Here is a 56,333-nt window from a genome sequence, read left to right on the forward strand (position 1 = left end):
GTCATTATTCGCCTGCGACCAGTCTGACCAACCGCCCAAGCCTGTCACTGCGCCACCGGCCGCCAGCCAACCCAGCCCAGTAGAAAGTCCGCCTGCGCCAGAACTGCCAGCCACTAAGCCGACTGCTCCTGCGATTCCTGAGCAGCCTAAGGTCGAGGTTAAAGAGCAAGCGACTAAAGCCGAAGAACCGCCGCCCCCGCATCCGGCACCGGCCACGGCCGAGCAAGCCCGCCCGCTAAGCTCGGCGGCGGTTGAGCTGAAACATGAAAGCAAGCCGCTGACCATTACCCTGCCGGCTAAAGAGGTACGGGCCAAGGTGAAGAGCCCAGCCAAGCTTGACCTGAGCCTAAAGCCGAATGTGTTTGATCCGCTGCAGCCGGTGGAGAAAGACGAGAGTGACCATGACGGCCTGCTGCCTCCCATGTTTGGCGAGAAGGCGGCGCAGGAGAGTCCGTTTCAGATCAACGGCAAACTGATCACCAATGATCAGCAGCGCGGCGATTACTGGGATTCAGTGGAAGGCGCACAGCTTAATTTTGAGTTTAAGCAGTAGCCTTTGGCGGTTTACCCAAGCTATAAAAAAACCGGCCACGGGGGCCGGTTTTTTTATAGCTTGGGCTTAGATCAGCTCAGCCCAGAGGTCGTACTCGTCGGCATCGACGATGCGCACGCGGACTTTATCGCCGGGCTTAACGGCCGTGCTTTCGATAAACACGCTGCCGTCGATTTCCGGGGCGTCGGCGTAGCAGCGGGCCACGGCGCCTTGGTCGTCGACTTCATCGATCAGCACGTCCATTTCTTTGCCGACTTTCAGTTGCAGGCGCGCGGTGCTGATGGCTTGCTGGTGTGCCATAAAGCGATCCCAGCGGTCTTGTTTGACCTCGTCCGGTACGGCGTTGTCCAGCAGGTTGGCCGGCGCACCTTCCACAGGCGAATACTGGAAGCAGCCGACGCGGTCGAGCTGTGCTTCGGTCAGCCAATCCAGTAGGTACTGGAAGTCTTCTTCGGTTTCGCCGGGGAAGCCGACGATAAAGGTCGAGCGGATGGTCAGCTCCGGGCAGATCTCGCGCCAGGCCTTGATGCGGGCCAGGGTTTTGTCTTCGAAGGCCGGGCGTTTCATGGCCTTGAGCACTTTCGGGCTGGCGTGCTGGAAGGGGATATCCAGGTAGGGCAGGATCTTGCCGGCGGCCATCAGCGGGATCAGCTCATCGACGTGCGGGTATGGGTAGACGTAGTGCAGGCGTACCCACACGCCCATGCTCGACAGCGCTTGGCACAGCTCGGTCATGCGGGTTTTCACCGGCTGGCCGTTCCAGAAGTCGGTTTTGTACTTCATGTCGACGCCATAGGCGCTGGTGTCTTGGGAGATCACCAGCAGCTCTTTGACGCCGGCTTTGACCAGACGCTCGGCTTCGCTGAGCACTTCACCCACCGGGCGGCTGACCAGCTTGCCGCGCATGGAGGGGATGATGCAGAAGCTGCAACTGTGGTTACAGCCTTCGGAAATCTTCAGGTACGCATAGTGACGTGGGGTCAGCTTGACGCCTTGCGGCGGTACCAGGTCGATCAGTGGATTGTGCTCGGTGCTGGGCGGCACCACTTCGTGCACGGCATTGAGCACTTGCTCGTACTGCTGCGGGCCGGTAACGGACAGCACGCTGGGATGCACATCGCGAATCGCGCCTTCTTCCACGCCCATGCAGCCGGTGACGATGACCTTGCCGTTTTCGGCAATGGCTTCACCGATCACTTCCAGCGACTCGGCTTTGGCGCTGTCAATAAAGCCGCAGGTGTTGACCACCACCACGTCAGCGTCTTGGTAGGTCGGCACCACTTCGTAGCCTTCCATACGCAACTGGGTGAGGATGCGCTCGGAGTCGACAAGGGCTTTGGGGCAGCCGAGTGAAACGAATCCGACTTTAGGCGTGGCGGGGGTGGGCATGGATGAACCTCAGGCGTGTACGGATGGATGCTGGACGCTTTAGCGCCTCTGATCAAAAAGTGCGCAATTCTAGCGGTGACGCTCAGACTTGACCAGCTCTGCGCGTCACCTATTGCATCACACCGGCCTGGGTTTAAGAGGATTTGCCCGGCAGCATGCGGGTCAGGGTGTCATCACGCAGGATATGGTGATGGATCACCGCCGCCACGGCGTGCAGGCCAATCAGCCAGTAACCGGTTACACCCGCCAGCTCATGCCACTGTTTAAGGGTGCCAGCCAATTCAGCGTTTTCGCCAATCAGTGCCGGCACTTGCAGGCCAAAGAACGGGATTGGCTTCCCGGCCGCGCTGAGAGTCAGCCAGCCTACCAGCGGCAAGCCAATCATCAGGGCATACAGCGCCAGGTGCATAAGCTTGGCCGGAATCGCCTGCCAGACGGGCAGGGCGGGGGTGATCGGCGGCGTTGGGCTCAGGGTACGAGCCAGCAAGCGCAGCCAGACCAAGGCAAACACGGCCAGGCCCAGCATAAAGTGCCATTGCTTGAGCAGCTCGCGCAGGTCGCTGCCTTTGGGGTAGTTGACCCTGAGTTCAATACAGGCATATACCGCGGCGATAAGCAGCAGCATTAGCCAATGCAGGGCGATGGATAAACGGTTGTAACGGGGCGTGAGTTGGCTCATCAGGGTTCCTTATATTCCCGCACTTTTTGGCAGGATTGGTACAAGACTAACCCTTTGTATAAGCAAAGAACCTACCCAGATCAATTTAACGGCTTGGCTTGCTGGCGTTTTTCGATAGCTTTCAGAAGTTTCTCGGCCAAGGCGGGGTAGTTTTCATCGTAATGATGGCCGCCAGGCAGTTGCAGCATCTCGCCCACGGCTGAGCTTTGCGTGCAGCCACTGCTGTCGGCTTCTTCGCTGCCGTACACGCACAGCACTTTTTCGGCGGGCAGCTTGGCCAGTTCTGGGCCGGTGGCGGCTTCCTGACCGGCCTGGCCGAGCCAGCCCTCTACCTCGATCTGGAAGCTGCCGCTACGGCCCAGGGCTAGCAGCAAAATGGCGTCGACCTGCTGTTGATCAGCGCTGGGCAGCTGGTTATAGATCGCCGGCAGGGCATCGGCGCCAAAGGAGAAGCCAGCCAGCACAAAGCGCTTGGCTTGCCACTCGGTGCGGTATTCCTGCATCAGGTTGCTTAAATCGCTGGCTGCTTGGGCCGGGCTCTTGTGTTGCCAGAAGTAGCGCAGGGCGTCGATGCCGACTACCGGATAGCCGCGCTGGGCCATTTGTTCGGCGACGTCGCGATCCAGATCGCGCCAGCCGCCATCGCCGGAGTAGAACAGGGTGACCGTATCGGCGCTCTCTTGCTGGGTCACTTCCACCACTGGGATAGGTGCGGCGGCGCCACTTAAGGCTTGCTCGATGCCTTGCTTGAGCAGTTCGCTGAGGGTGCTGTCGTAGTCGCTGATGCTGGTTTGCGCGTTCATTTGCTCGCGGGCGAAGCGTGCGCTGTCATCATCGGGGTTGTCGTTCCAGGCGATGTTCCATTTGCCGTGTTCGGCTTTCTCCGGCAAGGGTTGAGCACAATCCGCTTGTTTGAGGCTAAAGCCAATCGACAGGGCCTGGGCGTTGTCGCTGCTTTGCCCGGCCAGCCAGCGCCAGGCAAACGCGGCGCCAGGGCCGATGCCGGCCACAAGGGTCGGCTCGCCGAGTCGGGCAATGGCCGCTTGGCTGCGTGCTTGCAGGGCACTGCAGCTATCGGGCAGGCTGATTTGCACGATGCGTGCGCCGCTGTTTTCGGCCAGCTCCAGCAGGTCGTCGTCGCTTAATAATTGTTCGCTGGGGTTGACCAGTAGCACTCGCGCCGTGGCCGCGCCTAAGGCATTGGCTTGGGTCAGGCTGCTGCCATCGGCCAAGGTCTTGTGCACCACCCGGGCGGGGTTGGCTGGGCGATTCCACAGCAGCACGGCCACGCCTAATAAGATCAGGGCTACTACGAGCAATACTCTGCGCCAATACCGTTTAAGCATGTTGCCTCAGCGTTTAACCAGGCCGCTGTAACCGCCGGCGATCAATGCCGCAGTGTCAGCTAAGGCCACTAATGGATCAAGGCCGGCGGGCACGGCCATATAGCGTGGCTCCCAGTCCGGCATAAATTTATCTTTAAAACGACGTAGACCTTGGAAGTTGTAAAACTGCTCCCCACGTTGATACAGCAGTGAGCCCAAGCGCTGGGTGAAAGGCGCGCCACGGCGCAGTTGCAGACCGGCCAAGGGCACCATGCCGAGGCTGAAGCGCTCATGGCCGCTGTCTTTAAAGTGCAGCAGCAGGTTGAGCATCAGAAATTCCATGGTCAGCTTCGGTGCATCCGGGTGGACGCGCATCAGGTCGAGGCTGGCCAGTTCCTTGCTGGAGGTCTCCAGCAGGTTGGCGAAGGCCACCGGCGCGCCGTTGAAGTTGATCACGGCGATGCGAAAGTGCTGCAGGTACTTGGTGTCAAAGCGGCCGAGGGAGAAGCCTTTCTCACGCACGTTTTTACCCAGCATCCAGGCGCTGGAAATGGCCTCCAGGGCATCTAATGGGGCCTGGCCAGCTGGGTAAATATGCAGCTGCAAGCCATCACGCTGGCCACGGCTGAGGGTGTAGCGCAGATCCTTCATGGCCTTGCTCTTTTGCTCAAGGTCAAAGCTGAGCAGGTTGACCCGCGCCTCTTCACCGAGCTTGAGCGCCGTGAGGCCGATGTCCATGTAATAGGGCAGGTTCTCGGCACGCACCTGATAAAACACCGGGCGCGCATGCTGCAAATCGCAAAGGTCGCGGAATTGCCAGATCAGCTCGGCACGGCATTGGGGCGGGCCGATGGGGTCGAACAAGGCGATCAGGCTGCGGCCATGGCGGGCAAACATCAAAAAGCCATCGCCGGCAGGGTTAAACAACAAGGCCTTATCGCTGGTCAGCACCAAGCCGCCATCGGGTTGGTTGGAGGCTTTGACGATGTCGCGCGCTTGCTCCAGCTGCTCCTCGGTGACCGTTTCAATCACCATGGGGCTTGGTCGCAGCAGCCAGAGCAGCGCAATCAGGCTCAGTAGCACGCCACTGGCTAAGGCGGCGCGCAGGGTGCGTGGCGCGTCGGCGTCTACCGCAAATTGCCACAGCAGCTCATGGCTGTAGGGCACGTCTTGGTAAGCGAAGAACATAAGCCACAACGAGGCGGCCAATGCCCCGGCGCTGGCGACTAAGTTACTTAAGGACAAGGGGGTGGCGAGCAAGCGGCTCGGCCGATAAAACGCGTGGCGAAACAGCAGCAGCAAGCCGGCCGTAAGCAGCAGTAAGCTGGCTTCTTCCCAGTCGAAGCCCTTGAGGATCGACAGGCCGGCGCCGCCAATCAGCAGGCAGATGGTCAGCATCCAGGCGGCGGATAAGCGCCGGTGCAGGCCGTGGGCGAGCAGCAGGCACAGCACACCGACCAGACTGGCGGCCAAGTGCGAGGCATCGATCAGGCGATGGGGCACTAGGAAGCTTAAGTACTCCAGGCGGGTATCCGAGGCGGGTGTGGCGCCGGAGAACAGCAGCACCACCCCGGAGAGAAACACCATGGTGGCGAGAATCGGCGCCGCCAGGCCAGAGGTAAACCGCACGGCCTGGCGGCCGGCGGGCAGCCAGCGCCCGGCCTCGTTGGCCAGCAGCAGGATACAAGCCAGGAGCAAGGGCAGGCCGATGTAGATCAGGCGATACAGCAGCAGTGCCGCGGCCAGGGGCGCAGCCCCCAGCTGATTGGCAAAGGCCGCCAGCAGCACGGCTTCAAACACCCCGACGCCGCCGGGAATATGGCTGAGTACGCCCGCGGCCAAGGCTAACAGGTAAACCAGAATGAAGGCCGTGAATGGCGGCGCCTCAGGCAGCAGCAGATACAGCACCGCCGCCGCAGCGCTGACATCGAGCAGGGTAATCAGCAGTTGCAAGGCGCTCAGGCGTAACCCTGGCAGGCGCACGCGGCGCTTGCCTAAGCGGATCAATACACTGCCTAGAGTCTGGGTTTGCAGGTCGCGACGTTTAGCCAAAAGCACCAAGATTGCCGCGCTGGCGAGTAACACGGCGCTGGCGCTGAGCAGTACCAGGTTGGCAGATAAGTGCAGGGCTTGTGCGGCAGCGCTGGGGTTAAGCAGGGCGGCCAGGGCGGCCAGCGGAGGCAGTGCGCAACCTAGCGCCAGGCTGGCAAATAAAGTGATGCGGGCAATATCGGCGTTACTGACTTTCTCTCTGCTATATAGGCGATAGCGCACCGAGCCGCCGGTGAACAAGGCAAAGCCAATTGCGTTGCCAATGGCCGAGGCGCAGAAGTTGGCCATGGCCATGCCGCGCAGTGAGGGGCGCACCCCGGTGTAGCGGCACGCCGACCATTCGTAGCCCAGCAGGGCAATAAAGCTCAGTGCGGTCGCGCCGACACCGGCCAGCAAACGCCAGTCGGGGATCTCATGCAGCGCGCTGCGTAGGCTGTCCGGATCGAGTTCGCGGAGCAAATGCCAGCAGGCAAATAAGCCCAGGGCAAACAGCAGAGCGGTAATTAACAGGCTTAGGGGTTGGCGGTAAGCGCTTAGGCGCAGTAACCAGCGGGCTGGTTTGGACGCTTCGGTTGCCGAGGGGGAATCGACGGGGAGGGGGTTGCTGTGCATCAAGCACCTCATGCTGAGTTGGCCACAGCATGTGGGGGCTCTGATGATCTTCCAAGTACCGGTCCGAGAAAGGCGACTAACGGTAGGCTGCTAGCGGTAAGGGCGCAGTGGATGAAATCGCGGCCATAAAAAAAGCCACTCAGTAGAGTGGCTTTTGATATTTGGTTGCGGGAGCCGGATTTGAACCGACGACCTTCGGGTTATGAGCCCGACGAGCTACCAGACTGCTCCATCCCGCGCCGGCCATTTTATACAGATACGCTCTGCTGTCAATCGATTTCTGGTTTTTAATCAATAACTTAAATAATTAATTCGACCAAACAAAAAAGGCCACTCGATTGAGTGGCCTTTTTTGAGTATCTGGTTGCGGGAGCCGGATTTGAACCGACGACCTTCGGGTTATGAGCCCGACGAGCTACCAGACTGCTCCATCCCGCGCCGGCCATTCTATATAGATCCGCCTAGCTGTCAAGATTTTTTAAGTAAATCATTGGTTTAGTGGCGCAGGCTGGGCGCTGTAAAGGGTTTAGGAAGCATTTTGCTGCTGGGTCTTAAGTGTTTTTCACTATCTTTTCACGGGCAATCCACTATGTTGGCACCAGTAAACAGGAGAAATCACGGATGAAGACCCTTATGTTGCTGTGCGGACCCTGCCAGTTAGCAGGGGTGTTCTAGTGTCACGGCGAAGCTAGCTCACGTTGTCTGCTTAGCGCTTAGCCGGTGCAAGCACTGCTCTGCTTATCTCTGGCAGGGTGAGGCACTAAAGGCGGCGGTGTGCAGTCTGTTAGAAGCTGAATTCGTTCATTCGAACCTCAACCCACTTTGAAGTCCTCTATGCCTCACACTAGTCGTTTGGATTCTGCACCACCCCAGCGCGCTGCGGCGCCCTCGGTTAAATCTCACCTAGCCTTTGTCGCGCTCAGTAGCGTTTTAATGATGCTGCTGTTAAGTCTGCTGCGTCTGGCGTTGCTGCTCTATAACCGCGAGATGATCCTCGACACGCCCTTAAGCGTGATCCTTGAGGGCTTCTTTAATGGTCTGCGCTTCGATTTACGCCTAATAGCTTATGTCAGTGCACCTTTATTACTGTGCCTGTTAAGTGTCAGGGCCATGGCTGCGCGCGGATTGATGCGCCTGTGGCTGGTGTTCGCTTCTTGCGTGATGATCCTGCTGGGCTGTATGGAGCTGGACTTCTACCGAGAGTTTCACCAACGCTTAAACGGTCTGGTGTTCCAGTACGTTAAAGAAGATCCCAAAACCGTGCTGAGCATGATCTGGTACGGTTTCCCGGTGGTGCGTTATCTGCTTGCTTGGCTGGCCGGTACGGCATTGCTGTATTGGCTGTTCCTGCGTATTGATCGCCTGACCTGGCGGCCGCGCGCGAGCTCGTCGGCCGCGGTAGCGGTGAAAAACACGGCAGGTTTGCCGGTGCGTATGGTCGTGTTGCTGTGCTGCGTGGTGATAACGACTTTGGCCATCCGTGGCACTTTACGTCAGGGGCCGCCCATGCGTTGGGGGGATGCATACACCACCAACTCACTGTTTATTAACCAGTTGGGCGTCAATGGCACTCTGTCGCTGATTGAGGCGGCACGCAACCAGATGGGCGAAGACCGCGACAATATCTGGAAGAGCACCCTGCCTGCCGATCAAGCTCAGCAGCTTGTGCGTGACATGCTATTGACCCCGCAGGACACCTTGGTTGACGCTGACCAAGCGCCAGTGCGCCGCGACACCCTGCCAGATGCCGACAAAACCTTGCCGGCAGTGCGCAATGTGGTGGTCATTCTGATGGAAAGCTTCGCTGGTCACTCGGTGGGCATCATGGGTGGCAAGAGCGAGATCACCCCGTACTTTGATCAGTTGGCCCAAGAAGGTTTGCTGTTTAAGCGCTTCTTCTCCAATGGCACCCACACCCACCAGGGTATGTTTGCCACCATGGCGTGTTTCCCCAACATGCCAGGTTTTGAGTACCTGATGCAGACCCCGGAAGGGGCACACAAGCTCTCTGGCTTGCCGGCCGTGCTTAAGCCGCGCAATTTCGATGATGTCTACGTGTATAACGGCGACTTCGCCTGGGACAACCAGTCGGGCTTTTTCGGCAACCAAGGTATGACCACCTTTATTGGTCGTAATGACTTTGTCGATCCGGTGTTCTCTGACCCAACCTGGGGTGTCTCGGACCAGGACATGTTTGACCGCGCTTTGCAGGAGCTCAAACAGCGCGATGGCAAGAAGCCGTTCTATGCCTTGCTGCAAACCCTGTCGAACCACACGCCATATGCCCTGCCGACGCCATTGCCGGTTGCAGCAGTGACCGATCGCGGTAGCTTGAACGAGCACTTAACCGCGATGCGCTACGCCGATTGGGCGCTGGGCCAGTTCTTTGCCAAGGCTAAGCAAGAGCCTTACTTCAAAGACACGTTGTTTGTGGTGGTGGGTGATCACGGCTTTGGTAATGAGCAGCAGATCACCGATATGGACTTGGGGCGCTTTAACGTGCCGCTGCTGCTGATTGCCCCGGGCATTCAGGATAAGTTCGGCGCCGACAGCCAGGTGGTCGGTACCCAAGTGGATATCGTGCCAACCATCATGGGCCGCTTGGGCGGTGAGTACCGGCAGCAGTGCTGGGGCCGTGATTTGCTGAACTTGGCGGAGGGCGATCAAGGCTTCGGCATCATCAAGCCATCGGGCAGTGATCAAACCGTTGCTCTGATTCATGGCGGCGAGTTGATCGTGCAGCCTAAGGACATGCCGGCCAAGGCCTGGGGCTATCAGTTGGGCAGCGATCCGAAAGGCTGGCCGCTGGAGTTCAATGAAGCAGGCCAGCAGTTCAAGCTGAAGCTGGATGCTTACATCCAGACCGCGACGCAAAGCCTGATCAATAACACCGCCGGCACCCATCCGGTGGAGTGATCGCAAGGCACTGGCCAGCCTTCGGGTTGGCCAGTGCCGGCTAAGGTCTTGGGGTAGGGCGCAGGCTAGATAAAAACTGCGCCCATAAAAAAAGCCACTCTATTGAGTGGCTTTTGATATTTGGTTGCGGGAGCCGGATTTGAACCGACGACCTTCGGGTTATGAGCCCGACGAGCTACCAGACTGCTCCATCCCGCGCCGGCCATTCTATACAGATAGCTCTTCGTGTCAACTTAAATTTACCCATAATTCTTTTTTATTCAGAAGCTTAGCGCTATACCTTGGGCCTTTAAGGGTACTTTTGGCGTAGCCGCTAAGGCTGTGGATGCGCTAGAGTCGCGCTGCCTCGCCAGCGGCGGGGCCTTCTTCCGCTCAGGATTCAGTTGATTGTCATGCTCATGTTCCCGTCGCCTTATGTCGCTCCGTCTGCTGCAGCTTTCTGGCACAGTGCTGTGGCCAGCGGCCTGCTTGCTTAGGAGCAGCGGCGATGAACATGCGCAAAATTATTCATGTTGACTGCGACTGCTTTTACGCTGCCCTGGAGATGCGTGATGACCCGAGCCTCGCCAGCAAACCGCTGGCGGTCGGTGGTTCGGCTGAGCGCCGCGGGGTGATTGCCACCTGTAACTACGAGGCGCGGGCCTATGGCGTGCGTTCGGCGATGGCTTCGGCGCAGGCGCTGAAGTTGTGCCCGGACTTGGTCATCGTCAAACCACGGATGGATGTGTACAAGGCGGTGTCGCAGGAAATCCACGGCATTTTTCGTGATTACACCGAGTTGATCGAGCCGCTATCGCTGGATGAAGCCTACTTGGATGTCAGCGCCAGTACGCACTTTGCCGGCAGCGCCACGCGCATCGCGCAGGAGATTCGTCGGCGCGTCTCACAGCAGTTGCATATCACCGTGTCCGCCGGGGTGGCGCCGAATAAGTTTCTGGCCAAGATCGCCAGTGACTGGAAGAAGCCCGACGGTTTATTTGTGATTACCCCGGCGCAGGTGGCTGACTTTGTCGCTGAACTGCCCGTGAGCAAATTGCATGGGGTGGGTAAGGTCACCGCGCAGCGACTTGCACGGCATGGCATTCGCACCTGTGGCGATCTCCGCCAATGGCAGAAGCTGGCCTTGGTCAAAGAATTCGGCAGTTTCGGCGAGCGCTTGTGGGGCTTGGCCCAGGGCATTGATGAGCGGCCGGTGCAAAACGATAGCCGGCGGCAGTCCGTGAGCGTGGAGAACACCTTCGAGCAAGATTTACCGGACTTGCCCAGTTGCCTCGCGCAACTGCCTGGATTACTGGAGGAGCTGACGCGGCGTTTGGCGCGGCTAGATCCGAGCTACCGGGCCGGCAAGCCGTTTGTGAAGGTCAAGTTCCATGACTTTACCCAGACCACCTTGGAGCAGCACGGCGCGGGCCGTGATCTGGACAGTTACCAGCGGTTGCTCAGCGCGGCGTATGCCCGTGGCAACAAAGCGGTGCGTTTGCTCGGCGTAGGGGTGCGCTTGCATGACTTGCGTGGCCAGCATGAACAGCTGGAGCTGTTTAGCCACTAAACCTGGCGCTAAACCGAGACGAAAAAAAACGAAGCGCTGAGGCTTCGTTTTTTCTGCAGCAAGCGTTGCTTAGTGCGAGCGCGGCACGGCTTTAAGCAACTCATCCGGGGGCATTTCGCAGGCGATTTTACGTCCCAGCAAGGCTTCGATGGCGGGCAGGGCGTAAGCGTCGTCTTCACCGGCAAAGCTGATCGAGGTGCCGTTGGTGCCAGCGCGGCCGGTACGGCCAATACGGTGCACGTAGTCGTCTGGGGTTTCGGGCAGAGTGAAGTTGATCACGTGGCTGATGCCGTCGACGTGGATACCCCGACCGGCTACGTCAGTGGCCACGAGTACGCGAATCTTGCCTTCGCGGAAGCCTTCCAACACTTTGATCCGTTTGTGCTGCGGCACGTCGCCGGACATCTGCGCGGCGCTGACGCCGTCGCGGGTCAGGCGTTCTTCGATACGCCGCACTTCGTCTTTGCGGTTGGCGAAGACCATCACCCGCGTCCAGTCGTTCTGGGTGATCAGGTTATACAGCAGCTTGTATTTGTCGCTGCCGGCCACGGCGTAGACGTGCTGTTCAACGGTGTCGCTGGCCACGCTTTCCGGTTCGATTTCGACGATGGCCGGGTCCGTGGTCCACTGCTTGGCCAGGTTCATCACGTCTTCGGTGAAGGTGGCGGAGAACAGCAGCGTCTGCCGCTCGCCCTTCATCGGGGTCTGGCGGATGATCTGGCGCACTTGCGGGATAAAGCCCATGTCGAGCATGCGGTCGGCTTCGTCCAGCACCATCACTTCGACCATGTCCAGGTGCACTTCGCCGCGCTGGTTAAAGTCGAGCAGGCGCCCTGGGGTGGCCACCAGAATGTCGCAGTAGCGCGATTCCAATTGCTTGAGCTGTTTATCGAAGTCCATGCCGCCGACAAAGCTCATTACGTTGAGGTCGCTGTACTTGGTCAGCGCCGCAGCGTCTTTAGCGATCTGCACCACCAGCTCACGGGTGGGGGCGATGATCAGCGCGCGCGGTTCGCCCATATAGCGCTCTTTCGGCGGTGGCGTTTGCTGCAGCTGAGTGATGATCGAAATCAGGAACGCGGCGGTTTTACCGGTGCCGGTTTGCGCCCGGCCAATGGCATCGCGGCCACTTAAGGTAAAGCCCAGCACCTGCGCCTGGATCGGCGTGCAGTAAGGGAAACCGAGGTCATGAATGGCATGCATCAGCTCCGCTGAGAGCTTGAAGTCATGGAAACGGGTCTTGCCTTCGGCAGGCTCCACCACGAAGTCGGCCAACTGCCAGTTATCGACTGGTTTGGCAGGGCGTTCGCGGCGCGCTTTGACCGGCTTGTCCTGAGCGGGCGCAGACTTGGCCACGCTGTCAGTGGCGCGGGCTTTGCTGTGCTGCACAGGTTTTGCCACTGGGGTTGCGGACTGCGGCTTGGCCGCTGGCGTCACGGGCGCTGGAGTTGCAGAGGCGGTGGGCTGGTGGCCCTCGGCTTTACCGAAGATTTTCTTAAGTGCTTTGAGCACGGCCATCTCATCAATTGGTTAAGGAATGAACGGTCGCCAGTGTAATGCAAGAAGCCGGTGTGGCGAAGAGCCCGACCGGTTTGCCTTGTCTGGCGGCGCAGCTGAGGCCTGCAAGAGGCCTGAATGGCGCTCACCATAACAGGCCCACAGCGACTTTAGTTGTTCACGCATGCTTAGCAGCGTGGAATTAGTCGCAAAAGTAAAGATAGGTCGCACCTGCACAGCCTTGAGCCTCACCTCGATAAGACTCAAGGCCAGCGCTTAACTTGGCTGATGCAGGGTAATGGCCACGGCAAAGCCGCTTAAGCGGGCCGTGATGCTTTGCGCCAGTTGCGCATCGTGACGGCTTAAGTGGATGTGGGCGACCTGGCCGCGACGGCTGTCGGCAAGCACTTCGACCCGCGCTGCCGGGTCCAGAGCGCTGACCAGCTCTTGGTAAACCCGGCGAATCGCCTCAAAGCGCAGCTCAGGTTTAAACGTCTTGCCCACGGCAGTCACTGGGATGCTGTCGATGATCCAGGCGTTTTTCGGGATCGCGGCGCGTTCCGGGATATGCGCGGCGGCGTGCTCCAGCAGTTCCTGCTCACTGGCCTTGGCACCTGGCTTGAGCTGGATATACACCACGGGCAGCTCGCCGGCTTTCTCATCGGGTTTGCCCACCGCTGCGGCCAGGGCCACAGCGGGATGCTTGTGCAGGGCTTCTTCGATCATCTGCGGATCGATGTTGTGGCCGCCACGGATGATCAGATCCTTACTGCGCCCGGTCAGCCATACATAACCGTCGGCATCGACCCGGGCCAGGTCGCCGGTGTTGAACCAGTCGCCATCGACCCAGATGCCGGCGTTCTTGCTGGCCGGCAAGTAGCCTTTAAACACGCTAGGACCACGGATGCACAGGTTGCCGATTTCATTGGGCGCCGCGTTGCGCACAAACTGGCCCTGTTCATCCAGCAATTTGATTTCAACCTGGCAATAAGGCATCGGCAGGCCGATGGAGCCGGGCCGGCGTTCCCCGGCAGGAGGGTTGGCGCAGGTGCCGCAGGTGCCTTCGGTCAGGCCGTAGCCTTCAATGAGGGTCAGGCCGGTTTTGCTTTCAAACTGGCGGATCAGCTCCACCGGCATCGGCGCCGCGCCGCACAGGGCATAGCGTAACGAGCTTAAGTCGTGGCCAGCGCTGGGCACTTGCAGCAGGCCGGCATAAATAGTCGGCACGCCGCTAAAGAAACTGACTTTATGCCGCTCGATGATTTTCCAGAAATTAGTGATCAGTGCAGGCGTGCGGTAGCCCTGCGCAGTGGCGACGAGCACCTCGGCGCCGCCATAGAAGGCCGTGAGACCGGTGACCACCACGCCATTGACGTGAAACAGTGGCAGGCCGCACAGCGCCACATCGCCGGGGCCGAAGTTGGTCACCAGGTTCATGCTGTAGGCCATGGCCACTTCGTTGCCGTGGCTGTGTGGCGCCAGTTTCGGCGTGCCGGTAGTGCCGCCGGTATGGAAGTAACTGGCGATCTCATCGGCAGCAATGACCCGGCCGCTTTGCAGGTGATCGCTGGGGTACTGGGCGATTAACTGATCGAAGTCCAGCACGCCTTCAGGTAACGGGCCGCGCTGCGCTTTGACGGCGCTGCGCATCGGTTCAGGCAGCAAGTTGGCGATGTCGACGCAGATAATGGTTTTAAGCGCGGGCAACTGGCCGCGCAGCTGTGCCACCTTGGCCCACAGATCGGTGCCGGGGAAGGGCGCTAGGGTTACGAGAATTTCGGTGTCAGCCGCGTGGATCAGCTCGGCAATATGCGCAGGTTCCAGCAGCGGGTTAATCGCGTTGACAATGCCCGCCGCTTCGCCGCCCCAGATGGTGAAGTGGGTTTGTGGCAGGTTCGGCAGTAAGAACGATACCGCCTTGCCCGGACGTAATCCCAAGTCATGCAAAGCATTGGCCGTCTGGGTGACTTTCGCCAGCAGTTCTGTGTAGGAGAGCCGGTATACCGGTTCTCCCTCGCTTGCTTGCAGGATGAATGACAGGGCCGGGGACTCGGGGTACAGCGCAGCGCTACGTTGGATCAGGGCATAGGTACTGGCCGGCAGTTGCCGGGCGGCCAATGGGGTTTGCTCGATCTGGCGAATATCGCGCAGCGATTTGATCGCCGGAGTGCTAGGCATGGGCATTCATCCTGAAAATTATGGGTTAAGGCGTTGCTCCAACCACTGGGCGATGTCGGCGAGTTCTTCATTGACCACTTCGTGGCTCATTGGATAGTCGCGCCATTGCACCGGCACCCCGGCGGCTAACAGATAGTCATGGGCCGCGCGCCCCATGGCTGGCAATACCACATCGTCGAATGTGCCATGCAAACATAGTACGGGCAGTTGTCTTTTTGTATCTGCCAATTGCACTTCATCACTAAAGGTCGGGGCGTAGGTGGACAACGCCATCACTCCGCCTAAGGCGAATTGCCAGCGCAGGAAGGCGGTGTGCAGCACTACGGCGCCGCCTTGGGAGAAGCCGGCGAGGATAATTCGCGCGGGGTTGATGCCGCTGTCACGCTGCTGCTCAAGCAAGTCGATGACTTGTTGCGCCGAGGCGTCTAGTTGCTGGCGATTGATCGCCCGCGCTGGGCTCATGGCGAGGATGTCGTACCAGCTGGGCATGGCGTAACCGCCGTTGATGGTTACGGCTTGGGTCGGTGCTTGCGGCAGGATGAAGCGGGTGCTGTGCAGACGCTTTTGCAGCAACTGGGCGACGGGTAAAAAGTCGTAGCAGTCGGCGCCCAGGCCGTGCAGCCAAATCACACAGGCATCGGCGGTGACGCTGGGTTCAACAATCAGGGGGGCAGTCATGATGGCTCCGCAGTGGTGCAAAGGCGCGCTTAAGGCGCGCGAAAATGAATCCAGGGCCGCCGAGGAGCGGCCATTAAGGGGTGTGCAATTGGTCAGTTTTATCGGACAAAAGTCCAGATTGTGACCTGATCTGCTGACTGGTATGGGCTTTGCAGTAATGTCCAGATCACTGATGCAGTGGTGTTTGCCAGTCCTTCTCAATACTGCGCAAAAGCCTTTCAGCTGATGCTGCTTTTACCAACGTTTAAACAGGTTCGCTACAGGCTGCCGGCTGGCAGCAACTGTTCTGTGACTCGTCTCAAGCCCTCTAAAACTGGGCGCTACAGGTTGATGGCTGGGCCTTGGAGGGCCGACTAGACTCAAACCTTAGCTGTTGGCGCTGTGCTGCAATCCCCACAAGGGTAAAGCGCCGGCCGCGAGACTCCAAACACAACAAAAGCAACTGGAGGTTTTAATGAAAATGGTGAAATCCACATTGGCCATTCTGACGACTGCAGCAGCACTCAGTGTCAGCGGATTTGCCCAAGCTGGGGCAACCTTGGATGCGATTCAGAAAAAGGGCTTTGTACAGTGCGGGATCAGCGACGGTCTGCCGGGTTTTTCCTACGCAGATAAAGAAGGTAAGTATCTGGGCTTGGATGTGGATGTGTGCCGCGCTGTAGCCGCTGCGGTGTTTGGCGATGCGACTAAGGTTAAGTACAGCCCGCTGACCGCCAAAGAGCGCTTCACTGCGCTGCAGTCCGGGGAAATCGACATTCTGTCGCGTAACACCACCTGGACCAGCTCCCGCGATGCCGGTCTGGGCCTGAGCTTCACTGGCGTGACTTACTACGACGGGCAAGGCTTTCTGGTGAATAAAAAGCTCGGCGTCAGCAGTGCCAAAGAGCTGGATGGCGCCACGGTGTGCATCCAGGCCGGCACCACCACCGAACTCAATCTCTCCGACTACTTCCGCGCCAATGGCCTGAAGTACACCCCCATCACCTACGACACCAGCGATGAAAGCGCCAAATCAGTGGAAGCCGGACGTTGCGATGTGCTGACCTCGGACCAATCGCAGCTCTATGCCCAGCGCATCAAGCTGGCGGACCCGGATTCCTATGTGGTGCTGCCGGAAGTGATCTCCAAGGAGCCTCTGGGCCCGGTGGTCCGCCAAGGCGATGAGGAGTGGTTCGACGTGGTGCGCTGGTCGCTGTTCGCCATGCTTAACGCCGAAGAGTTGGGCGTGACTTCGGCCAACGTGCTGGAGCAAGCCAAGTCCACCAAAAACCCTGACGTAGCCCGTTTGCTCGGCTTAGAAGGTGAGTTTGGCAAGGATCTGAAGCTGCCTAAAGACTGGGCCGTGCAGATCATCAAGCAAGTGGGTAACTACTCGGAAAGCTTCGAGCGCAACGTCGGCGCTGGTAGCGAGTTGAAGATCGAGCGTGGCCTCAATGCCCTGTGGAACAAAGGTGGCCTGCAGTACGCACCGCCGGTGCGCTAAACCAGCCGTCGCTGGCTGGGCATAAGCACCAGCCAGCGTTGTTCTGACTCCCTAGCGCCACGGCTGGCTGATGCAGAGTGGCGTTTGCCGAGGGCCGTTATGCCAAGTTCTGCCAAGATTGCTCCAGCGCGGGCAAGGTTTTGGGCCGACCCACAAGTGCGCGCCTGGCTGTTTCAACTGCTGGCAGTGCTGGCGGTGGTCGCCTTGGGCTGGTTTCTGTTCGATAACACCCAAACTAATTTAGCCAAACGCGGGATCACCTCGGGCTTTGCCTTCTTAAATAACAGCGCCGGTTTTGGCATTGCCCAGCACCTGATTGATTACCAAGAGAGCAACAGCTACGGCCGGGTGTTCTTCGTCGGGTTACTCAACACCTTGCTGGTGTCGCTGATTGGCATCGTGTTGGCCACCGCGCTCGGCTTTGCCATCGGCGTGGCGCGCCTGTCGCCGAACTGGCTGCTGAATAAACTGGCCAGCGTCTATATCGAAATCTTCCGCAATATCCCGCCGCTGTTGCAGATCTTCTTTTGGTACTTCGCCGTGATGCTGGCGCTGCCGGGGCCGCGGCAAAGTCTGCAACTGAGCGAAGGGCTGTTTCTCAATAACCGTGGTCTCTACCTGCCGGCACTCAGTGCTGACGGCGGCTGGGCTGCGGGCCTCGGGGCTTTGTTGCTGGCACTGATCGGCGCGGTACTGCTTAGACGGTGGGCGCGCGCGCGCTTTGAGGCCAGCGGTAAAACCTTCCCGCTGTGGCCTTGCGTGGTGGCGTTAGTGCTGGGCTTGCCGGCGCTGGCCAGCGTGATCTTCGGCGCGCCGTTGAGTGTGAGCGTGCCGCAGTTGACCGGGTTTAATTTTCGCGGCGGCTGGGTGCTGATTCCGGAGCTCTTGGCCTTGCTGCTGGCGCTGAGTATCTACACCGCCGCGTTTATCGCCGAGATCGTCCGTTCCGGGATCAAGTCGGTCAACCACGGACAAACCGAGGCGGCCCGTTCGTTGGGTTTGGCTGCGGGCAAAACCCTGAGCCTGGTGATCATCCCCCAGGCGCTGCGGGTAATCATTCCGCCCCTGACCAGCCAGTACCTGAACCTGGTGAAGAACTCCTCGCTGGCGGCCGGTATCGGCTACCCCGATATGGTCTCGCTGTTTGCCGGCACGGTGCTCAATCAAACCGGCCAAGCCATCGAGGTGATCGCCATCACCATGAGCGTGTACCTGGCCATCAGTATCAGTATTTCCATGCTGATGAACGCCTATAACAAGCGCATTGCGCTGATCGAGCGTTAGCCATGCAGACCTACACATTCAAACCCGATATGCCGCCGCCACGCACCAGCGTAGGCACGCTGGCCTGGTTGCGCAGTAACCTGTTTAGCGGCTGGATGAATACGCTGCTGACCTGTTTGGCCGTCTACCTGTTGTGGCTGACCCTGCCACCGTTACTGCAGTGGGCCTTTATCGACGCCGACTGGCAGGGCACGAGCCGCGCCGATTGCACCAGTGGCGGCGCATGCTGGGTGTTTGTGCAGCAGCGCATCGGCCAGTTTATGTATGGTTTTTACCCCACTGAGCTGCGCTGGCGGGTGGATTTAACCCTGTGGCTGGCGGTGCTCGCCGTGGCGCCGCTGTTTGTCCCGCGGATGCCGCACAAGGTGCGCTATGCCTTGGCTTTGCTGGTGGCTTATCCATGTTTGGCTTACTGGCTGCTGCACGGTGGTTTTGGCGGTTTGACTGGGGTGCCGACCAGCCAGTGGGGCGGCCTTATGCTGACCTTGGTGATCGCCGCGGTGGGCATTGCTGGCGCCTTGCCCTTGGGCATTTTGCTGGCCCTGGGAAGACGTTCGCAGATGCCGGCGATACGGGTTATCTGCGTGACCTTTATCGAGTTCTGGCGCGGTGTGCCGCTGATTACCGTGCTGTTTATGTCCTCGGTGATGTTGCCGCTGTTCCTGCCCGAAGGCCTGAGCTTCGACAAATTGGTGCGCGCGCTGATTGGTGTGATTTTGTTCCAGAGCGCCTATATCGCCGAAGTGGTGCGTGGCGGCTTGCAGGCCATCCCCAAGGGCCAGTACGAGGCGGCTGCGGCCATGGGCCTGGGCTACTGGCGAATGATGGGCCTGGTGATTTTGCCGCAGGCGCTCAAGCTGGTGATCCCGGGCATCGTTAACACCTTTATTGCGCTGTTTAAGGACACCAGCCTGGTGATCATCATCGGTCTGTTCGACCTGCTCAACAGCATTAAACAAGCGTCTACCGATCCGGCTTGGCTGGGCATGGCCACTGAAGGCTATGTGTTTGCTGCGCTGATTTTCTGGCTGTTTTGCTTTGCCATGTCGCGCTACTCGCAGCACCTGGAGCGCAAGTTGGACACCGGCCATAAGCGTTAGGAGTAAACAATGAACCAACCCAACCCGAATACTGACGCGGCGCCGATCATTGAATTGCAAGGCGTGAATAAATGGTACGGCCAGTTCCATGTACTCAAGGACATCAACCTGAAGGTCAAGCCAGGTGAGCGTATTGTCCTGTGCGGCCCCTCAGGCTCGGGCAAGTCCACCACTATTCGCTGTATTAATCGCCTAGAAGAACATCAGCAAGGGCGCATCGTGGTCGATGGCACGGAGCTGACCAACGACCTAAAACATATTGAGGCGATTCGCAGTGAAGTGGGGATGGTCTTTCAGCACTTCAATTTGTTCCCGCATTTAACGGTATTGCAGAACTGCACCTTGGCGCCGATGTGGGTGCGCAAGATGCCTAAGCGCCAAGCCGAAGAAGTGGCCATGCACTACTTAGAGCGGGTGCGTATCCCAGAGCAGGCCAATAAGTTTCCCGGACAATTATCCGGTGGACAACAACAGCGGGTAGCCATTGCCCGCGCTTTGTGTATGAAGCCCAAGATAATGTTGTTCGATGAGCCAACTTCTGCACTTGATCCAGAAATGGTCAAAGAAGTACTGGATACCATGATAGGCTTGGCCCGGGACGGGATGACCATGCTCTGCGTTACCCACGAAATGGGCTTTGCCAGAACCGTCGCGAACCGCGTGATCTTTATGGACAAGGGCGAGATAGTGGAAGAGAACGAACCCAACGCGTTCTTTACCAGCCCGCAGAATGAGCGCACCAAGCTATTTCTAAGTCAGATCATCCACTGATGTAAAGCGCACTTCATTAGACGCTAAGTAGAAGAGAGAACTGGCCGCAGGCATAAAAATAAGCCGCACAGAGCCTGCTTTCTCTGTGATTCCGGTCGACCTGCTGGTTTATGTCGCTGTTAATCATTTACCACTGATAGCTAAGGAGTTTCACATGTTTAAAGCAAGGATAAGCGTGCTTGCGTTGGGGGTCTTGAGCGCCATGCAAGTAATGGCAGATGGACAAGCAGACTCCCAAGGTTTTATTGAAGATAGCCACCTGGATTTGTTTTTTCGTAACGCCTATATCAATCGTGATTATAAAGATGGCCGCCAGGACAAAGCCGAATGGGGGCAAATGGCTCAAGCCAACTTCGCTTCCGGCTTTACCCAAGGCACCGTGGGTGTTGGGGTAGATGCCTTTGGCCTGTACGCGATCCGTTTGGATGGCGGTAAAGGCCGTTCCGGCGCTGCGGGCATCGACTTCTTTGCCCAAGGCGATAGCGGCGAAGCCGTTGATCAAATTTCCAAAGTCGGCGGTGCGGTTAAATTCCGCGTATCTAACACTGTGCTCAAGTACGGTGACCAGATGCCAGAATTCCCGGTACTGAGCTACGACAACTCGCGTTTGTTGCCTGAGTACTACACCGGTACTTTGCTGACCTCGAAAGAAATCGAAGGCCTGGAGATTAACCTCGGGCGCTTTACTGGCGAGTCGCGTAAAAGTGCTAACTCTCGCGACAGCGGCCGCTTGAAGAGTTTGGATGTCTGGGGCCTGGCCTACCAGTTCACCGACAACTTCAAGGGTTCTTACTACGGCACCAATATCGAGGACGTACTGGATCGCCATTACGTCAACTTGAACTACGTGCTGGACCTGCATAACGAGCAGTCGCTGACCTTGGATTTCCAGGACTACTACAGCGAGTTCGATAACAGCTTCGGTACTGCGCTCAATGCCGGCACTGACGGCAGCAAGAGCACCCGCAACAATATTTGGAGTCTGGCGGCTACCTATGCCATCGGTGCCCATTCCTTCACTCTGGCGCACCAGCGCAGCACCGGTAACAGCGGCTACAACTACGGCGGTTATCAGAGCCAGGGTTGGGTCGGTGACGGCGGTACCTCGATCTGGCTGGCCAACTCCTACTGGTCCGACTTCAACGGCGAAGACGAGCGTTCCTGGCAAGTGGCCTACGCGGTGGACTTCGGCGAGTACGGCGTGCCGGGTTTGAACTTCCGCACCGCCTATGTGCGCGGTGACAACATCAACGACCGCTCCGGTCGTGGTGAAGGTACCGAGCGGGAAATCTTCAACCAAGTGCAATACGTAGTGCAGAGCGGTCCGGCTAAGGACCTTAACCTGCGCGTGCGCAGCTCCATCCTGCGGGTGTCGAATAACGCCAGCAACTACAACTCTTCGGGTAATGAACTGCGGTTAATCGTCGATTATCCGGTGAGCATTTTCTAAGTCTGTTGTGCTTAAACGACGCCGCCCAGCTGATGACTCAGCTGGGCGGCGTTTTTATTGCGCGTAAGTAATGCGGGCCGGGCACGCCTTAGCGATTTTCCGGCCACAGACGCAGGGGCTTACCTTGCTCGGGCCACAATTGCAGCTGTTCGGTGGCGGAGAAGTCCCAACGCACCACTTGGCTGAGGCTTTGCAAGAAGCGCGTTTCCTGCTCCATCAAGGCCGGGGCGCAGAGCTTGCGGGTGCTGCCGGGGGCAGCAAAACTCAGTTTATTGCCATCCAGCTGATAGCTGGTAAACCAGTGATTACAGCCGGCGTTGCCATAGGCGCGGCCATCCTCGCCTAAGGTGATGGTCAGGTGGCTGCGGTCAATTAAAGGCCGCTCCCCAATCCATTCCACTTGGTAGCTACGCTCGGTCTGCAACTGCGCTGTAGAGCTGGCGCAGCCAGTGAGGGCCAAAGCGGTTAAACCTGCAGCGGACAGTGCTTTCATAATCTCTCCAAGCTTAAGCGGCAGCGGCGCACGCCGGGCACAGATGCTTGCCTTGTTGCGAGCGCCAGCCCAACTCATTGATTCGCGCTTCAGCGGCAGGGGCTTGGGCTTTTTTGCCCAAGGCGCCGTCGACGGCAAATTCAAAGTCTAGCTGCTTGGCGCAACCGTCGCAGTTAACCTGCCAGTTGAAAATCGCCAGCTCTTTAAAGGCCGGGCCCGTGGCCACCGCCACCCACTGCCCGCGTGGGTTGATCAGATGCCGCACTTTGTCGGTATGCAGGCGCATGCACAGATCGCGGCTGCCTTTGAGTGTGACCAGCAGGACGTCGCCGTTTTGAATCGAGCCACCATTACCGGTGACCTGATAACGCCCGGGGGCGAGGGCGCGGCATTCAATTAGGGTGTGTTCCGGGTTTAGCAGGTTGTAGCGAAAATCGTGTTCAGCCATGGCTCCTCCAAATCAGCGCCAATCCTAGCACGGCCAGGCGTAATCAGCCTGGCGTGCTGGCGCCAATCAGAGCTACGCCTGGGTTTGGTCGATCAGGCGTTGGATCGCCTCGTCGAGGCCGTCCAGCGCTTGAGCCGAGGCGGGGTCGTTGTGCTTGAGCAGGGTTTCGCTGCGCTGACAGGCCGCACGTAACTGCGGCACCCCGCAATAACGGGTGGCGCCATGCAGGCGGTGCACCCGTTCGATCAGGCTATTACGCTCACCGGTGACGCGCGCTTGTTGAATCGCTTGGCGATCGTTGCTCAGGCCCGCCAGCAGCATATTCAGCATATCGGCGGCCAAGTCAGGCTTGCCCGCCGCTAGGCGCAAGCCTTCTTCAGCATCCAATACCTTGAGTTCGTTGTGCTGTGCGCCGCCGCTGGCGCTCTCCACAGCCTGATGGTGCAAGGCCAGGCCGGTCCATTTAAGGACGACCTGAGCCAGCTGTTTTTCGCTGATGGGCTTGGTCAGGTAGTCATCCATGCCGCTTTGCAGCAGGGCGCGTTTTTCGTTGGCCAAGGCGTGGGCGGTGAGGGCGACGATCGGCGTCTGGCTGTGGCCTCGTTCCAGCTCCAGCTGACGGATCTCTTCGGTGGCTTGGCGGCCATCCATGCCGGGCATCTGCACATCCATAAAGACCAGGTCGTAGGTCTTTTTCGCGGCCAGTTCCACGGCCTCGTAGCCGCTGTTGGCGATGCTGACCACCGCGCCCATGTCTTCGAGCAGGGTTTGCACCAGCAGCAGGTTGGCCGGGTTGTCGTCGACGCAGAGGATTTCCGGGGCGCGGCTCGGGTTATGGGCCGGCGTCGTGGCAATGACCAGTTGCGGGTTGATCAACTCGGCCAGGCCGCGTTGCAGTTTTAAGGTGCAGGCGGGTTTGGATTGCAGTTGTTTATGGGCGTCAGGCAGCAGGCCCTGGTAAAGCATTTGCTCAGTGGTGGGGCAGAGCAGCAGGACTTTGCAGTTGAGCTGCTCAAACTCCCAAATACGCTGGCTGAGTTGCTCCGGCGTCAGGGTTTGGCTGCTGACGCCGAGCACCGCCAGATCAATGGGCAGCGAGCTGTGCTGAGCTTGGGCAACGGCGGCCAACAACGGATCGAGATTGTCGAAGCCGCTGACTTGCAGGCCACAGTCTTCCAGTTGATGCAGCAGGGCTTGGCGGGCCAGTTCGTGGCTCTCCAGCAGCGCCGCGCGCCGGCCCATCAACGGCGGGCGCATCAGCTCGTCGCCGGTGTTGCGGGTCTTCGGCAGGCTAAGGCTGATCCAGAATTCCGAGCCTTCATTGGGCGTGCTTTCAACGCCAATCTCACCGCCCATTTGCTCGATCAAACGCTTGGAAATGACTAAGCCCAAGCCTGTGCCGCCGGCTTGCCGGCTAAGGGTGTTGTCGGCCTGACTAAAGGCCTGGAACAGCTCGCGCACGTCCTCATTGGACAGGCCAATGCCGGTGTCTTGCACGCTGATGCGCAGCTGCGCGCGATCGCTGCTCTCATCCTCAAGCATGGCGCGCATCACGATAGTGCCGGCGTGGGTGAACTTAATCGCGTTGCTGACCAGGTTGGTCAGCACCTGTTTCAGGCGCAGCGGATCACCCATCAGTGCCAACGGCGTATCGCGGTAGACCAAGCTGAGCAGCTCCAGCTGCTTCTCATGGGCGGCGGGGGCGAGGATGGTCAGGGTGTCCTGGAGCAAGTCGCGCAGGTTAAACGGCACGTTTTCCAGCACCAGTTTGCCGGCCTCGATCTTCGAGAAGTCGAGGATCTCGTTGATGATCGCCAGCAGGTTGTCGGCGGATTTTTCGATGGTGCCCAGATAGTCCTGCTGGCGCGGGGTCAGTTCGCTCTTTTGCAGCAGGTTGGTGAAACCGAGGATGCCATTGAGCGGCGTGCGGATCTCGTGGCTCATATTGGCGAGGAATTCGGACTTGATCCGGCTGGCCTCCAAGGCTTCTTTACGCGCCAGATCCAGCTCGATGTTCTGGATCTCGATGGTTTCGAGGTTCTGTCGCACGTCTTCGGTGGCTTGGTCGACGCTATGTTGCAGCTCGTCCTGGGCGTTTTGCAGGGATTCGGCCATGCGGTTGATGCCCGAGGCCAACTCATCCAGTTCATGGCTGCCCAATGGCGGCAGGCGGGTTTGCAGATTGCCATCTTTGAGCTGCGCCACGCTTTGCTTGATCAGGCGCAGTGGGTCGTTGATGGTACGGCTCAGGCGCACCGCCAAGAGGGCGGTGACGATCAGTCCGGCGCCGATCAGCAACAAACTGGTGAGCAAGCTGCGATAGCCACTGAGCTGAGTGCTCTGGTGCGACAGTTCCAGCTCAACCCAGCCGAGCAATTGGCTTTCGGTGTCGCTGGCCAGGGTGCCGGTGAAATTCAGGTGGCGCTGATAGACGGGCATCAAGAAGCGCGTATTGTCGCGGCTTTGCGTCTTCGAGGCTTGCGGGTTACGCGGTGGCGGCGGTGGGGTGAGCATGCGCGGCCCGGCATGAGCCAGGGGCTGCTGATCGCTGCTCAGGAAATTCACTGAGCGCACATCGCCTTGCTCCAAGGCTAATTCAGCGATGCGTTGCAGCACCTGAGCATCATTGGCCAGCAACGCCGGAGCGGCCAAAGGTGCCAATTGTTCGGTAATCATCTGCCCGCGCTGCAGCAGCTGGCTGTTCAAGCCCGATAGCTGCATCCACGTGAAGTAACCGCCTAATACCAACGCCAGCAGGCTAGTGGGCAGCAGGGTCAGCAGCAAGACCCGTCCTTTGATGCCTAGATCCTTGATCACACGAATGCTCCGCAAAAGTCAGGCCCCAGTGTAGCGGTTCACACCTTGAGAATCTTGTGGTGAGGTCACAGGAAAATACATATAGAATGCTTCGCATTTACTTCGGGAATAGAGTCTTGATTGCTAGTAGTTTGCAGGTAGCCCATATCCTTGTGGTCGAGGATGACCCTCTATTGGCCAGTCATTTACAGCGCAGCCTGCATGACGTGGGCTATCAAGTGACCCTCAGCCAGGATGGTCAGGAAGGATTGGACCTGGCCGCCCAAGGCAACTTTGATTTGGTCCTGCAGGACATCCTGCTGCCCAGCCTCAATGGTTTACAGGCGCTGCGCCAGTTACGCGAAAGTTGCCCGGTGCCGGTGATCTTGATGTCGGCGCTGGGCGATGAGCCGGATCGCATCGCCGGTTTTAGCCACGGCGCCGATGATTACCTGCCCAAGCCGTTCAGCATGGCTGAACTGCGCGTACGGGTAGCCGCGGTGCTGCGCCGAGTGGCTTATGAGCGCACGGAAGCGGCCAATGGTGATTTTGACCTGGACAGCCTTCGCAGTGATGTCTGTGTCGATGGTCAGTGGGCCGATCTCACCGGCACCGAATACCGCCTGTTCCAGGCCCTTAATGAGCATCAGGGCGAGGTGCTGAGCAAGGCCTTCCTCTACCAGCAAGTGTTGCACCGTGCCTATTCGCGCCACGACCGCAGCCTGGACATGCACATCAGTCACATCCGCCGTAAGTTGCAATTGGTCGGTTACAGCGCCGGGCGCCTAGAGACTGTATGGGGCAAAGGTTATCTGCTGACCAAGTTGTCATGAACCTGCCCAACCGCCATTCGTTACTGTGGAAGCTGGCCTTGATGCTGGCGCTGCTGGCCTTGTTGGTCGCCAGTTTGCACGCCGACTTGGGCGACCGTTTGGAGGAGAACCGGCAATACCTGACCAGCGCGGAGAAGCAGCAACTGCGTGAGTGGGCTCAAGCAGCCGAGTTGGCGTGGCGCAGTCGCGGGCGTAGCGGGGTGGATGATTTCCTTGCGCAACTGCGGGCCAAGGAGAACATCTGGGCGGCGGTGGTCGATGCGGAGCATGAGTCACTGTCCTCGCAGCGCCTGAATGACGCGGAACTGCTGCGATTGAATTTCTCCCGCCGCCTGGATGGCTCCTTAGGCCGGCCGGATCGCACCCCGGTTATCGAAATGCCCTTGGCGGATGCCGTCAGCTTTGTCGTCGAATTGCCCCAGCGTCTTGATCCGCGCCGCCACCGGCATTGGTGGGACTTGCTCCTGCAACGGGTGCTGCCGGCCTTGTTGGCAGTGCTCTTGGGCATCGTGCTGTACCGTGAATTGATTGGCCCGTTAATGATTTTGCAGCGCCAGGCGCAGGCGTTGAGTCGCGGTGATTTATCCGCCCGGGTCGGCGCCATTGGCCAGCGCCGCGATGAATTCGGTGGCCTGGCGCGGTCCTTCGACCAGATGGCGGAGCGTTTGGAGCGCATGGTGGTGTATCAGCGCCAGCTACTGCGCGATATGTCCCACGAGCTGCGTACGCCCTTGAGCCGCCTGCGCGTGGCGGCGGAGTGCGAGGACGCTGAGGAGCCGCTGCGCCAGCGCTTAGAGCAGGAGGTCGGCGGCATGGAGCAGTTGATCAGCGACACTCTGGATCTGGTCTGGCTCGACACCGAGCGCCGTACCCTGCCTTTGGAGGCGGTCAATGTCAGCCGCCTGTGGGATGTGCTACGCGAGAACGCCAGTTATGAAAGTGGCTGGCCCATCGAGCGCATGCCCTGCGAGCTGCCGGATGATTGCCAGGTGCTGGGCTATCTCAATGGCTTGGCGCAAGCCTTGGAAAATATCCTGCGTAACGCCATCCGCCATTCCCCGGCCAATGCCCGGGTGCGCTTAGCCGGGCAGCGCGAGGGTGATGACTGGGTACTGTGGGTCGAGGATCAAGGCCCTGGCGTGGCGGAGGAGGATCTGCAACGGATCTTCCAGCCCTTTACCCGGCTTAACGCCGCGCGCCCGGGTGGTGATGGCTATGGTCTGGGCTTGGCCATCGCACACAGCATGCTAGAGCAGCAGGGCGGCAAGTTGTGGGCGGAGAACGCATACCCGGGTTTGCGCATAAAGTTCAGGCTGAAAGTGTATATTTTGTAAATGAGATTTACTCTCAAACAAGTCTCAGTATCATCGCCGCCACTGTTCGGTGGCGTACGGTCGCGACATGGGTTGCTTAAGCAGACTGGTTCGCAGCGTCATCGGCGCCGCAGCGTGGGCTCTTCAAGAGCTTGCCAATCGCAAAATAACGAGCCAGTTACAGCACTTAAGCAGGAGTCGCAGATGTCCCGCCGTACCCCTCTGACAACTAGCAAGCGTCAATCCCCGTTTAGCCCCACCGTACTGGCCGCCGCACTGGCGTCGTTGAGCTATGGCGTGCAAGCCGAGCAACAGTTGGAGCTGGAAACCACGGTGGTGACCGCGGCAGGTTATGAGCAAAGCGTCAAAGATGCACCGGCGAGCATCTCGGTGATCACCTCTGAGGAACTGAAAAAGCGCTCCTACACCGATGTGACCGATGCCCTGAAAAACGTCGCAGGCGTACAGGTGATCGGCGGCGGCGTGGAGCAATCGATCTCGATTCGCGGCATGACCTCCGGTTACACCCTGTTCCTGATCGACGGCCGCCCTGTGCAGGGTAACGACGCCTTCGGTATCCGTGGCGCCCAAGCCGGTACGCCGATCAACTTCCTGCCGCCGATTGAAGCCATCGAGCGCATCGAAGTCATCCGTGGCCCAGCTTCGGCACTGTATGGCTCCGACGCCATGGGCGGGGTGGTGAACATCATCACCAAGAAAGTCGGCGACGAAATTCGCGGCAGCATCACCAGCGAATACACCCTGGCGGACAGCCACAACGAGGTGAATGAAAACGCCTTCCAGACCAGCGCCTATGTCGATCTGCCGCTGATCCCTAACGTGCTCGCCCTGCAATTGACCGGTGCCATCCACGATCAGCAGGAAAGCCACTTTGTCGGTGGTGGCGACAGCGCGGCCAGCGATCCGGATTACGAGAAAGAAACCATTGGCGGCAAGCTGTCGTGGAACCTCAACGAAGCCAACCTGGTTACCTTGGGGCACACCTACTCCAAGCAGGAACGTACTTCCAATCCAGGTAAGAGCCTGGCCATTGATGAGGACAAGAGCTACCGCGAGTCGGTCAAGGAAAACTACTTCCTGTCCCACGAAGGCTCGTTCGGCAACCTGCAAACCAACAGCTACATCAACTACGACAAGTCGGAAAACAAGAGCAGCCTCAACGCCACCACCGGCAAGGGCATTACCTATGACGTGCTGACGGTGAACAGCCAAGGCACTTATTTCTTCGACAGCCACAGCGTGACGGCGGGCCTGACCCACAAATACGAAGAGCTCAAAGACGGCTCCTCCAACGGTCTGAAGCGCCCGATTGTGGCTGATCCCAATGCCGTGGTGGAAATGAACCGCTACCAGAACTCCTTGTTTATTGAGGACAACTGGCAGATGACCGATGACTTCAGCCTGACCTTGAGCGGTCGTTACGACGATAACCAAGCCTTTGGCGGCCATTTCAGCCCGAAAGTCTACGGCGTGTACCACATCAACGAGAGCTTCACCCTGAAGGGCGGGGTGACCTCGGGCTTCAAAGCGCCGGACCTGCGTAACGCGGCCAGCGACTACGGTATGAGCTCCATGGGTGGCACCGTGATCGGCAACCCGGACCTCAAGCCTGAGAAGAGCCTGAACAAAGAAATCGGCCTGGCCTACGAGAACTTCGACCTGGGCCTGGAAACCACCGTGACCCTGTATGTCACCGACTACAAAGACAAGGTCAACCGCACGGGCAACATCTGCGACACGACTAACCAGGTGTGTGAATGGAATGGCGTGATCTACCCCTACGAGTCGCGCGGCTACACCGCCAACGAAAACGTCGATGAAGCCGAGCTGCGCGGTATCGAGTGGACCCTGGATTACAACATCCTCGACAACCTGACCTATCGCCATAGCTACACCTTCACTGAAACCGAGCAGAAGTCCGGGCAGTACAAGGGTGAAGCGCTCAACGATATGGCCAAGCACAGCTTTAACGCCTCGCTGGATTATCAAGCCACTGAGCGTCTGAACCTGTGGACCCAGTTCAACTACCGTGGCTCGACTTCCGGTCGTTGGCAGACCGGCACCAGTGGCTCGTCGAGCAATGGTGTGACTTACCCGGCCTATCGTTTCTTTGATGTGGGTCTGGGCTACAAGGCCACTAAAGGCCTGACCTTGAAGGCTGGCGTCTACAACGTCGGCAACGAGAAGGTCACCACCGATGACAGCTTCGCCTACAACCTCGATGGGCGTCGCTACATCTTCTCGCTGACCCAGGCCTTCTAAGGTTTGAACGGCTAAAGCATTCCCCGGCACTGCGTCCGGGGAATTGTCGTCTAGGCGCTGAACCGGTCTAGGCGTTTTTGATAAGGATGGGGGACATGGCAAAAGCAAGTGGCTACGTAACGGATGTGGCCTATCCGGCACACTTCCACAAGGAGCTACTGCCGCTGTGGCTGGTGACGCTGGCCACCGTCAAAGGTCTGCGCAGCCCTAGCCTGAACCAGCCTTACAGCTATTGCGAGCTGGGTTGCGGCCTCGGGATTAACCTGCTGGTGGCAGCCGCCTGCAACCCTTTGGGTGAGTTTGTCGGGGTGGATTTCAATCCGCAGCACATTGCTTTCGCCCGGCAGGCCAGTGAGCGTCTGGGCCTCGCCAACCTGCGTTTTGTCCAAGCGGATTTCGCCGAATTTGCCGCCACGAACGCCCTGCAGTTCGACTTTGTGGTTAGCCACGGCGTGTGGTCTTGGATCGCGCAAGCGGCGCAGCAGCAGATACTCAGCGTGCTTAAGCACTCGCTCAAACCGCAAGGGCTGTTTTACCTGCATTACATGTGTCACCCCGGTGCCAGTGCGATGCAGCCAGTGCAGAAGTTGCTCAGTGAATTGGCGGAACATTTGAGTGCCAGCTCGGCGCAAAACATGGGCGCCGGTTTGGATTTGCTCAGTCGTTTGGATCAGGCCGGGGTGTTCCACGATCAGCCGGGCATGAGCGAGCGCCTGGCGCAGTTGCAGAGCATGGACAAAGCCTATCTGGCCCATGATCTGCTCAGCCCCTACTGGCAGCCGCAGCATTCCATCGATGTGCATCGGCAGCTGGCTCAAGCCGGGCTCAGTTATGTCGACAGCGCCAATGCCTTTGATGTGCTGGAGACGCTATCGGTGCCGCAGGCGGCGCAGGCATTGATTGCCAACCTGCCATCGCCGGCGCTGCGCGAGTTGGCCAAGGACTTGGCGCGTAACCAACGCCAGCGGCAGGACCTGTTCCAAAAATGCCCTCAAGCCTTAGGGCCGCAGGCGCAGCTGGCCAGCCTGGCGCAGCTGCGTTGGCAATTGCTGCCGGGCGCACCACGCAGTGGCGGTCAAGTGTTCGCCACGCCGATTGGCCCTATTGATGGCCCGGCACAGTTGCTTTCACCGCTGCTAGAACGCTTGGCTCAGGGCCCGGCCAGCACCGCTGAGTTAGGCCAACTGGCGGCCTATGGCGGCAACCTCACCGTGCTTTTACAAAGCCTGCTGTTGCTGATGTGGCGCGGTCATGTGCATCCGCAGCGCATGGATGCCGAGCCGCAGCCGCATGTAGCGGCTTTAACGGATTGGTTAGGGCAGCACGAGTTAAAGATTCAGTTGGCCGCTGAGTGCGGCACGGCCGTGTTGGATGAAGCGGCGCTAGCTAAACATTAATAAACCCGGAGCGTCCATTGGGCGCACTGGGGCTTGAGACAACAATAGGGTTGAGGTGTATGGCACGAACCAGTTCATCAGCATGGTTGTTAACCGCGCGCTGTCTGTTGGCAGTATTTGGCGGTTACCTGCTTACCTATATGGCCAGCGCCGCGTTGGCCCGGCTGTTGCCGGTTAAACCGGTGGATGCGGTGGTAATCGCCGCCTTACTCAGCTTCGTCCTGTATCTGGGCTTTATCATCTGGAGCTTCGCCGCTGCGCGGTTGTCGCGGGTGTGGCTGAGCCTGCTGCTGGCGTTGCCGTTGGGGCTGATCGGCTTTTGGCCGCAACTGATGGGGCGTATGGCATGAAACACAGCATTACCCAGTCGTTGTCCTGGTTACACACTTGGGCCGGGTTGATCTTTGGCTGGGCCCTGGTGGCGATTTTCTTCACAGGCACCTTGGCCGTCTTCGATAAAGAAATTCAGCAGTGGCTACAGCCGGAAGTGCCGGTCCACGCGGTCGATCAGCAGCAGGCGGCAGCCACGGCGATTAGCTACCTGCAAGCCACACACCCGCAACAAAGCAACTGGCAAGTCAGCCTGCCCACCGAGCGTTGGCCGCGTTTGGCGGTGAGCGCCGGCGAAGCGCAGGGCGGTGGTGGCGGTGGCCGTGGTAATGCCATGACCAGCCTTGATCCAGTGACCGGGGAGGTCATCAAGCCGCGGGAAAGCGCTGGCGGTAACTTCTTCTTCCGTTTCCATTACACCTTGCACTTCCCGCGCAATATCGGCGTGTGGGTGGTGGGTTTCTTGGCCATGGCGATGCTGGCGGCGATCGTCAGCGGCATCGTGATCCATAAGAAGTTCTTTAAAGAGTTCTTCACCTTCCGTCCCAACAAGGGCCAGCGCTCGTGGCTGGATTACCACAACGCCAGCGGTGTGTTGCTGCTGCCGTTCCATATCATGATCACCTACACCGGCTTGGTGATCTTCTTCCTTATTTATATGCCGGCGCCGATGGAGGCTCTGTTTGATGGCGATCGCCAAGCCTACCAAGCCGCGATGCGCGGTGAGCCGGCTGGCGCTGGGCCGCGTGCTGAGGCAGGTGCTGAGCGGCCAGCCCGGGGTGGCGAACAGGGCAGGCCAGAACAGGGCACTGAGCGCGCTATGACGCGCGGTGCCGAGCAGGCCGAGGGTCGTGGCGCACGACCTGGGCGCGAACAGGAGCCCCGTCAGCATCTGCACGATCGCACGGCAGAGATGAACTTCCCGGCGCTGCTGGCCAAGGCCGAGGCTGAGCTAGGGCCGTTGTCGGGCTTTAGACTGCAACGCAGTCCTAGCGGTGAGGCGGTATTTGAGGCGCGTCCGGTGCTGGGCAATATCATCGAACTGACCAAGGGCCGCAGCCTGAGCTTGGATGCCTTAACCGGCAAGGTGGTTAAGCCCGTAGCGGAATCGACGGGGGCGGGCTGGGTGCAGCGGGTGATGGCCGGGTTGCACTTCGCCCAGTTTGGCGGTTACCCGATGCGCTGGCTGTATTTCCTGTGCGGCATGATCAGTACCGCGATGATGGCGGCAGGTTTGCTGTTGTTTACGGTTAAACGCCGGCGCCGCTATGCCAAGGAAAGCCTGGCCGCGCGCTTTGGCTACCAGTTTATCGAGCGGGTCAATATCGCCATTGTTGCCGGCTTGCCGCTGGCGAGTATCGCTCTGCTCTGGGCGAATCGCCTGTTGCCGGTGGATCTGGCTGGGCGCGCAGCCCATGAGATCAACGCCTTCTTTGCCGTCTGGGGCTTGAGCTTCCTGCATGCCAGCCTGCGCCCTTGGGCCAAAGCCTGGCCGGAGCAGCTCTGGCTGGCCGGGGCCTTGGCTATTGGCCTGCCGTTGGCTAATGGCTTTACCGGCTTGCCGGTGCTCGGCAATGCCAGCAGCCTGTATTTGGAGTTGACTTGCATGGCCATGGGCGCCTTGACCCTGTTGGCTGGCTGGCGCGCTGCCCAGCCGCAGGCGGTGGTTACGGGCAAAGCGCGTAAGGCTAAAACGCCGGCCACTAGTGAAGTGGACGATGATGCACAGGAGAGCCCAGCATGCTGAGTTTTATCGCCGCCGGGGGCCTGGCGTATTCGGCCATGGTCGCGTTGTGTCAGGGCATCAAGCGCCACCAAGTGGCGGTGTGGGGTAAACCCTGGCCGGATACCTGGCACCGTGGCCTGCGCGCCTATGGCTGGCTGGCGCTGCTGCTGTGCCTGTGGCTAAGCGCCGAGCATTGGGGCTGGGCCATGGGCAGTGTTGGCGTGTTTGGTTTGCTGTCGTTGAGCGGCTTTGCCCTGGTGTTGGCTTTACCGTACTGGCCCAAGCTGCTGGTGCGCTTGGGCGTACTGGGGGCTGTGCTAGGCCTGCTGGGATCAGCTTATAGCTTGTGGGTCTAAGCACCTTGCCATATCTAATATGGCCGGGCCGGGTTTGTCGGTATCATGCGCGCTTTGACCTATTCTGGATTATCTCTACGCCATGAGCTTCGAGTTTCCCACTATCGCCGATTGCGTCGGCAACACCCCGCTGGTGCGCTTGCAGCGCCTGCCGGGGAACACCAGTAATACCCTGCTGCTCAAGCTAGAAGGCAACAACCCGGCCGGCTCCGTTAAGGACCGGCCGGCGCTGTCGATGATCAGCCGCGCCGAGCAGCGCGGCGACATCAAGCCGGGCGATGTATTGATCGAAGCCACCAGCGGTAACACCGGCATCGCCCTGGCTATGGCCGCGGCGATCAAGGGCTACAAAATGGTGCTGATCATGCCCGACAACTCCACCGCCGAACGCAAAGCGGCGATGACCGCCTACGGGGCCGAGTTGCTATTGGTCGAAAGCATGGAAGACGCCCGCGACCTGGCCCTGCAGATGCAGGAAGAGGGCAAGGGCAAGGTGCTGGACCAGTTCGCCAATGGCGATAACCCCGAGGCGCATTACCGCAGCACTGGCCCGGAAATCTGGCAGCAAACGGGCGGGCGGATCACCCACTTTGTCAGCTCCATGGGTACCACCGGCACCATCATGGGCGTGTCGCGCTACCTCAAAGAGCAAAGCAGCGCGGTGCAAATCGTCGGTCTGCAACCTATGGAAGGTTCGGCTATTCCCGGCATCCGCCGTTGGCCAACTGAATACCTGCCGAAGATCTATCAAGCCGAGCGGGTTGATCGGGTGATCGACATGGGCCAGCGCGAAGCCGAAGACGTCATGCGGCGTTTGGCCCGCGAAGAAGGCATCTTCTGTGGCGTCTCCTCTGGCGGCGCGGTGGCAGCGATGCTACGCCTGTCGCAAGAAGTGGAAAACGCGATCATGGTGGCGATCATTTGCGACCGCGGCGACCGTTACCTATCCAGTGGCATCTACGATCTGCCGACCAACTGATGGCTAAGAAAGACGGCGGTCTGCGCTTTCAGCCCAGCGGTGGCAGCCGTGCCGCCGCCGTGCCAGTGGGCAAGAAACAAAAACTGGTGATTGAGCGCCTGGCCAATGACGGTCGCGGCATCGCTTTTCATGAAGGTCGCACCTGGTTTGTCAGCGGCGCCTTGCCTGGCGAGCACATCGAAGCGCGGGTGCTCGGCGCCCACGCGAAGGTGGTTGAGGCGCGTACTGAACGCCTGCTCACGGCCAGCAGCGAGCGCCGTCCTGAGCCTTGCGTACACGCCAAGATTTGTGGCGGTTGCAGCTTGCAGCATATGCCCCATAGCCAGCAGCTCGAACTCAAGCAGCGCCTGCTCAGCGAGCAATTGAGCCGCCTGGCTAACCTGCAGCCCAAGCAGTGGGTGGCGCCCTTAATCGGCCCTGAGCTGGGCTATCGGCGCCGCGCGCGTATCGCCGTGCGCTGGAATCAAAAAGCCAGGCAACTGGATGTCGGCTTTCGCGCCCAAGCCAGTCAAGACATCATCGCCATCAGCCAGTGCCCAGTTCTGGTACAGCCCTTGCAGCCAATCCTGCATGGGTTACCTGCGGTGTTGCGCAGCCTGCATAAACCTCAGGCCATTGGCCATGTGGAGTTATTTAACGGTAACAGCAGCGCGCTGTTGGTACGGCACACGGCGCCCCTAAGTGAGGCAGATCAGCAGTTGCTGGCAGATTTCTGTGCCCAACAGCAGGCTCAGTTGTGGTTGCAGGGCGAAGCGGCGCCGGCGCCTTATACGGCGCAAACGTTGAGTTATCCGTTGCCAGACTACGGGCTGGATTTGGCGTATCAGCCGGGGGACTTTGTTCAGGTCAACCCGCAGGTCAACGCCGCCATGGTGCGGCAGGCGCTGCAGTGGTTAGCGCCACAGGCCGATGAGCGGGTGCTGGATTTGTTCTGCGGTCTGGGTAATTTTGCTTTGCCATTAGCTCAGCAGGTGCGCGAGCTGGTGGCGGTGGAAGGGGTGGTGGAGATGGTCGAGCGCGCTCGGCAGAATGCGCAGAGCAATGGCATCAGCAATGCGCACTTTTTCCAGGCCGATCTCTCTAAACCCTTGGCGCAAGCCAGCTGGGCTCAGGGTGGCTTTGCTGCCGTGCTGTTAGACCCGCCGCGTGATGGCGCTTTTGAGGTGGTCAAACAGATCGCCAGCTTAGGTGCCCAGCGTCTGGTTTACGTGTCTTGTAACCCCACGACCTTGGCCCGTGACAGTGCCGAGTTGGTGGCTCAGGGATATCAGCTGGAACGGGCAGGTATTCTTGATATGTTTCCACAAACGGCCCATGTTGAAGCTATGGCGTTGTTTGTTAAGGCGTCATAGCTAGCTTGAAGTGCTGCGCCGCGTAGGGTTTCTCACCGCCCACGGCGCCGCTCTAGAACAGAGCGCAGGGATAGCGCTTTCGCGATTAAACCGACCGGTTCACAGAAACCGGCGATGATTCGGCGGGCTTCACACTCGCCGTAGGAAGGGTAATGAAATGGTTCAGGTCAGAGCGCATCAGCCGGTCAACGATGACGGCAGTATCAATCTAGAGGCCTGGCTCGGCCATGTCTTGAGTGTTGATCCAGCCCTGGATCGGGATGCTTTACGCGAGGCCTGTGAGTTCGCCCGCGAGTCAGAGCAACAAGCCAATGCGGCGCAGAATCTTTGGATTGAGGGCGCCTCCAGCTTCCGTGCGGGGCTGGAAATCGCTGAGATCCTTGCCGACCTCAAACTCGATCAAGAATCCCTGGTTGCCGCGATCACCTACCGCTGCGTGCGCGAAGGTAAGGTGCCGCTTAGCGCCGTGCACCAACGCTTCGGCCCGGTGGTGGCCAAGCTGGTGGATGGCGTGCTGCGCATGGCAGCCATCAGCGCTTCGCTGAATCCCCGCGATTCCTTAGTGCTCGGCTCGCAGGCACAGGTGGAAAACCTGCGCAAAATGCTGGTGGCCATGGTTGATGACGTGCGCGTGGCGCTGATCAAACTGGCCGAACGTACTTGTGCTATTCGTGCGGTTAAAGAGGCCAGCGAAGAGAAGCGTCAGCGCGTGGCCCGCGAAGTGTTCGATATCTACGCGCCCCTGGCCCACCGCCTGGGCATCGGCCATATCAAATGGGAGCTGGAGGATTTGTCCTTCCGCTACCTGGAACCTGAGCAGTACAAGCAGATCGCCAAGCTGCTGCATGAGCGGCGCTTGGACCGCGAGCAGTACATCAATGAAGTGATGAGCCAGCTGCGCACTGAGCTGGAAGACACCGGCATCAAGGCTGACATCAGCGGGCGGGCCAAACACATCTACTCGATCTGGCGCAAAATGCAGCGCAAAGGCCTGCAATTCAGCCAAATCTACGACGTGCGCGCAGTGCGCGTACTGGTGCCGCAGGTGCGTGATTGCTACACCGCCCTGGGCATCGTGCACACCCTGTGGCGGCACATCCCCAAGGAATTTGACGACTACATCGCCAACCCCAAGGAGAACGGCTATCGCTCGCTGCACACGGCGGTACTCGGCCCGGAAGGCAAGGTGCTGGAAGTGCAGATCCGCACCCAGTCCATGCACGAAGAAGCCGAGCTGGGCGTGTGCGCGCACTGGCGTTACAAGGGCACCGACGTTAAGTCCGGCTCCAATCATTACGAAGAGAAAATCTCCTGGCTGCGCCAAGTGTTGGAGTGGCACGAGGAGCTGGGCGATATCGGCGGTTTGGCCGAACAGTTGCGGGTGGATATCGAGCCGGACCGGGTTTATGTGTTTACTCCCGACGGCCATGCCATCGACCTGCCCAAGGGCGCCACGCCGTTGGACTTCGCCTACCGCGTGCACACCGAGATCGGCCACAACTGCCGTGGCGCCAAGATCAACGGGCGCATCGTGCCGCTTAACTACAGCCTGCAAACCGGCGAGCAAGTAGAAATCATCACCGGCAAGCAAGGCGTGCCGAGTCGCGACTGGCTGAACCCGAACCTGGGCTACATCACCACCAGCCGGGCGCGGGCGAAGATCATTCACTGGTTCAAGCTACAGGACCGCGACCACAACATTCTGATCGGCAAAAACCTGCTGGAGCGCGAGCTCAATCGCTTGGCGTTGGTCGGTGTCGATGTGCAGAAGCTGGCCGAGAAAGCCAACGTCAAAACCCCCGACGATCTGTATGCGGCACTGGGGGCAGGGGATCTGCGTCAGGTTCATGTGATCAACCTGGCGCAGCAACTGGTGGAGCCGGATCGGGTCAGCGAGCAGCTGGAACTGATCCCGCGCAAGGCCCAAGGCTACCGCCCTGGCAAGCGCGGCGATATTCAGATCCAGGGCGTCGGCAACCTGCTCACGCAAATGGCCGGTTGCTGCCAGCCGCTGCCGGGCGACCCTATCGTCGGTTACATCACTTTGGGCCGTGGCGTGAGTATTCACCGTCAGGACTGCGCCTCGGTGCTGCAACTGGGGAGCCGCGAGCCTGAGCGGATCATTCAAGTGAGCTGGGGCCCGGTGCCGGTGCAAACCTATCCGGTGGACATCCTGATTCGCGCCTACGACCGTTCCGGCTTGCTGCGTGACGTCACCCAAGTGCTGCTCAACGAGCGCCTCAACGTGCTGGCGGTGAACACCAGCTCGAACAAGGAGGACAACACCGCGACTATGGCCCTGACCGTGGAAATTCCCGGCTTGGATGCCTTAGGCCGACTGCTCGGACGTATCGCCCAACTACCGAATATCATCGAAGCGCGCCGCCAACGCTCAGCCTAAGCGGCGCTGCACGGACTGTTTATGTATCAGCTTGAAGACTTGCTGCACCTCATGGGCCGCCTGCGTGATGCGCAGCACGGCTGCCCGTGGGATCTCAAACAAACCTACGCCAGCATCGTCCCGCACACCTTGGAGGAGGCCTACGAAGTGGCCGATGCCATCGAGCGCGGCGACTTTGCCCATCTGCCCGGTGAACTCGGCGATCTGCTGTTCCAGGTGGTGTATTACAGCCAGCTGGCCCGTGAAGAAGGGCGCTTTGATTTCGCTCAGGTAGTGGATGGCATCACCCGTAAGCTGGTGCGCCGCCATCCCCACGTGTTCCCTGATGGCGATCTGTATGGCGAGCCGGGGCAAAACCGCCTCGACGAGGCGCAGATCAAGCAGCGCTGGGAAGAGATCAAGGCCCAGGAACGCGCCGAACAGGCCGCCGCGCCTGAGCAGTTGTCGCTGCTCGATGATGTGCCGCTGACCTTACCGTCGCTCAGCCGCGCGGTGAAACTGCAAAAGCGTGCCGCCCAAGTGGGCTTTGATTGGCCGGAGGCATTGCCAGTGGTCGACAAGGTTCGCGAGGAGTTGGATGAGGTGCTGCAAGCCATGAGCGATGGCGATGCCGTGGCGGTTGCTGAGGAGATCGGAGACTTGTTATTGGCCGTCAGCAACCTGGCGCGTCATCTTAAAGTGGACCCGGAAACTGCTTTACGCTCAGCCAATGGCAAATTTGAGCGGCGCTTTCGTTTTATCGAGCAGCAGTTGCGTGAACAGGGTCTTAAGGCAGAGCAGTGTACGTTGGCAGAGTTAGATGCACTCTGGGGTGAAGCAAAAAAGCGTGAAATGCCTGGCTCCAACTGCTGAGGTAAATGCCCTAGCACTTAGCCCATAGAACCGGGTCTCGCACTGGCGTTAGGTGAATATCCAGCGATACAACAGCACCAGCAACAGCACCGCCAACACCACGCGCATGATCCGATACCCCTTAGGGTTGGCGCGTTTAAAGCGTTTAACATGGCTGCCAAACCAGTCGCCGACGCGAATCGCTTGGGAATAGGCTTGGTTGATCGAACCGACCTGTTCACCTTCAACGTTTTGCGGTGCGGTAGCCCGGCCCAGCAGAGCACTCATCCAGCGGTTAAAACGGCCCAGCAGCGGCCAGCGCAGCGGTCGTTCAATGTCGCAGAAGAGGATCACGCGGGTCTGCTCCGTCTCGTTCTTCACCCAGTGCACGTAGGTTTCATCGAACATCACATCATCACCATCACGCCAAGCGTAAGGCTCGCCGTCCACATAGATGCGGCACGCATCCGAGTTGGGCGTAGACAGCCCCAAGTGATAGCGCAACGAGCCGGCAAACGGATCACGGTGCGGGTTGAGATGGCTGTTACCGGGCAGCAGGGCAAACATCGCGCCTTTGACGTTAGGAATCTGGCTGATCAGCGCCACGCTTTTCGGGCACAGCTGCTGGGCCGAAGGCAGTGGACCGTCGTACCAAGTCAGATAGAAACGTTTCCAGCCTTTCTTGAAGAACGAGCCAAAACCGGCCTCGTTGTTGTCCAGTGCGGCGCGGATATAACCCTCGTCGAACAGGTTCAGGGCTTCCTCGCGAAAGGTCTGCCAGTTGTCCTTGAGCACATCCAGTTCGGGGAATTGCTGGCGATCGAGGTAGGGTTTGGGCGGGGCTTTGGAGAACAGGTACATCAGGGAATTATAGGGAGCAAACCACGCCGAGTGATTCACCAGTTGGCGCAGGAAGGGTAAACGTGCCTTACCGCGAAAGTGGACAAACAACACGCTGGCGCTATACAGCCCTACCAGCGCAACCTTTGTAAACAGAGAAATACTCATGCATTCCATTCCTTTGACGAGGCAGCGCTATGCTCAGCAATGCGCCGTTGTATCAGCAGATGGCCTTGTGGGCCTCTGGCCTCTGCGTTGCAGCAGTTGTGGCTGGAAGGTTAGACTCCGGCCCCGGTAACTGCCACAGTCGGCTGGAAGATTATAACGCGCCTTAATGGTGCGCTAAGCGAGTGAGTCGTCAGAGAATGAGCATGTCATTGCGTGACCAGCTGTTGAAAGCCGGCCTGGTCAACGAGAAACAGGCCAAACAGGCCAGCAAACAAAAGCAAAAGCAGCAGCGCCTTGAGCAAAAAGGCCAGGTCGAAAAAGACCAGACTCAACAGTTGGCGGCCCAGCAAGCCATGGCTGAGAAGCTGGCACGCGACCAAGAATTAAACCGCCAGCAGCAAGAGAAAGCCGAGCAAAAGGCACGCACTGCGCAGGTTAAGCAACTGATCGAAGTCTCGCGCTTGCCTAAGCTGACCACCGAGGACTACTACAACTTTGTCGACGACAAAAAGGTTAAGCGCCTGTCGGTGAACAAGTTGATGCGCGACAAGCTCAGTAGCGGTTCGCTGGCCATCGTCCGCCATGGTGGCGGCTATGAAGTGATTCCCCGTGAAGCGGCGCTGAAGATTCAGGAACGCGACGAACGGCGCATCGTCTTGCTCAATACGCCTACCGAGGCGGCGGATGCGGATGATCCGTATGCGGCCTATCAGGTTCCAGACGATCTGATGTGGTAAAGCCTTAAGCACAAAAAAAGCCGAGCATCAGCTCGGCTTTTTTGTGGCGCTGGACAGCGCCTTAGGACTTACGGCCCTCAACGGTTTTACCGTCAACGCTGCCGTCTTTGAGCATGATCTGGTATTCCTTGCCGTCTTTCTCTACTTGATGCAGGGCGACGAGGATGTAGTTCCAGTCTTTAGCGAACCACAGAATGGTTTTACGGCTGCTTTGGGTTGGATCGCGCACGCGTTCCACCTTCACCGCATCCACGACACCGGCTTTGGTGCTCACGGCTTCTTCGCCGAGGACGCGGAAGTCGTAGGTTTCCACTTCATCGCCATCGACCACCTGATAGCTCATGCTTTGTTTGCCAGCGGCAACGTCTTGCTGCAGAGCTAGTTGGTAGGTGGATTTATCCAGCAGACCACGATTGAGCGGCAGGCTGACAGGGGTGTCGCGATCAGTACCGAGCACTTGCTTGTTCTGCCAGTCGAAGTCCAGCTCGATCTTCTTGCCTTTGCCTAAGCCGTTACGCTCGTAGAGGTAGGTCAGCGGCAAGAAGGCGCCTTGATCGACGCGCAGGGTGCTTTCTTCGCTGAGGCCGGCAACCAGCATGGAGGCTTTAAAGCTCAGCTTCCATTGGCCATTGCCTAAGTTTTCGAGGCTGCGTTCAGCACTGCCACTGACCGGCAGTTGTTTCCAGTCGGCGGTATAGCTGGCCGTGTAGGGTTTTAAATCGGCGGCGAATGCCGGCAGGCTTAACAGGGTGAGAGCGAGGAGTAAGGCGCGACGCATGGTGTCTCCTGTCGATGGGTAGCAGCTAGGCGAGTAAAGCCAATCCTACGTCAATTTAGCGCTAAAGCCATGGCTGTGCAGCTGTCACAGCCATGACACGGTGCAAAAGGCCTGTGGCCTTTAAACCAACTGGCCGCTGGCCGGCAGTAATTGCCCATCCAGCATGGCCCCTTGCGCACTAAGGCGTAAACGGTCAGCGGCGAACCAAGTCACTGCCAGCGGGTAGATTACATGCTCTTGGGCGTGTACACGCTGGGCCAGGCTGGTGGCGCTATCGTCCGTTTGCACGGCAATACGTGATTGTACGACTAGAGGTCCGCCATCGAGTTCCTCTGTCACAAAGTGCACGCTGCAACCGTGCTCGCTGTCGCCGGCGTCCAACGCCCGTTGATGGGTGTTGAGGCCTTTGTATTTAGGCAGCAGCGAAGGATGAATGTTGAGCAGGCGACCGTGGTAGTGGCGCACGAAGTCTGGGGTGAGGATGCGCATAAAGCCGGCCAGCACCACTAAGTGCGGTTCATAAGCATCGATGGCTTGCATCAGTGCGGCGTCGAAAGCCTCGCGGCCATCGAAATCTTTATGATCCAACACCTGGCTGGCAATGCCGGCGGCTTGGGCCCGTTGCAGGCCATAAGCATCAGCGCGGTTACACAGCACCGCGCTGATCCGGGCTGGGATAGTCCCAGCCTGGATGCCATCAATCAGCGCCTGCAGGTTGCCGCCGGAGCCGGAGATCAGGACGACTAAATTACAGGGTGCCGGCATTAGTGTTGTTTCAGGTTGTTCAGCTGTACTTGCACGGCGCCTTCGGCGGCGCTGCCGATTTGGCCGATCAGCCAAGGCTGCTCGCCGGAAGCCCGGAGGTTCTCGAGAGTCGCTTCAACCTGATCCTGGGCCACGCAGATCACCATGCCAACGCCGCAGTTGAGCACGCGGTGCATTTCGTGTTCATCCACATTGCCTTGCTGTTGCAGCCAGTCGAACACGGCTGGACGGGTCCAGCTAGCCACGTCGACCACCGCTTGCGCGCCTTTTGGCAGCACCCGTGGGATGTTGTCGAGCAGGCCGCCGCCGGTGATGTGGGCCATGGCTTTGACGGCGCCGGTGTCTTTGATCAACTTGAGCAGGGGCTTCACGTAAATCCGGGTCGGCGCCATCAGCAGGTCGGTCAGTTTTTTGCCGTCCAGCGAAATTTGCTCGATATCGGCACCGCTGACTTCGATGATCTTGCGGATCAGCGAGTAACCATTGGAGTGCGGGCCGGAGGATGGCAGGGCGATCAGGGCGTCACCTGCGGCGACTTTCGAGCCGTCGATGATTTCTGCTTTTTCCACCACGCCGACGCAGAAGCCGGCCAGGTCGTAGTCTTCGCCTTCGTACATGCCAGGCATTTCTGCGGTTTCCCCGCCGACCAGGGAGCAGCCGGCCAGTTCGCAGCCAGCGCCGATGCCGGTGACTACGGTGGCGGCCACATCTACATTGAGTTTGCCGGTGGCGTAGTAGTCGAGGAAGAACAGTGGCTCAGCACCGCACACGACCAGGTCGTTGACGCACATGGCAACCAGATCCTGGCCGATGCTGTCGTGTTGATTAAGGTTTAGCGCCAGGCGCAGTTTGGTGCCCACGCCGTCGGTACCGGAAACCAGTACCGGTTGTTTGTAGCCGGCCGGGATCTCGCACAGCGCGCCGAAACCGCCCAGGCCTCCCATGACTTCCGGACGTGCAGTGCGTTTGGCTACGCCTTTGATGCGTTCGACCAGGGCTTCGCCCGCGTCGATATCTACACCTGCGTCCTTGTAGCTGATGGAAGGTTGCTTGCTCATTGATCCAGGCCTTTGAGGGAGGGGAATTCGGATTGACGCCGCGGCACGGGGCTGCAGGCTGCGAAGGCGCGCGATTTTATCAGGGTTGCCCGGCAGCGGCCACCCGCAGTGGCTAAGGTTGCCAGGTGAAAGATGGCTGTTTAAGGTCAGGTTTGGTTGTGCTACAACCTGACCAGTGGTGTCAGGGCGCCGCTTCGCGAGCAGGATCAATAAGCCGCGAGGTTGAGTCATTGCCCACATATCGTTGTCCAGACACTGGCAATCTTTATTAATTTTGGCCAGTGTGCCGATCCCGTCTGTCGAGAGTTCCCTTATGCGTTTGCCTGTTCGCCTGCTTGTTGTGTGTCTGTCGCTGTCCAGTTGGTCGGCTGTGGCGGCGCCGGTTAGTGACCTTTACCAAGTCCGTGAGCCGGTTAGCAGTCAACAACCGGAGGAGCGCACCGCGGCTCTGGGCCGTGCGCTGGACAGTCTGGTTGTGCGTCTGACCGGTAAGACCGATGCGGCCAGCAACCCGGCGCTGGCGGCGCTGCATAAAGACCCGCAGCAAATCGTCAGCCAGTTCAGTTACGTGGACGAGCAACTGCTGGTTGATTTCGATCCAGTCAGCACCGACCGCAGCCTGCGTCAGGCCGGTCTGTCGTTGTGGGGCGCTAATCGCCCGGCGCTGATGGTCTGGTGGTTAAACGATGGCAGTGACGGCAGCAACCTGATTGGTGATGCCCAGGCCGCCGCCAAACCACTATTGGCCGCGGCGCAGCACCGTGGTTTACCCCTGCGTTTGCCCATCGCCGATTTGTCCGAGCAACTGGCCGCGGATGCTGCCAACCTGACCAACGATGACCCCAGCACCTTGCGCGCGGCCTCTGAGCGTTATGCCGCCGATGCCTTGTTAGCCGTGCTGGCCCGTGAGGAAGGCGGGCAGTGGCAGGCGCAATGGCGTTTGTGGCTGGGCGACAGCCGCGAGCAGGGCACCGTACAGGGGGCTGACCAAGCGGCCGTGGCCGATGCGGTAATGCTGGCGGTTAACCAAAAAATGGCACCGCGCTTTATCGTCGCGGCGGGAGCGGCGAGCAACCTGCAATTGCAAGTGCAGGGCGCCAATCTGGCCCGTTATGCGGAAATTCAGCGGGTGCTGGAGCCGTTTTCTGCACGCCTGCGTTCAGTGCAAGGTGACACCCTGACCTTTGCGGTGAATGCCAGCGCCGAGCAACTGCGCGCCCAACTGGGCTTGGCCCATCTGCAGGAAGTCACCGAGGCCGCGGTGGTTCCAGCCTCGCCAACAGTTAACCCCACTGAGGCGGTGCCAGCGTTACCTGCACCGACCAATGGCAATGTGCTGCGTTATCGCTGGTAAGTCAGTAGAACTTATTGTCTGACTAATTTTCCAACCGCAGCCTATCGTGCTGCGGTTTTTCTTGGCGGCGGATTCGCTGAGCACTGCTAGATTGGGTTAACACATGGATTTCGGAGAGCAAGGCATGCTGGATTCACAACGCTGGGTATGGATTGTCGGTGCGCTAATACTATGCGGCCTGCTGTATTTGCTATCGCCAATTCTGTCGCCCTTTTTGATCGGCATACTGCTGGCCTACATGGGCGACCCTTTGGTTGACCGTCTGGAGCGGGTTGGCTTGTCACGTACCTGGGGCGTGATCGTGGTATTCGCTCTGTTTACCCTGGCCTTTGCCCTGTTACTGCTGGTGCTGGTGCCGATGCTCGGCAAACAGCTGGTGCGTCTCTATGAATTGGCGCCGCAGATGATCGACTGGGCGCAGCATCAGGCTCTGCCGTGGGTACAGAGCAAGCTGGGGCTCAAAGATGGTTTCTGGCGCTTTGATCAGGTCAAAACTGCCCTGAGCGGTCAGCTGGATAAGACCACCGATATCGTCGGTATTCTGCTCTCCACTGCCACCGCTTCCAGCTTGGCCTTGGCCGCTTGGCTGGCCAACGTGCTGCTGATCCCGGTGGTGAGCTTCTACCTGATGCGCGACTGGGACCTGATGATGGCCAAGCTGCGCGGCCTGTTGCCACGGGAGAACGAAGGCCCGGTGGTGGGCATCTTTAATGAATGCCACGAAGTGCTGGGGGCGTTCCTGCGCGGGCAACTGCTGGTGATGCTGGCCTTGGGCATCATGTATGCCGTGGGCCTGACTGCCATTGGCCTGGAGCTGGGCTTGCTGATCGGCTTTATGGCGGGTCTTGCCAGCATCGTGCCGTATTTAGGGGTCGTGGTCGGTATCGGCGCGGCCTTGGCTGCCGGGTTGTTCCAGTTTGGGCTGGACCTGTATCCGCTGCTGGGCATTGTTGCGGTATTTGTGGTCGGGCAGATGCTTGAAGGCATGGTGCTGACGCCGATGCTGGTGGGCGATCGTATCGGCCTGCACCCGGTGGCGGTGATTTTCGCCATCATGGCCGGTGGGCAGCTGTTTGGCTTTGTCGGCATCCTCGTGGCTTTGCCGGTGGCGGCAGTGATCATGGTGCTGCTGCGTCATCTGCATGACTTCTATAAGCAGTCCGACGCCTATATCGGCACTGACGAGACCTAAAGCCTGCGGGCCTTGGTGTATAGCCAAGGCCCGACACGGTTCAGCTCAAAGGCTTGCGGTAAAAAATCCGCGCATAGCCGTCTTGTTCGCTGCGTTGATATTCCACATAGCCAATGCGCCGGTAGAGCGCCTGGTTTTCCGTCATGCACAGATGGGTGTAGAGCTGGATACAGGCGTAGCCCTGGCTGCGTGCCTGACTCTCAGCCAGTTGCAGTAGGGCGCGGCCCACACCTAGACTACGAACCTGCGGGCTGCGGGCTGCGGGCTGCTGGCGACGGTGTCGAGGAAAAACTGATCCTCTTCTATCGCTAACAGCAGAGCGCCGACGACGTGGCCGTCTTGTTCGGCCAGCCACACTTCTTGCGTGACGATCAGGCTGGGGTAGTCATACAGCATCGGCGCCGGGGCTTTGTCCATGCGCTCGATATAGGCAGCAAACGCCGCGCACACGCATTGCTGTATCGCTTGAGCGTCTGCCAGGGTGGCACGGCGCAGGTTGATGGCCGTGCTGGGGCGGTTTGCATTCAAAGGCATAACTCGACAAAGGCTATGGACGGGTAAGTTCGCTCAGTTATAACCCGCTGCTCGCTCATACACTAATACTTGGCTTGCCGACTTATTTCAGACTGCCAAAACTGGCTTTATCCATCAATGACTTAGCGTGCAGAAGCGGATAAACTCTAGGCCTCTTCACGGTGAGCCAGCTGTTCTAGGAACTGCCCAACCCGCATGACACCCATTCAACTGCCATTAGGTGTGCGTCTACGTGATGACGCCACCTTTGCCAACTACTACCCCGGAGCCAATGCGGCTGCGTTGGGTTATGTCGAGCGTTTGTGCGAGGCGGATGCGGGCTGGACGGAAAGTTTGATTTACCTGTGGGGCGGCACCGGGGTAGGGCGTAGCCACTTGTTGCAGGCCGCCTGCTTGCGCTTGGAGCAGCACCGCGAGCGTGCGGCGTATCTGCCGTTGGCTGAAGTGGCGCAATACGGGCCAGCGATTCTGGACAACCTCGAGCAGTTCGAGCTGGTCTGTCTGGATGATCTTGATGCCATCGCCGGCAATAAACTCTGGGAAGAACCGCTATTCCATCTGTTTAACCGCTTACGCGATAGCGGCCGGCGTCTGTTGCTGTCGGCCAATACTTCGCCCCGTGAGCTGAGGATCAAACTGCCTGACCTTAAGTCGCGGCTGACGTTGGCGTTGGTCTTCCAACTGCAATCACTGTCCGATGAAGACAAGCTGCGCGCGTTGCAGCTGCGTGCTTCGCGCCGTGGTTTGCAGCTCAGTGAGGAAGTCGGGCGGTTTATCCTGACTCGCGGTGAACGCAGCATGAGCGCGCTGTTTGATCTGCTTGAGCGGCTTGATCAGGCATCGCTACAAGCCCAGCGCAAGCTGACCATTCCCTTTCTTAAAGAAACCCTCGGCTGGTAAGCCGCGCACTCTGGGTTGCACTGGGCAACGCAGAGTGCAGCCGCCGTAATCAGACTTCGCCAGCCAGCTTGCGCTCGTACTGAAAGCGCCAGCGGGTGTACATCAACGCCGCGCAGAACAAGCACAGACTGATGCCACTGAGCAGCCAGCCGTACCACGCTTTGCTCGGATCAAAGGCCGCCAGCACGCCTTGGATAAAGTAGATATTCACCACGAAGCAGGTCCAGGCGTGGGCGCGGGCGTTGCCCAGCAACAGGCCAGGGCCCAGGATCAGCAAGGGCACCAGTTGCAGGCCCAAAACCGTCCAAAGCAGCTTAGTGCTGGGGATGTTGGCGTAATACACATCCCACAGCACCAGCAAAACGGCCAGGGCGAAAAAGCTCAGCAGGCTGATGGCGCGGCTTAGACGCAGGCGTGGTTGCAGCCATTCCAGGCTCGGCAGGGGTTTAGCTTGTTTAGCCACGACCAGTCTCCAGTTTTACCGCTGTGTGTGCCAGGCGTTGGCCAAGGGCGCGGCACAAGGCAATTTCGTGTTCATCTAACGCGCGCTTGCCGTCAGCGCCGGCAAAGCGGCTCGGGCCATAGGGGGTGCCGCCGCCACGGGTTTGCAGCAAGGCGCCTTCGCTATAGGGCAGGCCTGTGATCAGCATGCCGTGGTGCAGCAGTGGCAGCAGCATCGACAGCAGGGTGGTTTCCTGGCCGCCATGCAGGCTGGAGGTGGAAGTGAACACCCCGGCCGGCTTGCCGACTAAGGCGCCGGTCAGCCACAGGTTGCTGCTGCCGTCGAGGAAGTACTTGAGCGCCGCCGCCATGTTGCCAAAGCGCGTGGGGCTACCGAGGGCCAGGCCTGCGCAGTTTTTCAGATCATCCAGACTTGCATACAGCGCGCCGTCTTCGGGGATGCTTGGGGCTACCGCTTCGCACTCGCTGGATACCGCCGGCACCGTGCGCAGACGCGCTTCTAACCCGCCTGCTTCGATGCCGCGGGCAATCTGCTTGGCCATCTCGGCGGTGGCGCCATGGCGGCTGTAATACAGGACGAGGATATAAGGTGCGCTCACGGCAGAATCTCCAGAATCTGCTCCGGTGGGCGGCCGATCACGGCGCGCTCGCCGGCCACCAGAATCGGGCGCTCAATCAGCTTGGGGTGGGCGGCCATGGCCGCAATCAGCTGTGCCTCGGTTAAGCTGGCATCGGCCAGATTGAGCTCGCGGTATTCATCTTCACCGCTGCGCAGCAGTTGCCGTGCGGGGATGCCCAGTTTGCCCAGCAGGGCTTGAATTTGGCTGGCATCCAGGGGCGTTTCTAGGTAGCGCACGACGGTGGCGTTGAGGCCGCGATCCTCTAACAGTTGCAGGGCGCTGCGGGATTTCGAGCAGCGCGGATTGTGATAAAGCGTCAGTTCGGTCATGTTGGGGTCGCCTGTAAGCTAGGTCGGCGGCTATTCTACCTGCTTACGCGGCTCGCGCCTGCGCCTGTGCAGGTGGTTGATGGGCGAGGCTAAGGAGAGGGCATGCAGCAGCGGCTTAAAAATATTTACGAGTTTTGGCGATTTTTGCTTCAGCGCTTTTTCGCCAATCAGGGCTCTAGCACTGCTGCGGCGCTGACCTACACCACGCTGTTTGCGGTGGTGCCGATGATGACTGTGACCTTTTCCATGCTCTCGGCGATTCCGGCGTTTCAAGACACTGGCGAGCAGATTCAGAATTTTATCTTCCGTAACTTCGTGCCCTCGGCCGGCGAAGCGCTGCAACAGCATCTGCATGACTTCACCACTCAGGCGCGGCACCTGACCTGGATCGGCGTGGCGTTTCTGGCGGTGACGGCGTTCTGGATGCTGCTGACGGTGGAGAAAACCTTTAACGCGATCTGGCGCGTACGCCGTTCCCGTCGGGGTGTGTCGAGCTTTTTGCTGTACTGGGCGATCCTGAGCTTGGGTCCGCTGTTGCTCGGCGGCGGGTTTGCCATCAGCACCTATATCACCTCGCTGTCGATTCTGTCGGGCCCCGATGCTTTGATCGGCGGCAAAACCCTGCTCAAGTTCGCCCCGCTGCTGTTTAGCGTGGCGGCCTTTACTCTGCTCTATGCCACCGTGCCCAATGCCCAGGTGCCGGTACGCCACGCCTTTTGGGGTGGGTTGTTTGCGGCGATATTGTTTGAGGTGGCGAAGACGTTATTTGGTCTGTATGTGCGGCTGTTTCCCGGCTACCAGCTGATTTACGGTGCGTTCGCCACCGTGCCGCTGTTTTTGCTGTGGATTTACGTGTCGTGGATCATCGTTCTGCTGGGCGCTGAGCTGGTGTGCAATCTGGGTATTTCCCAAACCTGGCGGCGCAAGCAGATGCCCCTGCTATTGAGCCTGCTCGGTGTACTGCGGGTGTTTTATCAGCGTCAGCAAAGCGGCCTGAAAGTGCGTCTGCGTGATGTGCAGCGTCAGGGCTGGCATCTGGCTGAGCATGAGTGGGAAGCCATTGTCGCGTTCCTTGAACAGCACAAATTGATCGCGCGCATTGGCACCGGCTCTTGGGTGCTCAGTCGGGATTTAACCAGCGTTAGCGTGCAGCATCTGCTCAGCCATAGCCCCTGGCCATTACCGCGGATTGAGAACCTGCCGGCGCAACTGGATGAGCCATGGTATCCCGCTCTGCGTGAAGGGTTGCAGGCACTGCATAAGCAGCAAGTCGCGCTGTTTGACTACGACCTGGCCCGATGGCTGCGCGGTGAGCCGCTGGCGGACGAAAATGCCGCCCCTGGGGCTGACAGCGCTGCGCAGTGTGTGTCGTAGCGAAATCAGTGTGGAATTACGCCTATGGCGGTTGAGGTTCAGTGAGGTGAGTATGTTGCTCCGATTGCACGGCGCGTGGCGCTTGATCATGGCTTTAAGCCTGGGGCTGTTGCTGAGTGCTTGCGGCTCTGACCTGGGTGTCGATCAGCACGGCGCCAAGGTGGCGCAAAGTCGCGTCGACGGGCAGTGGCTGGTGATCAATTACTGGGCGCAGTGGTGTGCGCCATGCCGCAGCGAAATCCCGCAACTCAATCAGCTCAGCCAGCAGTTGGCTGCGCAAAAGGTGCAGGTGTTGGGGGTCAACTTCGATGGTTTGCAGGGCGAAAAGCTCAAGCAAGCGGCTGAAGAAATGGCTATCCAGTTCACTGTGCTGGCTCAGGACCCGGCCGAACGTTATCAATTGCCACGCAGTGAAGCCTTGCCGGTGACCTATATCATTGATGACCACGGCAAGGTGCGTGAGCGCTTGCTCGGCGAGCAAACTGCAGCAGGCCTGACTGCCCGTCTGCAAGCCTTAAAGGCTGAGGGTTAAGGCATGGCGCGACAATGTGTGCATGGCTATGTCAGTGGCCGGGTGCAGGGTGTGCGCTTTCGCCAAAGCAGCGCCGAACAAGCGCAGCTGTGGGATCTCGATGGCTGGGTGCGCAACTTGGATGATGGCCGTGTCGAGCTGTTGTTCGAGGGTGAGGAGGGCGCTGTGACGTTGATGCGCGCGTGGCTTGAGCACGGCCCGCAGCAGGCGCAAGTGACTGGCCTTGAATTGCATGAGCAGCCCTTGCAGGGAGTTGCCGGCTTTATCGTGCGCCGTTAAGGCCTAGGGTTTGACGAACCAGTAGTCCTGCCAGTAACCCACCACTCTGGCCGAGTAGGTGTTCTTGCCTAAGCTGCCGTTATAGCGGGCGAGGGCGCGGTTAAGATCGCCGCGCTCCTTCTTCAGGTAATAACTCAAGATGGTGCAGCCGTAGCGCAGGTTGGTGGCGTTATCGGTGAGGTTGTCTTGGGGGCGGCCTAATTCGGCCTTCCAGAACGGCATCACCTGCATCATGCCTTGGGCGCCCACGGAAGATATCGCGAAGCGATCAAAGCCGCTCTCGGCGTGAATCAGCGCGATGACTAAGTCCGGGCGCAACTGCGCTTGGGTCGCCTCGCGGTGGACTAAGCGCAGTAACTCCAAGCGTTGTTCGGCATCAGGGATATAGCGGCGCAGGCGGGTGGACATATCCAGCAGCCACACCTCGGCATCGAAACGATCGCCAAAGCTGTCAGCCTGGGCCACGGTGCTTTGCAGCAGTTGCCGTAACTCAGGCTCCGGCGCCTGGCGGACACTGGCTTGGCTGGCGCCTGCGCAGAGCAGGCTAAGCAGACCGGCAACCAGCAGCGGCGTCAGGCGGCCCATGGCGACCTAGAGCGAGCCTGGGTCGGCGACTAAGCGGCCGGCGTTGTGAGTCAGGGCCTGCAAGAAGATCTTCTGCAGTTCGGGATCATTGCGGGTCAGCTCGATCAGGCTTTGCTCCAGCTCGCTGGCTTCTTCTTCCAAGCCGAGCTCAGACAAGCGCTTAACCCGATGCACCCACTGGTTGACGTCATCGCCTTCGAGGTCGTTGTAGATCAGGTCGTGGGCCTCGCGCAGCTTGCCGCGCAGGGTGCGGCTTACCAGCAGCGTTTCTTGAGCCTGAGCGCTGCCTTGGTCATCGACCACGCTGAGTTGCAGGCTGTTGATACGGCTCACGTCCTGCTCGGCAAAGGGGCTGTCGAGCAGGTTCAAGCGCAAGATGCCATGTTGATCAGTGTGCAATTCAAAGCTCTGCGCAGCGGCTTTGACGGTCACCGGCCGCTCGGCCCAAGGCAGGCTGGAGTATTCCATGCGCGCGTCTTGGCGATGTTCTTCCAAGCTGGCCAGGCTCTGCTGCGAGCGACCGTTGGACTCGACGTTCATGGCCGGGTTGATGCCAGCCACGCCGTAGTTAATCCAGCCTTTGGTCACGCTGTCCGGCAGGCTGCCGAACAGCGGTACGTTGAGCACGTTGGCGACCACGCCGCCGACGATCGCCAGTGCGCCTAGTGGCACTTCATAGAGCTCGCGCCACGCCTGGTACGGCGTGTAACGGTCATAACGCCGGGTCACGTTAAACACGGTGACTTCAAAGGTCTTCTGCTCATGCACGCGCACGCGCCGCTGTGGCAGCTCGAGCACAGGCGGTTCGCCTACATCAATCTGCAGGCTGTGGCTAAGCAGATTACGTTCGACACGCTCTTCGTGCTCACTGCGCTGCGGTAATTGGTTAGCGCAGGCGCTAAGCAGCAGAGGGCCGCACAGCAAGATGACAGTGCGGCAGAGGGTGTTTCGCTTGAACATGGCGGCTCTGGTTAAAGTGGCTGAGATCAGTGACTGATATGGGCCTGGAGATAGCTGAGAATATCGGCCACCGGCACGGCTTGCGCTTCGGTTTGCAGACGGCTCTTGTACTCCAGGTTGCCTTCGGCCAGGCCGCGGTCGCTAACGACGATGCGGTGTGGAATGCCGATAAGCTCCATGTCAGCAAATTTGATGCCCGGACTGGTCTTTTTGTCACGGTCATCCAGCAGCACTTCGTAACCGGCTGCAGTCAGCTCAGCGTAAAGTTTGTCTGTGGCTTCACGCACCGCATCAGTTTCATAGCGCAGCGGTACCAGAGCGATATGGAAGGGCGTCAGGGCGTTGTTCCAGATAATCCCGCGCTCATCGAAGTTTTGCTCGATGGCTGCCGCCACCACCCGCGAAACGCCGATGCCGTAGCAGCCCATGGTCAGGGTCACAGGCTTGCCGTTCTCACCCAGTACTTGGCAGTTCAGCGCTTCGCTGTACTTGGTGCCGAGCTGGAAGATATGCCCCACTTCGATGCCGCGTTTGATTTCCAGGGTGCCCTGGCCATCTGGGCTTGGATCGCCAGCGACGACGTTGCGCAGGTCAGCCACTGCCGGCAGCGGCAGATCACGCTCCCAGTTCACGCCCAAGTAGTGTTTGTCATCGATGTTAGCGCCGGCCGCGAAGTCGCTGATCAAGGCTACCGAGCGGTCGATGACGCATGGGATGGGCAGGTTGAGCGGACCCAGCGAGCCGGGGCCGGCACCGATAGCGGCGCGGATTTCCGCTTCACTGGCAAATACCAGCGGGCTGGCAACCAATTCATGGTTGGCCGCTTTGATCTCGTTAAGCTCGTGGTCGCCGCGCACGATCAGGGCGATCAGTTTGCCTTCTTCAGCTGCGTGGACGATCAGCGTCTTGATGGTTTTCTCGATCGCCACACCAAAGCCTTGCACCAGAGCATCAATGGTTTTGGTGTTGGGCGTGTCGACTAAGCGCAGTGCTTCGGTGGCGGCGCCACGGCTGGTTTCACGTGGTACGGCTTCGGCTTTTTCGATGTTAGCGGCGTAGTCGGAAACATTGCTGAAGGCGATATCGTCTTCACCGGAATCGGCCAGCACGTGGAACTCATGGGAACCGGTGCCGCCGATGGAGCCGGTGTCGGCCTGCACTGGGCGGAAGTTCAGGCCCAGGCGGGTAAACACGTTGCAGTACGCCTGGTGCATGCGGTCGTAGGTTTGCTGCAGCGAATCTTGGTCCACATGGAAGGAGTAGGCGTCCTTCATGAGGAACTCGCGGCCGCGCATCAAGCCAAAGCGTGGGCGGATTTCGTCGCGGAATTTGGTTTGGATCTGGAACATATTGATCGGCAGCTGCTTGTAGCTGTTCAGCTCATTGCGGGCCAGATCAGTGATCACTTCTTCGTGGGTGGGGCCGGCGCAGAAATCACGACCATGGCGGTCTTTCATGCGCAACAGCTCAGGGCCGTATTGCTCCCAACGCCCCGACTCTTGCCACAGCTCAGCAGGCTGGACGCTGGGCATCAGCACTTCCAGAGCACCGGCAGCGACCATTTCCTCACGAACCACTTTCTCCACCTTGCGCAGCACGCGCAGGCCCATCGGCAGCCAGGTGTAGAGGCCAGAAGCCAGTTTGCGGATCATGCCGGCACGCAGCATCAACTGGTGGCTGATAACCACGGCATCGGATGGGGTTTCTTTGAGAGTCGAGAGCAGGAACTGGCTGGTACGCATATTTGGCTGTTCTGTCGGTTGCAAGAGTTTTTCGGTGATCGGCATTGTACGGTGCCTGTACAGATGCGTACAGGACGCAGGCGCATGCATATTAATTAGGAGGCCGTGGTGACTGAATTAACTGCGCAGCAGGTGCAAGCGCTAATCCGTGAAGGCTTGCCGATGGCTGAAGATTTAGACCTACGTATTGATCAGCTAGAGCCTGAGGCCGTGCTCGCGCGGGTGCCGTTTCACGCCAAGTTGGTGCGTCCAGGTGGCACGCTATCGGGGCCGACCATTATGGCGCTGGCGGATGCTGCCATGTACGCCGTGGTATTGGGGCGTTTGGGGCGCGTGGAGATGGCGGTGACCGCGAACCTCAATATCAACTTTCTGGTCAAGCCTTTGCCGGTGGACTTGCTTGCCCACGCCAGGATCTTGCGTCTAAGTCGGCGCCAGGCGGTGTGCGAAGTTGAGCTGTATAGCCAAGGTAATGCCGAGGAGTTGGTGGCCCATGTAACAGGCACTTATGCGTTGCCTTTGGCCTGATCAATCGGCATAAAAAAGGCCCGGTTGCCCGGGCCTTTTTCAGATCGAGTTGCTTGCGCCTGTAATTACAGGATGCTCAGCGGGTACTCGACGATCAGGCGTAGTTCGTCAGCCGAAGGCGAACCGTAGTAAACGCCATCGCTGGAACGGTAAGTGGCTTGACGTACTTTCAGGCTCAGGTCTTTAGCAGCGCCTTCCTGGAATACGTAACCCACTTGGATGTCACGTTCCCACTCTTTGCCGTTGCTGGTGGTGGCGGTTTCAGCGCCGGAACCGTGAACGTAGCGAGTCATGAAGCTCAGGCCAGGTACGCCGAACTCAGCGAAGTCCAGGTCGTAACGCAGTTGCCAGGATTTCTCGTCTTCGGAGTTGAAGTCGGAACGCTGGATGGAGTTAGCCACCCATACAGTGCCGCCGCCGTCTGCGCCGTAGTCGTAGCCGATGCCGTCAAAGCCACCGATGGATTTCTGGTAGGCAGCAGTGATGGTGTGGGCGCCGAAGTTGTAAGCAGCCGACAGACTCCAGATGGTGTTGTCTTCGCTCTTACCGGTGCCGGTGTATTCTTTGTCGTAGTCTGTTTTGTAGATGTTGAAATCAAACAGCAACGACTGGCCTTCGGTGATGCCCAGGTTGTAGTTGAAGTTGGCATACCACTTGTCGAACTTGTCTTCCAGGTCCGAGTAGTACAGAGCCGCCGACAGGTCGTCGGTGAAGCTGTAGCTAGCACCTAAGATGTTGGCGCTTTTCAGGCTCAGGCTGTCATGGAAAGTTTGGTGCTGAGCGTTCAGCGCGGTGAAGTGACCGGCGTGAACAGTCAGACCCGCGATTTCGTTCATGGTCAGCAAGGCGCCTTCAGCGGTTTCCGGCAGCAGACGGCTGTCGTCGGTGCTGAACACTGGCAGGGCAGTGAACTGGGTGCCGTACTTCAGGACGGTGTCGGAGATGCGCACTTTAACGGCGCCGCCAGCTTCGGAGTAATCGTCTTGCGAGCGACCATCGCTGCCAGTTGGGAACAGGCCGGTGCCGGAGGTGCCTTTACCGCCGTCCAGTTTGAGGCCCAGCAGGCCAATAGCATCAACGCCGAAGCCTACGGTGCCTTGGGTGAAACCGGACTCAAAAGTACCGATAAAACCTTGGCCCCATTCTTTAGGGTCGTCATTTCTGTCTGGGTCGTTGCGGAAATCGCGGCTGAAGTACAGGTTGCGGCTCAGAACATTCAGGCTGCTATCTTCGACAAAGCCTTTGGATTCGGACTGGCTGGACGCCATAGCCATTTGAGTGCTGCCCGCAGCTACTGCTAGGGCGATTACGCTCCACTTCATCACTTGCATCGTGATTGCTCCTTGGGTTTAGAGAAGTTGTGTCGTCCTTTGTTTGTTATATGGACGACTCTTTCTTTTTGTGTCGGCGGTGACTTATAGCATATTGAATTTCTTGGCGATAGTTATGCACTGAGCAATGTTTGTGGCGTAACTAGCACTTCGAATATTCCGCTGCTGCGCAATCAAAAATCTGTATCTGCATAAGTCTCCGCCGAATTAA

At 59.2% G+C, this 56,333-nt stretch carries 50 protein-coding genes and 3 tRNA genes (1 of these 53 cut by a window edge); 27 read left to right on the plus strand and 26 right to left on the minus strand.

Going from position 1 to position 56,333, the window contains the following annotated elements; genetic code table 11:
• A protein-coding gene (locus NTD81_RS06215; RefSeq protein ID WP_262180600.1) for a hypothetical protein crosses the window boundary here: on the plus strand, positions 1-553 show its 3' portion. Its footprint begins 41 nt before the window's first position; only the last 553 of its 594 coding nucleotides appear in the window; its start codon lies beyond the left edge, outside the window; it ends in the stop codon at positions 551-553.
• A gap of 66 nt (positions 554-619) precedes the next feature.
• On the opposite strand, the gene rimO is transcribed toward NTD81_RS06215, so the two are convergent.
• The 6 genes from rimO to NTD81_RS06245 form a co-directional block, all read right to left on the minus strand.
• The gene (rimO, locus tag NTD81_RS06220; protein WP_262180602.1) at positions 620-1,942 is read right to left on the minus strand and encodes a 30S ribosomal protein S12 methylthiotransferase RimO; all 1,323 of its coding nucleotides are present in this window, start codon (positions 1,940-1,942) and stop codon (positions 620-622) included.
• A 133-nt stretch (positions 1,943-2,075) separates the two neighbouring features.
• Complete coding sequence (locus tag NTD81_RS06225; RefSeq protein ID WP_262180604.1) at positions 2,076-2,621, minus strand: cytochrome b; 546 nt, start codon at positions 2,619-2,621, stop codon at positions 2,076-2,078.
• Positions 2,622-2,701: 80 nt separating this feature from the next.
• Positions 2,702-3,967 (minus strand): virulence factor family protein, encoded by a 1,266-nt coding sequence (locus NTD81_RS06230; RefSeq protein ID WP_262180606.1) that lies wholly within the window; start codon positions 3,965-3,967, stop codon positions 2,702-2,704.
• A gap of 6 nt (positions 3,968-3,973) precedes the next feature.
• The gene (gene mprF, locus NTD81_RS06235; RefSeq protein WP_262180608.1) at positions 3,974-6,610 is read right to left on the minus strand and encodes a bifunctional lysylphosphatidylglycerol flippase/synthetase MprF; all 2,637 of its coding nucleotides are present in this window, start codon (positions 6,608-6,610) and stop codon (positions 3,974-3,976) included.
• 162 nt (positions 6,611-6,772) lie between these two features.
• Positions 6,773-6,849, minus strand: a tRNA-Met gene (locus NTD81_RS06240).
• 122 nt (positions 6,850-6,971) lie between these two features.
• Positions 6,972-7,048, minus strand: a tRNA-Met gene (locus NTD81_RS06245).
• Between the two features lie 396 nt (positions 7,049-7,444).
• Here NTD81_RS06245 and NTD81_RS06250 point away from each other — a divergent pair.
• Entirely contained in the window at positions 7,445-9,526 is a 2,082-nt protein-coding gene (locus NTD81_RS06250) for an LTA synthase family protein (RefSeq protein ID WP_262180611.1), read from the plus strand.
• A gap of 121 nt (positions 9,527-9,647) precedes the next feature.
• On the opposite strand, the gene NTD81_RS06255 is transcribed toward NTD81_RS06250, so the two are convergent.
• A tRNA-Met gene (locus tag NTD81_RS06255) sits at positions 9,648-9,724 on the minus strand.
• A gap of 295 nt (positions 9,725-10,019) precedes the next feature.
• Between NTD81_RS06255 and dinB the strand changes: the two genes are divergently transcribed.
• The gene (gene dinB / locus NTD81_RS06260; RefSeq protein WP_262182053.1) at positions 10,020-11,075 is read left to right on the plus strand and encodes a DNA polymerase IV; all 1,056 of its coding nucleotides are present in this window, start codon (positions 10,020-10,022) and stop codon (positions 11,073-11,075) included.
• Between the two features lie 69 nt (positions 11,076-11,144).
• On the opposite strand, the gene rhlB is transcribed toward dinB, so the two are convergent.
• The 3 genes from rhlB to NTD81_RS06275 all read right to left on the minus strand — a co-directional run bounded on the left by rhlB (position 11,145) and on the right by NTD81_RS06275 (position 15,428).
• Entirely contained in the window at positions 11,145-12,587 is a 1,443-nt protein-coding gene (rhlB, locus tag NTD81_RS06265) for an ATP-dependent RNA helicase RhlB (protein WP_262180613.1), read from the minus strand.
• Positions 12,588-12,848: 261 nt separating this feature from the next.
• Positions 12,849-14,750, minus strand: coding sequence for an acyl-CoA synthetase (locus NTD81_RS06270; protein WP_262180615.1), 1,902 nt, complete (start codon positions 14,748-14,750; stop codon positions 12,849-12,851).
• Positions 14,751-14,768: 18 nt separating this feature from the next.
• Positions 14,769-15,428, minus strand: coding sequence for an alpha/beta hydrolase (locus NTD81_RS06275; protein WP_262180617.1), 660 nt, complete (start codon positions 15,426-15,428; stop codon positions 14,769-14,771).
• Between the two features lie 454 nt (positions 15,429-15,882).
• On the opposite strand from NTD81_RS06275, the gene NTD81_RS06280 reads away from it, so the two are divergent.
• The 5 genes from NTD81_RS06280 (at position 15,883) to NTD81_RS06300 (ending at position 21,516) form a co-directional block, all read left to right on the plus strand.
• The gene (locus tag NTD81_RS06280) at positions 15,883-16,911 is read left to right on the plus strand and encodes an amino acid ABC transporter substrate-binding protein (RefSeq protein ID WP_262180619.1); all 1,029 of its coding nucleotides are present in this window, start codon (positions 15,883-15,885) and stop codon (positions 16,909-16,911) included.
• 99 nt (positions 16,912-17,010) lie between these two features.
• Positions 17,011-18,195 (plus strand): amino acid ABC transporter permease, encoded by a 1,185-nt coding sequence (locus NTD81_RS06285; protein ID WP_262180621.1) that lies wholly within the window; start codon positions 17,011-17,013, stop codon positions 18,193-18,195.
• A 2-nt stretch (positions 18,196-18,197) separates the two neighbouring features.
• Complete coding sequence (locus NTD81_RS06290; protein ID WP_262180623.1) at positions 18,198-19,295, plus strand: amino acid ABC transporter permease; 1,098 nt, start codon at positions 18,198-18,200, stop codon at positions 19,293-19,295.
• 9 nt (positions 19,296-19,304) lie between these two features.
• Positions 19,305-20,066: an amino acid ABC transporter ATP-binding protein gene (locus NTD81_RS06295; RefSeq protein ID WP_262180625.1), complete on the plus strand. Its 762-nt coding sequence runs from the start codon at positions 19,305-19,307 to the stop codon at positions 20,064-20,066.
• A 154-nt stretch (positions 20,067-20,220) separates the two neighbouring features.
• A complete protein-coding gene (locus NTD81_RS06300; RefSeq protein ID WP_262180627.1) occupies positions 20,221-21,516 on the plus strand; it encodes an OprD family porin in 1,296 nt (431 codons plus the stop codon).
• A gap of 88 nt (positions 21,517-21,604) precedes the next feature.
• On the opposite strand, the gene NTD81_RS06305 is transcribed toward NTD81_RS06300, so the two are convergent.
• The 3 genes from NTD81_RS06305 to NTD81_RS06315 all read right to left on the minus strand — a co-directional run bounded on the left by NTD81_RS06305 (position 21,605) and on the right by NTD81_RS06315 (position 25,274).
• The gene (locus NTD81_RS06305) at positions 21,605-22,009 is read right to left on the minus strand and encodes an META domain-containing protein (RefSeq protein WP_262180630.1); all 405 of its coding nucleotides are present in this window, start codon (positions 22,007-22,009) and stop codon (positions 21,605-21,607) included.
• A 13-nt stretch (positions 22,010-22,022) separates the two neighbouring features.
• Entirely contained in the window at positions 22,023-22,457 is a 435-nt protein-coding gene (locus tag NTD81_RS06310; protein ID WP_262180631.1) for a hypothetical protein, read from the minus strand.
• A gap of 72 nt (positions 22,458-22,529) precedes the next feature.
• A complete protein-coding gene (locus NTD81_RS06315) occupies positions 22,530-25,274 on the minus strand; it encodes a response regulator (protein WP_262180633.1) in 2,745 nt (914 codons plus the stop codon).
• Between the two features lie 116 nt (positions 25,275-25,390).
• Here NTD81_RS06315 and NTD81_RS06320 point away from each other — a divergent pair, with 116 nt between their 5' ends.
• The 11 genes from NTD81_RS06320 to mazG all read left to right on the plus strand — a co-directional run bounded on the left by NTD81_RS06320 (position 25,391) and on the right by mazG (position 39,075).
• On the plus strand, positions 25,391-26,086 hold the full coding sequence (locus NTD81_RS06320; protein ID WP_410017116.1) for a response regulator transcription factor: 696 nt from the start codon (positions 25,391-25,393) through the stop codon (positions 26,084-26,086).
• Positions 26,083-27,420: a histidine kinase sensor domain-containing protein gene (locus NTD81_RS06325; protein WP_315974675.1), complete on the plus strand. Its 1,338-nt coding sequence runs from the start codon at positions 26,083-26,085 to the stop codon at positions 27,418-27,420. Before NTD81_RS06320 ends, NTD81_RS06325 begins: the two co-directional genes overlap by 4 nt.
• Positions 27,421-27,603: 183 nt before the next feature.
• On the plus strand, positions 27,604-29,682 hold the full coding sequence (locus NTD81_RS06330; RefSeq protein WP_262180637.1) for a TonB-dependent receptor domain-containing protein: 2,079 nt from the start codon (positions 27,604-27,606) through the stop codon (positions 29,680-29,682).
• Positions 29,683-29,777: 95 nt separating this feature from the next.
• Positions 29,778-31,079, plus strand: a complete 1,302-nt coding sequence (locus NTD81_RS06335) for a class I SAM-dependent methyltransferase (protein WP_262180639.1) — start codon at positions 29,778-29,780, stop codon at positions 31,077-31,079.
• 59 nt (positions 31,080-31,138) lie between these two features.
• Positions 31,139-31,429 carry an iron transporter gene (locus tag NTD81_RS06340; RefSeq protein WP_262180641.1) on the plus strand — a complete coding sequence of 97 codons (291 nt, stop codon included), beginning with the start codon at positions 31,139-31,141 and terminating at the stop codon, positions 31,427-31,429.
• Positions 31,426-33,156 (plus strand): PepSY-associated TM helix domain-containing protein, encoded by a 1,731-nt coding sequence (locus tag NTD81_RS06345; protein ID WP_262180644.1) that lies wholly within the window; start codon positions 31,426-31,428, stop codon positions 33,154-33,156. The genes NTD81_RS06340 and NTD81_RS06345 overlap by 4 nt, the downstream gene beginning before the upstream one ends.
• A complete protein-coding gene (locus tag NTD81_RS06350) occupies positions 33,150-33,491 on the plus strand; it encodes a DUF3325 domain-containing protein (protein WP_262180646.1) in 342 nt (113 codons plus the stop codon). The genes NTD81_RS06345 and NTD81_RS06350 overlap by 7 nt, the downstream gene beginning before the upstream one ends.
• 82 nt (positions 33,492-33,573) lie before the next feature.
• On the plus strand, positions 33,574-34,470 hold the full coding sequence (gene cysM / locus NTD81_RS06355) for a cysteine synthase CysM (protein ID WP_262180648.1): 897 nt from the start codon (positions 33,574-33,576) through the stop codon (positions 34,468-34,470).
• Positions 34,470-35,822 (plus strand): 23S rRNA (uracil(1939)-C(5))-methyltransferase RlmD, encoded by a 1,353-nt coding sequence (gene rlmD / locus NTD81_RS06360; protein WP_262180650.1) that lies wholly within the window; start codon positions 34,470-34,472, stop codon positions 35,820-35,822. The genes cysM and rlmD overlap by 1 nt, the downstream gene beginning before the upstream one ends.
• 157 nt (positions 35,823-35,979) lie before the next feature.
• Positions 35,980-38,223: a GTP diphosphokinase gene (gene relA, locus NTD81_RS06365; RefSeq protein ID WP_262180652.1), complete on the plus strand. Its 2,244-nt coding sequence runs from the start codon at positions 35,980-35,982 to the stop codon at positions 38,221-38,223.
• 21 nt (positions 38,224-38,244) lie between these two features.
• The gene (gene mazG / locus NTD81_RS06370; protein WP_262180654.1) at positions 38,245-39,075 is read left to right on the plus strand and encodes a nucleoside triphosphate pyrophosphohydrolase; all 831 of its coding nucleotides are present in this window, start codon (positions 38,245-38,247) and stop codon (positions 39,073-39,075) included.
• A gap of 48 nt (positions 39,076-39,123) precedes the next feature.
• Here mazG and NTD81_RS06375 read toward each other — a convergent pair whose 3' ends face one another.
• On the minus strand, positions 39,124-40,062 hold the full coding sequence (locus NTD81_RS06375) for an aspartyl/asparaginyl beta-hydroxylase domain-containing protein (protein ID WP_262180656.1): 939 nt from the start codon (positions 40,060-40,062) through the stop codon (positions 39,124-39,126).
• A gap of 197 nt (positions 40,063-40,259) precedes the next feature.
• On the opposite strand from NTD81_RS06375, the gene NTD81_RS06380 reads away from it, so the two are divergent.
• Positions 40,260-40,799, plus strand: coding sequence for a DUF2058 domain-containing protein (locus NTD81_RS06380; RefSeq protein ID WP_262180658.1), 540 nt, complete (start codon positions 40,260-40,262; stop codon positions 40,797-40,799).
• A 61-nt stretch (positions 40,800-40,860) separates the two neighbouring features.
• Here NTD81_RS06380 and NTD81_RS06385 read toward each other — a convergent pair whose 3' ends face one another.
• From NTD81_RS06385 to purM, 3 genes are all read right to left on the minus strand, one after another.
• Positions 40,861-41,577: a DUF3108 domain-containing protein gene (locus tag NTD81_RS06385; RefSeq protein WP_262180660.1), complete on the minus strand. Its 717-nt coding sequence runs from the start codon at positions 41,575-41,577 to the stop codon at positions 40,861-40,863.
• Between the two features lie 120 nt (positions 41,578-41,697).
• Positions 41,698-42,342, minus strand: coding sequence for a phosphoribosylglycinamide formyltransferase (purN, locus tag NTD81_RS06390; protein ID WP_262180662.1), 645 nt, complete (start codon positions 42,340-42,342; stop codon positions 41,698-41,700).
• On the minus strand, positions 42,342-43,400 hold the full coding sequence (gene purM, locus NTD81_RS06395) for a phosphoribosylformylglycinamidine cyclo-ligase (RefSeq protein WP_262180664.1): 1,059 nt from the start codon (positions 43,398-43,400) through the stop codon (positions 42,342-42,344). Before purM ends, purN begins: the two co-directional genes overlap by 1 nt.
• Before the next feature lie 313 nt (positions 43,401-43,713).
• Here purM and NTD81_RS06400 point away from each other — a divergent pair, with 313 nt between their 5' ends.
• Together NTD81_RS06400 and NTD81_RS06405 are read left to right on the plus strand one after the other, a co-directional pair.
• Entirely contained in the window at positions 43,714-44,754 is a 1,041-nt protein-coding gene (locus tag NTD81_RS06400; RefSeq protein ID WP_262180667.1) for a DUF2066 domain-containing protein, read from the plus strand.
• A gap of 124 nt (positions 44,755-44,878) precedes the next feature.
• A complete protein-coding gene (locus NTD81_RS06405) occupies positions 44,879-45,946 on the plus strand; it encodes an AI-2E family transporter (RefSeq protein ID WP_262180669.1) in 1,068 nt (355 codons plus the stop codon).
• Between the two features lie 40 nt (positions 45,947-45,986).
• On the opposite strand, the gene NTD81_RS06410 is transcribed toward NTD81_RS06405, so the two are convergent.
• Together NTD81_RS06410 and NTD81_RS06415 are read right to left on the minus strand one after the other, a co-directional pair.
• A complete protein-coding gene (locus NTD81_RS06410; RefSeq protein ID WP_262180672.1) occupies positions 45,987-46,175 on the minus strand; it encodes a GNAT family N-acetyltransferase in 189 nt (62 codons plus the stop codon).
• A gap of 2 nt (positions 46,176-46,177) precedes the next feature.
• Positions 46,178-46,474, minus strand: coding sequence for a hypothetical protein (locus NTD81_RS06415; RefSeq protein ID WP_262180674.1), 297 nt, complete (start codon positions 46,472-46,474; stop codon positions 46,178-46,180).
• Between the two features lie 201 nt (positions 46,475-46,675).
• Between NTD81_RS06415 and hda the strand changes: the two genes are divergently transcribed.
• Positions 46,676-47,380 carry a DnaA regulatory inactivator Hda gene (gene hda / locus NTD81_RS06420; RefSeq protein WP_262180677.1) on the plus strand — a complete coding sequence of 235 codons (705 nt, stop codon included), beginning with the start codon at positions 46,676-46,678 and terminating at the stop codon, positions 47,378-47,380.
• A 49-nt stretch (positions 47,381-47,429) separates the two neighbouring features.
• On the opposite strand, the gene NTD81_RS06425 is transcribed toward hda, so the two are convergent.
• The 3 genes from NTD81_RS06425 to arsC are packed head-to-tail and all read right to left on the minus strand — an operon-like array spanning position 47,430 to position 48,791.
• Positions 47,430-47,843, minus strand: coding sequence for a DUF2069 domain-containing protein (locus tag NTD81_RS06425; protein ID WP_262180679.1), 414 nt, complete (start codon positions 47,841-47,843; stop codon positions 47,430-47,432).
• Entirely contained in the window at positions 47,836-48,441 is a 606-nt protein-coding gene (gene wrbA, locus NTD81_RS06430) for an NAD(P)H:quinone oxidoreductase (protein ID WP_262180681.1), read from the minus strand. The genes NTD81_RS06425 and wrbA overlap by 8 nt, the downstream gene beginning before the upstream one ends.
• Positions 48,438-48,791: an arsenate reductase (glutaredoxin) gene (gene arsC / locus NTD81_RS06435; protein ID WP_262180684.1), complete on the minus strand. Its 354-nt coding sequence runs from the start codon at positions 48,789-48,791 to the stop codon at positions 48,438-48,440. Before arsC ends, wrbA begins: the two co-directional genes overlap by 4 nt.
• A gap of 102 nt (positions 48,792-48,893) precedes the next feature.
• Here arsC and NTD81_RS06440 point away from each other — a divergent pair, with 102 nt between their 5' ends.
• Genes NTD81_RS06440 through NTD81_RS06450 form a run of 3 tightly spaced genes read left to right on the plus strand, consistent with a single transcriptional unit; the run spans position 48,894 to position 50,976 of the window.
• Positions 48,894-50,165 (plus strand): YihY family inner membrane protein, encoded by a 1,272-nt coding sequence (locus NTD81_RS06440; RefSeq protein ID WP_262180687.1) that lies wholly within the window; start codon positions 48,894-48,896, stop codon positions 50,163-50,165.
• A 52-nt stretch (positions 50,166-50,217) separates the two neighbouring features.
• Complete coding sequence (locus NTD81_RS06445; protein WP_262180689.1) at positions 50,218-50,697, plus strand: TlpA disulfide reductase family protein; 480 nt, start codon at positions 50,218-50,220, stop codon at positions 50,695-50,697.
• A 3-nt stretch (positions 50,698-50,700) separates the two neighbouring features.
• A complete protein-coding gene (locus NTD81_RS06450) occupies positions 50,701-50,976 on the plus strand; it encodes an acylphosphatase (protein WP_262180692.1) in 276 nt (91 codons plus the stop codon).
• 3 nt (positions 50,977-50,979) lie between these two features.
• Here the strand turns inward: NTD81_RS06450 and NTD81_RS06455 are convergent, their stop codons facing one another.
• The 3 genes from NTD81_RS06455 to NTD81_RS06465 are packed head-to-tail and all read right to left on the minus strand — an operon-like array spanning position 50,980 to position 54,263.
• A complete protein-coding gene (locus NTD81_RS06455) occupies positions 50,980-51,561 on the minus strand; it encodes a transglycosylase SLT domain-containing protein (RefSeq protein ID WP_262180694.1) in 582 nt (193 codons plus the stop codon).
• A 6-nt stretch (positions 51,562-51,567) separates the two neighbouring features.
• Entirely contained in the window at positions 51,568-52,521 is a 954-nt protein-coding gene (locus NTD81_RS06460; RefSeq protein WP_262180696.1) for a hypothetical protein, read from the minus strand.
• 26 nt (positions 52,522-52,547) lie between these two features.
• The gene (locus NTD81_RS06465) at positions 52,548-54,263 is read right to left on the minus strand and encodes a proline--tRNA ligase (RefSeq protein WP_262182056.1); all 1,716 of its coding nucleotides are present in this window, start codon (positions 54,261-54,263) and stop codon (positions 52,548-52,550) included.
• Positions 54,264-54,425: 162 nt separating this feature from the next.
• Between NTD81_RS06465 and NTD81_RS06470 the strand changes: the two genes are divergently transcribed.
• The gene (locus NTD81_RS06470) at positions 54,426-54,791 is read left to right on the plus strand and encodes a PaaI family thioesterase (RefSeq protein ID WP_262182057.1); all 366 of its coding nucleotides are present in this window, start codon (positions 54,426-54,428) and stop codon (positions 54,789-54,791) included.
• A 65-nt stretch (positions 54,792-54,856) separates the two neighbouring features.
• Here NTD81_RS06470 and NTD81_RS06475 read toward each other — a convergent pair whose 3' ends face one another.
• On the minus strand, positions 54,857-56,122 hold the full coding sequence (locus NTD81_RS06475; protein WP_262180699.1) for an OprD family porin: 1,266 nt from the start codon (positions 56,120-56,122) through the stop codon (positions 54,857-54,859).
• Between the last annotated feature and the right edge of the window lie 211 nt (positions 56,123-56,333).

The organism is Pseudomonas sp. 5P_3.1_Bac2, from assembly GCF_025465995.1.
Taxonomy (GTDB): domain Bacteria; phylum Pseudomonadota; class Gammaproteobacteria; order Pseudomonadales; family Pseudomonadaceae; genus Aquipseudomonas.

Bases quoted from the DNA above. Each gene is read 5' to 3' on its own strand.
- rimO (WP_262180602.1), bottom strand. From the start codon at position 1,942: ATGCCCACCCCCGCCACGCCTAAAGTCGGATTCGTTTCACTCGGCTGC.
- NTD81_RS06225 (WP_262180604.1), bottom strand. From the start codon at position 2,621: ATGAGCCAACTCACGCCCCGTTACAACCGTTTATCCATCGCCCTGCAT.
- NTD81_RS06230 (WP_262180606.1), bottom strand. From the start codon at position 3,967: ATGCTTAAACGGTATTGGCGCAGAGTATTGCTCGTAGTAGCCCTGATC.
- mprF (WP_262180608.1), bottom strand. From the start codon at position 6,610: ATGCACAGCAACCCCCTCCCCGTCGATTCCCCCTCGGCAACCGAAGCG.
- NTD81_RS06250 (WP_262180611.1), top strand. From the start codon at position 7,445: ATGCCTCACACTAGTCGTTTGGATTCTGCACCACCCCAGCGCGCTGCG.
- dinB (WP_262182053.1), top strand. From the start codon at position 10,020: ATGCGCAAAATTATTCATGTTGACTGCGACTGCTTTTACGCTGCCCTG.
- NTD81_RS06270 (WP_262180615.1), bottom strand. From the start codon at position 14,750: ATGCCTAGCACTCCGGCGATCAAATCGCTGCGCGATATTCGCCAGATC.
- NTD81_RS06275 (WP_262180617.1), bottom strand. From the start codon at position 15,428: ATGACTGCCCCCCTGATTGTTGAACCCAGCGTCACCGCCGATGCCTGT.
- NTD81_RS06280 (WP_262180619.1), top strand. From the start codon at position 15,883: ATGAAAATGGTGAAATCCACATTGGCCATTCTGACGACTGCAGCAGCA.
- NTD81_RS06285 (WP_262180621.1), top strand. From the start codon at position 17,011: ATGCCAAGTTCTGCCAAGATTGCTCCAGCGCGGGCAAGGTTTTGGGCC.
- NTD81_RS06290 (WP_262180623.1), top strand. From the start codon at position 18,198: ATGCAGACCTACACATTCAAACCCGATATGCCGCCGCCACGCACCAGC.
- NTD81_RS06295 (WP_262180625.1), top strand. From the start codon at position 19,305: ATGAACCAACCCAACCCGAATACTGACGCGGCGCCGATCATTGAATTG.
- NTD81_RS06300 (WP_262180627.1), top strand. From the start codon at position 20,221: ATGTTTAAAGCAAGGATAAGCGTGCTTGCGTTGGGGGTCTTGAGCGCC.
- NTD81_RS06305 (WP_262180630.1), bottom strand. From the start codon at position 22,009: ATGAAAGCACTGTCCGCTGCAGGTTTAACCGCTTTGGCCCTCACTGGC.
- NTD81_RS06310 (WP_262180631.1), bottom strand. From the start codon at position 22,457: ATGGCTGAACACGATTTTCGCTACAACCTGCTAAACCCGGAACACACC.
- NTD81_RS06325 (WP_315974675.1), top strand. From the start codon at position 26,083: ATGAACCTGCCCAACCGCCATTCGTTACTGTGGAAGCTGGCCTTGATG.
- NTD81_RS06330 (WP_262180637.1), top strand. From the start codon at position 27,604: ATGTCCCGCCGTACCCCTCTGACAACTAGCAAGCGTCAATCCCCGTTT.
- NTD81_RS06335 (WP_262180639.1), top strand. From the start codon at position 29,778: ATGGCAAAAGCAAGTGGCTACGTAACGGATGTGGCCTATCCGGCACAC.
- NTD81_RS06340 (WP_262180641.1), top strand. From the start codon at position 31,139: ATGGCACGAACCAGTTCATCAGCATGGTTGTTAACCGCGCGCTGTCTG.
- NTD81_RS06345 (WP_262180644.1), top strand. From the start codon at position 31,426: ATGAAACACAGCATTACCCAGTCGTTGTCCTGGTTACACACTTGGGCC.
- NTD81_RS06350 (WP_262180646.1), top strand. From the start codon at position 33,150: ATGCTGAGTTTTATCGCCGCCGGGGGCCTGGCGTATTCGGCCATGGTC.
- cysM (WP_262180648.1), top strand. From the start codon at position 33,574: ATGAGCTTCGAGTTTCCCACTATCGCCGATTGCGTCGGCAACACCCCG.
- rlmD (WP_262180650.1), top strand. From the start codon at position 34,470: ATGGCTAAGAAAGACGGCGGTCTGCGCTTTCAGCCCAGCGGTGGCAGC.
- relA (WP_262180652.1), top strand. From the start codon at position 35,980: ATGGTTCAGGTCAGAGCGCATCAGCCGGTCAACGATGACGGCAGTATC.
- mazG (WP_262180654.1), top strand. From the start codon at position 38,245: ATGTATCAGCTTGAAGACTTGCTGCACCTCATGGGCCGCCTGCGTGAT.
- NTD81_RS06375 (WP_262180656.1), bottom strand. From the start codon at position 40,062: ATGAGTATTTCTCTGTTTACAAAGGTTGCGCTGGTAGGGCTGTATAGC.
- NTD81_RS06380 (WP_262180658.1), top strand. From the start codon at position 40,260: ATGAGCATGTCATTGCGTGACCAGCTGTTGAAAGCCGGCCTGGTCAAC.
- NTD81_RS06385 (WP_262180660.1), bottom strand. From the start codon at position 41,577: ATGCGTCGCGCCTTACTCCTCGCTCTCACCCTGTTAAGCCTGCCGGCA.
- purN (WP_262180662.1), bottom strand. From the start codon at position 42,342: ATGCCGGCACCCTGTAATTTAGTCGTCCTGATCTCCGGCTCCGGCGGC.
- purM (WP_262180664.1), bottom strand. From the start codon at position 43,400: ATGAGCAAGCAACCTTCCATCAGCTACAAGGACGCAGGTGTAGATATC.
- NTD81_RS06400 (WP_262180667.1), top strand. From the start codon at position 43,714: ATGCGTTTGCCTGTTCGCCTGCTTGTTGTGTGTCTGTCGCTGTCCAGT.
- NTD81_RS06405 (WP_262180669.1), top strand. From the start codon at position 44,879: ATGCTGGATTCACAACGCTGGGTATGGATTGTCGGTGCGCTAATACTA.
- hda (WP_262180677.1), top strand. From the start codon at position 46,676: ATGACACCCATTCAACTGCCATTAGGTGTGCGTCTACGTGATGACGCC.
- arsC (WP_262180684.1), bottom strand. From the start codon at position 48,791: ATGACCGAACTGACGCTTTATCACAATCCGCGCTGCTCGAAATCCCGC.
- NTD81_RS06440 (WP_262180687.1), top strand. From the start codon at position 48,894: ATGCAGCAGCGGCTTAAAAATATTTACGAGTTTTGGCGATTTTTGCTT.
- NTD81_RS06445 (WP_262180689.1), top strand. From the start codon at position 50,218: ATGTTGCTCCGATTGCACGGCGCGTGGCGCTTGATCATGGCTTTAAGC.
- NTD81_RS06450 (WP_262180692.1), top strand. From the start codon at position 50,701: ATGGCGCGACAATGTGTGCATGGCTATGTCAGTGGCCGGGTGCAGGGT.
- NTD81_RS06455 (WP_262180694.1), bottom strand. From the start codon at position 51,561: ATGGGCCGCCTGACGCCGCTGCTGGTTGCCGGTCTGCTTAGCCTGCTC.
- NTD81_RS06460 (WP_262180696.1), bottom strand. From the start codon at position 52,521: ATGTTCAAGCGAAACACCCTCTGCCGCACTGTCATCTTGCTGTGCGGC.
- NTD81_RS06465 (WP_262182056.1), bottom strand. From the start codon at position 54,263: ATGCGTACCAGCCAGTTCCTGCTCTCGACTCTCAAAGAAACCCCATCC.
- NTD81_RS06470 (WP_262182057.1), top strand. From the start codon at position 54,426: ATGGCTGAAGATTTAGACCTACGTATTGATCAGCTAGAGCCTGAGGCC.
- NTD81_RS06475 (WP_262180699.1), bottom strand. From the start codon at position 56,122: ATGCAAGTGATGAAGTGGAGCGTAATCGCCCTAGCAGTAGCTGCGGGC.